The 55,003-nt window shown below is 63.4% G+C and carries 54 protein-coding genes, 1 tRNA gene and 1 pseudogene; 27 read left to right on the top strand and 29 right to left on the bottom strand.

Going from position 1 to position 55,003, the window contains the following annotated elements; all coding sequences use genetic code 11:
• Positions 1–28 precede the first annotated feature (28 nt).
• From cydC to AOT83_RS01480, 7 genes are all read right to left on the bottom strand, one after another.
• The gene (gene cydC, locus AOT83_RS01510) at positions 29–1,681 is read right to left on the bottom strand and encodes a thiol reductant ABC exporter subunit CydC (protein WP_057965789.1); all 1,653 of its coding nucleotides are present in this window, start codon (positions 1,679–1,681) and stop codon (positions 29–31) included.
• Positions 1,665–3,329 carry a thiol reductant ABC exporter subunit CydD gene (cydD, locus tag AOT83_RS01505; RefSeq protein ID WP_057965790.1) on the bottom strand — a complete coding sequence of 555 codons (1,665 nt, stop codon included), beginning with the start codon at positions 3,327–3,329 and terminating at the stop codon, positions 1,665–1,667. The genes cydC and cydD overlap by 17 nt, the downstream gene beginning before the upstream one ends.
• Complete coding sequence (gene cydB, locus AOT83_RS01500) at positions 3,326–4,354, bottom strand: cytochrome d ubiquinol oxidase subunit II (RefSeq protein ID WP_057965791.1); 1,029 nt, start codon at positions 4,352–4,354, stop codon at positions 3,326–3,328. Before cydB ends, cydD begins: the two co-directional genes overlap by 4 nt.
• A gap of 30 nt (positions 4,355–4,384) precedes the next feature.
• On the bottom strand, positions 4,385–5,839 hold the full coding sequence (locus AOT83_RS01495; RefSeq protein ID WP_030097736.1) for a cytochrome ubiquinol oxidase subunit I: 1,455 nt from the start codon (positions 5,837–5,839) through the stop codon (positions 4,385–4,387).
• A gap of 129 nt (positions 5,840–5,968) precedes the next feature.
• Positions 5,969–7,306, bottom strand: coding sequence for a glutamate-1-semialdehyde 2,1-aminomutase (locus AOT83_RS01490; protein WP_057965792.1), 1,338 nt, complete (start codon positions 7,304–7,306; stop codon positions 5,969–5,971).
• On the bottom strand, positions 7,303–8,646 hold the full coding sequence (locus tag AOT83_RS01485) for an O-antigen ligase family protein (RefSeq protein ID WP_131726947.1): 1,344 nt from the start codon (positions 8,644–8,646) through the stop codon (positions 7,303–7,305). The genes AOT83_RS01490 and AOT83_RS01485 overlap by 4 nt, the downstream gene beginning before the upstream one ends.
• Positions 8,618–9,544, bottom strand: coding sequence for a hypothetical protein (locus tag AOT83_RS01480; protein ID WP_057965794.1), 927 nt, complete (start codon positions 9,542–9,544; stop codon positions 8,618–8,620). Before AOT83_RS01480 ends, AOT83_RS01485 begins: the two co-directional genes overlap by 29 nt.
• Before the next feature lie 130 nt (positions 9,545–9,674).
• Between AOT83_RS01480 and AOT83_RS01475 the strand changes: the two genes are divergently transcribed.
• On the top strand, positions 9,675–10,481 hold the full coding sequence (locus AOT83_RS01475) for a WecB/TagA/CpsF family glycosyltransferase (protein WP_157858382.1): 807 nt from the start codon (positions 9,675–9,677) through the stop codon (positions 10,479–10,481).
• 3 nt (positions 10,482–10,484) lie between these two features.
• On the opposite strand, the gene AOT83_RS01470 is transcribed toward AOT83_RS01475, so the two are convergent.
• Positions 10,485–11,561 carry a glycosyltransferase family 4 protein gene (locus tag AOT83_RS01470; protein WP_057965796.1) on the bottom strand — a complete coding sequence of 359 codons (1,077 nt, stop codon included), beginning with the start codon at positions 11,559–11,561 and terminating at the stop codon, positions 10,485–10,487.
• A gap of 32 nt (positions 11,562–11,593) precedes the next feature.
• Between AOT83_RS01470 and AOT83_RS01465 the strand changes: the two genes are divergently transcribed.
• From AOT83_RS01465 to AOT83_RS01455, 3 genes are read left to right on the top strand one after another with little or no spacing between them, the layout of a single operon-like run.
• Positions 11,594–13,069, top strand: a complete 1,476-nt coding sequence (locus AOT83_RS01465; RefSeq protein WP_057965797.1) for a flippase — start codon at positions 11,594–11,596, stop codon at positions 13,067–13,069.
• Between the two features lie 5 nt (positions 13,070–13,074).
• Positions 13,075–15,057, top strand: coding sequence for a glycosyltransferase (locus AOT83_RS01460; protein ID WP_057965824.1), 1,983 nt, complete (start codon positions 13,075–13,077; stop codon positions 15,055–15,057).
• 6 nt (positions 15,058–15,063) lie between these two features.
• On the top strand, positions 15,064–16,098 hold the full coding sequence (locus AOT83_RS01455; protein ID WP_109394641.1) for a glycosyltransferase family 4 protein: 1,035 nt from the start codon (positions 15,064–15,066) through the stop codon (positions 16,096–16,098).
• On the opposite strand, the gene AOT83_RS01450 is transcribed toward AOT83_RS01455, so the two are convergent.
• On the bottom strand, positions 16,063–17,157 hold the full coding sequence (locus tag AOT83_RS01450; RefSeq protein WP_057965798.1) for a glycosyltransferase family 4 protein: 1,095 nt from the start codon (positions 17,155–17,157) through the stop codon (positions 16,063–16,065). The genes AOT83_RS01455 and AOT83_RS01450 overlap by 36 nt on opposite strands.
• Positions 17,158–17,199: 42 nt before the next feature.
• Here AOT83_RS01450 and AOT83_RS01445 point away from each other — a divergent pair, with 42 nt between their 5' ends.
• The gene (locus AOT83_RS01445) at positions 17,200–18,234 is read left to right on the top strand and encodes a glycoside hydrolase family 6 protein (RefSeq protein WP_157858384.1); all 1,035 of its coding nucleotides are present in this window, start codon (positions 17,200–17,202) and stop codon (positions 18,232–18,234) included.
• Here the strand turns inward: AOT83_RS01445 and AOT83_RS01440 are convergent.
• Positions 18,231–19,316, bottom strand: coding sequence for a class I SAM-dependent methyltransferase (locus tag AOT83_RS01440; protein WP_324610506.1), 1,086 nt, complete (start codon positions 19,314–19,316; stop codon positions 18,231–18,233). The genes AOT83_RS01445 and AOT83_RS01440 overlap by 4 nt on opposite strands.
• A 33-nt stretch (positions 19,317–19,349) precedes the next feature.
• Here AOT83_RS01440 and AOT83_RS01435 point away from each other — a divergent pair, with 33 nt between their 5' ends.
• Positions 19,350–19,907: a dTDP-4-dehydrorhamnose 3,5-epimerase family protein gene (locus tag AOT83_RS01435; RefSeq protein ID WP_057965801.1), complete on the top strand. Its 558-nt coding sequence runs from the start codon at positions 19,350–19,352 to the stop codon at positions 19,905–19,907.
• Between the two features lie 5 nt (positions 19,908–19,912).
• Here the strand turns inward: AOT83_RS01435 and AOT83_RS01430 are convergent, their stop codons facing one another.
• From AOT83_RS01430 to AOT83_RS01410, 5 genes are all read right to left on the bottom strand, one after another.
• Positions 19,913–20,938, bottom strand: coding sequence for an SDR family oxidoreductase (locus AOT83_RS01430; protein ID WP_057965802.1), 1,026 nt, complete (start codon positions 20,936–20,938; stop codon positions 19,913–19,915).
• Positions 20,935–21,588: a PIG-L family deacetylase gene (locus AOT83_RS01425; protein WP_057965803.1), complete on the bottom strand. Its 654-nt coding sequence runs from the start codon at positions 21,586–21,588 to the stop codon at positions 20,935–20,937. Before AOT83_RS01425 ends, AOT83_RS01430 begins: the two co-directional genes overlap by 4 nt.
• Positions 21,585–22,373 carry a glucose-1-phosphate cytidylyltransferase gene (locus AOT83_RS01420; RefSeq protein WP_030097751.1) on the bottom strand — a complete coding sequence of 263 codons (789 nt, stop codon included), beginning with the start codon at positions 22,371–22,373 and terminating at the stop codon, positions 21,585–21,587. Before AOT83_RS01420 ends, AOT83_RS01425 begins: the two co-directional genes overlap by 4 nt.
• Positions 22,370–23,632: a class I SAM-dependent methyltransferase gene (locus tag AOT83_RS01415; RefSeq protein WP_046253742.1), complete on the bottom strand. Its 1,263-nt coding sequence runs from the start codon at positions 23,630–23,632 to the stop codon at positions 22,370–22,372. Before AOT83_RS01415 ends, AOT83_RS01420 begins: the two co-directional genes overlap by 4 nt.
• Before the next feature lie 73 nt (positions 23,633–23,705).
• On the bottom strand, positions 23,706–24,182 hold the full coding sequence (locus AOT83_RS01410; protein ID WP_057965804.1) for a nuclear transport factor 2 family protein: 477 nt from the start codon (positions 24,180–24,182) through the stop codon (positions 23,706–23,708).
• 147 nt (positions 24,183–24,329) lie between these two features.
• On the opposite strand from AOT83_RS01410, the gene AOT83_RS01405 reads away from it, so the two are divergent.
• Complete coding sequence (locus AOT83_RS01405) at positions 24,330–24,698, top strand: hypothetical protein (RefSeq protein WP_030097754.1); 369 nt, start codon at positions 24,330–24,332, stop codon at positions 24,696–24,698.
• A gap of 6 nt (positions 24,699–24,704) precedes the next feature.
• Here the strand turns inward: AOT83_RS01405 and AOT83_RS01400 are convergent, their stop codons facing one another.
• The gene (locus AOT83_RS01400; RefSeq protein WP_131726948.1) at positions 24,705–25,244 is read right to left on the bottom strand and encodes a hypothetical protein; all 540 of its coding nucleotides are present in this window, start codon (positions 25,242–25,244) and stop codon (positions 24,705–24,707) included.
• Between the two features lie 434 nt (positions 25,245–25,678).
• On the opposite strand from AOT83_RS01400, the gene AOT83_RS01395 reads away from it, so the two are divergent.
• Positions 25,679–26,152 carry an SRPBCC family protein gene (locus tag AOT83_RS01395; protein ID WP_057979780.1) on the top strand — a complete coding sequence of 158 codons (474 nt, stop codon included), beginning with the start codon at positions 25,679–25,681 and terminating at the stop codon, positions 26,150–26,152.
• 380 nt (positions 26,153–26,532) lie between these two features.
• On the opposite strand, the gene AOT83_RS01390 is transcribed toward AOT83_RS01395, so the two are convergent.
• A tRNA-Leu gene (locus tag AOT83_RS01390) sits at positions 26,533–26,609 on the bottom strand.
• 124 nt (positions 26,610–26,733) lie between these two features.
• On the opposite strand from AOT83_RS01390, the gene AOT83_RS01385 reads away from it, so the two are divergent.
• The 6 genes from AOT83_RS01385 to AOT83_RS01360 all read left to right on the top strand — a co-directional run bounded on the left by AOT83_RS01385 (position 26,734) and on the right by AOT83_RS01360 (position 32,579).
• The gene (locus AOT83_RS01385; protein WP_046255793.1) at positions 26,734–27,351 is read left to right on the top strand and encodes an ANTAR domain-containing response regulator; all 618 of its coding nucleotides are present in this window, start codon (positions 26,734–26,736) and stop codon (positions 27,349–27,351) included.
• 97 nt (positions 27,352–27,448) lie between these two features.
• Entirely contained in the window at positions 27,449–28,633 is a 1,185-nt protein-coding gene (locus tag AOT83_RS01380; protein WP_109394645.1) for a branched-chain amino acid ABC transporter substrate-binding protein, read from the top strand.
• A 30-nt stretch (positions 28,634–28,663) separates the two neighbouring features.
• Entirely contained in the window at positions 28,664–29,734 is a 1,071-nt protein-coding gene (locus AOT83_RS01375) for a branched-chain amino acid ABC transporter permease (protein ID WP_030097758.1), read from the top strand.
• The gene (locus tag AOT83_RS01370) at positions 29,731–30,903 is read left to right on the top strand and encodes a branched-chain amino acid ABC transporter permease (protein ID WP_057965808.1); all 1,173 of its coding nucleotides are present in this window, start codon (positions 29,731–29,733) and stop codon (positions 30,901–30,903) included. The genes AOT83_RS01375 and AOT83_RS01370 overlap by 4 nt, the downstream gene beginning before the upstream one ends.
• Positions 30,900–31,853, top strand: coding sequence for an ABC transporter ATP-binding protein (locus AOT83_RS01365; protein ID WP_057965809.1), 954 nt, complete (start codon positions 30,900–30,902; stop codon positions 31,851–31,853). Before AOT83_RS01370 ends, AOT83_RS01365 begins: the two co-directional genes overlap by 4 nt.
• Complete coding sequence (locus tag AOT83_RS01360; RefSeq protein WP_030097761.1) at positions 31,854–32,579, top strand: ABC transporter ATP-binding protein; 726 nt, start codon at positions 31,854–31,856, stop codon at positions 32,577–32,579.
• Here the strand turns inward: AOT83_RS01360 and AOT83_RS01355 are convergent.
• The 4 genes from AOT83_RS01355 to AOT83_RS01340 form a co-directional block, all read right to left on the bottom strand.
• Complete coding sequence (locus AOT83_RS01355; RefSeq protein WP_057965810.1) at positions 32,561–33,268, bottom strand: TIGR02206 family membrane protein; 708 nt, start codon at positions 33,266–33,268, stop codon at positions 32,561–32,563. The two genes, AOT83_RS01360 and AOT83_RS01355, sit on opposite strands and share 19 nt — an antisense overlap.
• Positions 33,269–33,307: 39 nt before the next feature.
• A complete protein-coding gene (locus AOT83_RS01350; RefSeq protein WP_030097763.1) occupies positions 33,308–34,513 on the bottom strand; it encodes a lipid-transfer protein in 1,206 nt (401 codons plus the stop codon).
• Positions 34,510–34,950: an OB-fold domain-containing protein gene (locus AOT83_RS01345; RefSeq protein WP_030097764.1), complete on the bottom strand. Its 441-nt coding sequence runs from the start codon at positions 34,948–34,950 to the stop codon at positions 34,510–34,512. Before AOT83_RS01345 ends, AOT83_RS01350 begins: the two co-directional genes overlap by 4 nt.
• A 68-nt stretch (positions 34,951–35,018) precedes the next feature.
• Positions 35,019–35,729, bottom strand: coding sequence for an SDR family NAD(P)-dependent oxidoreductase (locus AOT83_RS01340; RefSeq protein WP_070943099.1), 711 nt, complete (start codon positions 35,727–35,729; stop codon positions 35,019–35,021).
• A 131-nt stretch (positions 35,730–35,860) separates the two neighbouring features.
• Here AOT83_RS01340 and AOT83_RS01335 point away from each other — a divergent pair, with 131 nt between their 5' ends.
• A complete protein-coding gene (locus AOT83_RS01335) occupies positions 35,861–36,268 on the top strand; it encodes a helix-turn-helix domain-containing protein (RefSeq protein ID WP_198530402.1) in 408 nt (135 codons plus the stop codon).
• 32 nt (positions 36,269–36,300) lie between these two features.
• The gene (gene polA / locus AOT83_RS01330) at positions 36,301–39,009 is read left to right on the top strand and encodes a DNA polymerase I (protein ID WP_057965812.1); all 2,709 of its coding nucleotides are present in this window, start codon (positions 36,301–36,303) and stop codon (positions 39,007–39,009) included.
• Here the strand turns inward: polA and AOT83_RS01325 are convergent.
• From AOT83_RS01325 to AOT83_RS01305, 5 genes are all read right to left on the bottom strand, one after another.
• Positions 39,006–39,545: a hypothetical protein gene (locus AOT83_RS01325; protein ID WP_109394647.1), complete on the bottom strand. Its 540-nt coding sequence runs from the start codon at positions 39,543–39,545 to the stop codon at positions 39,006–39,008. The genes polA and AOT83_RS01325 overlap by 4 nt on opposite strands.
• Before the next feature lie 72 nt (positions 39,546–39,617).
• Positions 39,618–40,577, bottom strand: a complete 960-nt coding sequence (locus tag AOT83_RS01320; protein WP_057965813.1) for a cytochrome c oxidase assembly protein — start codon at positions 40,575–40,577, stop codon at positions 39,618–39,620.
• A 1-nt stretch (position 40,578) separates the two neighbouring features.
• Positions 40,579–41,208, bottom strand: coding sequence for a phosphatase PAP2 family protein (locus AOT83_RS01315; RefSeq protein WP_057979781.1), 630 nt, complete (start codon positions 41,206–41,208; stop codon positions 40,579–40,581).
• Positions 41,209–41,334: 126 nt separating this feature from the next.
• Positions 41,335–42,303 carry an NAD-dependent epimerase/dehydratase family protein gene (locus tag AOT83_RS01310; protein WP_057965815.1) on the bottom strand — a complete coding sequence of 323 codons (969 nt, stop codon included), beginning with the start codon at positions 42,301–42,303 and terminating at the stop codon, positions 41,335–41,337.
• The gene (locus tag AOT83_RS01305; RefSeq protein WP_057965816.1) at positions 42,300–42,866 is read right to left on the bottom strand and encodes a TetR/AcrR family transcriptional regulator; all 567 of its coding nucleotides are present in this window, start codon (positions 42,864–42,866) and stop codon (positions 42,300–42,302) included. The genes AOT83_RS01310 and AOT83_RS01305 overlap by 4 nt, the downstream gene beginning before the upstream one ends.
• 250 nt (positions 42,867–43,116) lie before the next feature.
• Here AOT83_RS01305 and AOT83_RS01300 point away from each other — a divergent pair, with 250 nt between their 5' ends.
• The 4 genes from AOT83_RS01300 (at position 43,117) to AOT83_RS01285 (ending at position 47,167) form a co-directional block, all read left to right on the top strand.
• Positions 43,117–44,661 (top strand): SulP family inorganic anion transporter, encoded by a 1,545-nt coding sequence (locus AOT83_RS01300; protein WP_057965827.1) that lies wholly within the window; start codon positions 43,117–43,119, stop codon positions 44,659–44,661.
• A 105-nt stretch (positions 44,662–44,766) separates the two neighbouring features.
• The gene (locus AOT83_RS01295; protein ID WP_196325720.1) at positions 44,767–45,141 is read left to right on the top strand and encodes a MerR family transcriptional regulator; all 375 of its coding nucleotides are present in this window, start codon (positions 44,767–44,769) and stop codon (positions 45,139–45,141) included.
• Positions 45,142–45,233: 92 nt separating this feature from the next.
• Positions 45,234–45,695, top strand: a complete 462-nt coding sequence (locus tag AOT83_RS01290) for a hypothetical protein (protein WP_057965818.1) — start codon at positions 45,234–45,236, stop codon at positions 45,693–45,695.
• A gap of 101 nt (positions 45,696–45,796) precedes the next feature.
• Positions 45,797–47,167 (top strand): HAMP domain-containing sensor histidine kinase, encoded by a 1,371-nt coding sequence (locus AOT83_RS01285; protein WP_081343750.1) that lies wholly within the window; start codon positions 45,797–45,799, stop codon positions 47,165–47,167.
• Here AOT83_RS01285 and AOT83_RS01280 read toward each other — a convergent pair.
• Positions 47,128–47,805 carry a response regulator transcription factor gene (locus AOT83_RS01280; RefSeq protein WP_057965819.1) on the bottom strand — a complete coding sequence of 226 codons (678 nt, stop codon included), beginning with the start codon at positions 47,803–47,805 and terminating at the stop codon, positions 47,128–47,130. The two genes, AOT83_RS01285 and AOT83_RS01280, sit on opposite strands and share 40 nt — an antisense overlap.
• Before the next feature lie 373 nt (positions 47,806–48,178).
• On the bottom strand, positions 48,179–49,162 hold the full coding sequence (locus tag AOT83_RS01275; RefSeq protein ID WP_232785246.1) for an alpha/beta hydrolase: 984 nt from the start codon (positions 49,160–49,162) through the stop codon (positions 48,179–48,181).
• A 200-nt stretch (positions 49,163–49,362) separates the two neighbouring features.
• On the opposite strand from AOT83_RS01275, the gene AOT83_RS01270 reads away from it, so the two are divergent.
• The 6 genes and pseudogenes from AOT83_RS01270 (at position 49,363) to AOT83_RS01250 (ending at position 53,397) form a co-directional block, all read left to right on the top strand.
• Entirely contained in the window at positions 49,363–50,001 is a 639-nt protein-coding gene (locus AOT83_RS01270; protein WP_057965820.1) for a TetR/AcrR family transcriptional regulator, read from the top strand.
• A gap of 23 nt (positions 50,002–50,024) precedes the next feature.
• Positions 50,025–50,186: pseudogene (locus tag AOT83_RS26590) on the top strand (helix-turn-helix domain-containing protein); the annotation flags it as partial.
• A gap of 377 nt (positions 50,187–50,563) precedes the next feature.
• Positions 50,564–51,238 (top strand): helix-turn-helix domain-containing protein, encoded by a 675-nt coding sequence (locus tag AOT83_RS01265; protein ID WP_030097791.1) that lies wholly within the window; start codon positions 50,564–50,566, stop codon positions 51,236–51,238.
• A 93-nt stretch (positions 51,239–51,331) separates the two neighbouring features.
• The gene (locus AOT83_RS01260) at positions 51,332–51,874 is read left to right on the top strand and encodes a VOC family protein (RefSeq protein WP_057965821.1); all 543 of its coding nucleotides are present in this window, start codon (positions 51,332–51,334) and stop codon (positions 51,872–51,874) included.
• 23 nt (positions 51,875–51,897) lie between these two features.
• On the top strand, positions 51,898–52,380 hold the full coding sequence (locus AOT83_RS01255) for a nitroreductase/quinone reductase family protein (RefSeq protein WP_057965822.1): 483 nt from the start codon (positions 51,898–51,900) through the stop codon (positions 52,378–52,380).
• A 294-nt stretch (positions 52,381–52,674) separates the two neighbouring features.
• A complete protein-coding gene (locus AOT83_RS01250) occupies positions 52,675–53,397 on the top strand; it encodes a hypothetical protein (protein ID WP_057965823.1) in 723 nt (240 codons plus the stop codon).
• 64 nt (positions 53,398–53,461) lie between these two features.
• Here AOT83_RS01250 and AOT83_RS01245 read toward each other — a convergent pair whose 3' ends face one another.
• A complete protein-coding gene (locus AOT83_RS01245) occupies positions 53,462–53,710 on the bottom strand; it encodes a DUF3297 family protein (RefSeq protein WP_005058085.1) in 249 nt (82 codons plus the stop codon).
• Positions 53,711–53,926: 216 nt separating this feature from the next.
• Between AOT83_RS01245 and AOT83_RS01240 the strand changes: the two genes are divergently transcribed.
• Positions 53,927–54,478, top strand: a complete 552-nt coding sequence (locus tag AOT83_RS01240) for a YaeQ family protein (RefSeq protein WP_030097795.1) — start codon at positions 53,927–53,929, stop codon at positions 54,476–54,478.
• Positions 54,479–55,003: the final 525 nt, after the last annotated feature.

Below are 55,003 nucleotides of genomic sequence, written 5' to 3'. Positions count from 1 at the left end.
GGCGGGGGTGGTGGCGGCGGCGTTTCCGTCATACCTGCACTGTATCGCCGAGCCGGATACGTGGGCAGGACACCGAATCGGGCAGATGGTGGGTTGCGACTATGACGGTTCGGCCAGCCAGCAGTGGACCCGCGGGGTCCAGTAGCTCTCGTAGGAACGTCTCGGCGGCCTGCCCGTCGAGATGTTCGGTGGGTTCGTCCAGCAGCACCACCGGCACTTCGGAGAGCAGTGCCCGGGCGAGAAGCAGCCTGCGGCGTTGCCCGCCCGATACCGAGGCCGCACCTGCTGTCAGCACCGTGTCCAGCGCGTGTGGCAATGCCTCGATCCAGGAGTCCAGGCCGACGTCGGACAGCACGTCGAACAGCTCTCCATCGGTCGCGTCGCCGCGCGCGACGAGCAGGTTGTCGCGCACCGTGGTGGCGAAGATGTGCGCGTCCTCGCCGAAAAACCTGATGAGCGAGGGCAGTTCGGTGGCGGGTAGGTCCGTGATATCGGTGCCGCCGATCCGGATGGCACCGGACGCCGGCGGCGTGAGGCCGGCAAGCGTTGTGAACAGGGATGTCTTGCCGATGCCGCTGGACCCGGTGATCGCCATCCGCGCGCCTGCAGCCAGCCGAAACGACAACGGACCCGATGCGGAAGGGCCGGTCCGCCACGTTAGGTCAACGCATTCAAGCGGGACGCCTGCCCTGCCGTTGGCAGGCATCACATCGACCGGTGCGGACGTGTCGTCCCCTGCCATCACGAGTTCTTGCAGGTTCCGCGCCGATGCGCGGGAGCGGGCTATGCCGATGGCTGCGGCGGGTAACGCGGCGGAGGCCTCGAATGCGGCCAGCGGCAGCAGCACCAGGACGGCAAGCGTCGTGGGTTCGACGTGTCCGGCCAGCTGGACCGCTGCGGCGAACGCCCCGACGACTGCGGCGCCCACGGCGAGAGTCGGAACCGCCGCTGACCATGCGGCGGGAACGGCGGCGGCGTCTTGAGCTGCGGCCCAGTCTCTGCGGCGTTGGCGCGCCAGTTCAAGCTGACGGGGGAGAAGTCCTCGAACTCGCAGTTCCGGGGCATGATCCAGGATCTCGACCGTCGTCTCGGTCTGCAGGGCGCGGGCCCGGGCGCCGCGTGTCTCTCGTGTACTGGCGGCCCGCGACGCCAACGCGGGTGCCAGCACGTCGGCGACCAACAAGGCACACGCCAAAATGGCGGCGGCAGGTATCGATATGAACGCAACTGTCGCGGTCGCGGCCACTCCGAGCACCCCGGCTACCGCGACGGGTATGACGCTGCGGACCACCGTCTCGGCGAGTTCGTCGATATCGGTGCCGATCCGGTCGAGCACCACGCCCTTGCGGACCTCGCCGGCCGCGCCGCCGACTAGTCGCGCGTACACGTGTGCCCGGACGGTGGCGGCGCCGCGCAGCGCGATATCGTGACCGGCCAGCCGTTCGCAGTATCGCCAGATGCCTCGCGAAATGCCCAGTGCGCGTACCGCAACCACGGCCACGGACAGATCGAGTACCGGAGGCATCTGCCATGCCCTGGTGATCAACCATGCCGACAGACCCGCCAGCGCCAGTGCGCTGCCCAGCGCCAAGACACCGCATGTAACGGCCACGGCCAGTCGCACCGGCCGCACCCGCAAAGCGATCAGCCAGTGCCGCAGCGGATCAGAGGTATGCGACATGTCTTGCCTGCACGGTGAACACAGCGTCGGCGGCAGCCAGAACAGGCGCCCGATGGCCGACCAGCACCACCGTCGCACCCCTGCGGGCACGAGAAACCAATGCGGCAAGTACACCGGCCTCGGTATCGGCGTCGAGGTGCGCTGTGGGCTCATCGAGCAGCAGGATCGACCGATTGGTGCCGAGCACACGGGCCAGGCACAGCCGTTGGCGTTCTCCCAGTGAAAGCCCGCTGCCGCCCGCACCGAGGCGGGTATCCAATCCGTCACGCAGCGTCTCCAGTGTGCTGTCGAACCTGCTGTCGATCAGTGCGGATTCGAGATCGTCCAGCGGCCCGAACATCTCGAGGTTCTCGCGCACGGTGCCGGGTACCAGCACCGGGCGCTGTGGCAGCCATCCGAGCATTGACCACCAGTTGTCGCGCTGGATCCGCTCCAGTGGCACCCCGTCCACAAGAACCCGGCCCTGAGCGGGCGTGGTCAGCCCAGTAATGGTGTGCAACACCGTCGACTTTCCGGCGCCATTGTGCCCGGTAAGAACCGTCACGGCGTGGGGGCGGATTGTTGCGGTCAATTCCCATGGTGCGTAACCACTTCGGTCCGTCACGCTGATGGCGTCGAGTTCGATGACCGGATTCCTGCGTGGAGTCTGCGTTCCGCCGGCTGCCGCCGGGGGCCCGAGGGCATCGAGGAGTTCGAAGGCCTTGTCCGCGGCAGCTGTGCCATCGGCAGCGCTGTGGAACTGGATTCCGACGCGTCGTAACGGCCAGTACACCTCAGGTGCCAGGATCAGGACCGTCAGCGCGGTGGTCAGGTCGAGGTGCCCGAAAACCAAACGCATGCCGATCCCCACCGCGATGAGCGCGACGCTGAGGGTCGCGATCATTTCGAGCACCATCGCGGACAGAAACGCCACCCGCAACGTAGCCATTACCGAACGGCGCTGAGAAGTACCGAGTTCGGTGATTCGGCGTAGTGGAGTCGCGGTGCGCCCGAGCGCACGCAGCGTCGGGATACCCGCTATCAGATCGAGAATCTGACCGGTGGCCGCGGTCGATGCCTGCAGTGCGGCCTCCGCTCGATCGCGGGTGAGCAGGCCGATGAGAACCATGAATATGGGAATCAGCGGCAGAGTGATCGCGACGATGATGGCGGATCGGATATCGGACAGTGCGATCACCAATGCGGCGGCAGGTGTCACGATTGCCGCGCTGAGGACCGCGGGGAGATATCCGGCGAAGTAGGGGCGCAGGTCTTCCAGTCCCCGGGTCAATACCGTCGTGGCCGAATCTCGGAACTGCTCGAGGTCACGTGGCTGCGCCTCGGCGATGGCCGACAGCAGCTGGTCATCGAGGTCGGCGATCACCCCGGTTGCGCCGCGTTCGCTGAACCGGGTCTGTACACCCTGAGCCGCCGCCCGAAGCGTCCAGAGCACCACGAGGATGGTCATCGGCTGCCCCATATGGGCCATATCGCGGCTCGCCGGATCGGTGATCAGTAGCGCGAGGGCACGTGCCAGGACCACCGCGATCGTCAGGGTGCAGGCCGTCATCACCAGCTCGCAGAGCACCGTCAGGATCAGGTAGCGGCGGGCAGGAGCGCTGCGGCGCCACAGTCGGGGATCGATCGGGGCACTGCGCGAGCTCGTCATCGCACGGGTAGCCCGACCGGGTCGGGAATCTGGTCGGCCGAGATGCGCTGCCGGAACACCCAATATGTCCAGCCTTGGTAGATAAGCACCACGGGAGCGGTGACCGCGGCGGCCCAGCTCATCACCCTGAGCGTATAGGGGCTTGACGATGCGTTTGTCACGGTCAGGTTGTAGGCCGGATCAAGGCTGGAGACAATCAGATTCGGATAAAGAGAGCCGAAAAGCAACGCGACGACCGCGACCACTGTCAGGCAGGTGCAGGCAAAAGCCCATCCGTCACGGGAGACTCGCGAAAAGGTTGCCGCGCCGACCAGCGATAACGCGGCAATCACGAGTGCGATCCACGTCCAGCTCTTGCCGTAGGCAAGCTGAGTCCACAGTCCGTATCCACCCGCGGCGACGATCACGGGAACCGCCAGCTTGCGTGCCGTGGAGACGGCGTCCTCTCGCACCGCGCCGGCGGTCTTGAGCGATATGAACAGCGCACCGTGAAAGGCGAAGAGCCCCACGAAAACTACGCCGCCTAGCAGCACATATGGTCTGAGCACATCGCCGATGGTGAGGGTGAGCTGCTTAGCACTGTCGACCGGAAGCCCGGCGAGCATCGCCGAGAATGCCACGCCCCACAGCAGTGCCGGAATCCAGGATCCGATCGCTATCCCGAGATCGCAGCGGGCACGCCAACGGGGGTCATCGATCTTTCCCCGCCATTCGATGGCGACGATCCGGACGATCATGGCCACCAAGATGAGCAGCAGCGGAAGGTACAGCCCGGAGAACACCGTTGCATACCAGTGCGGAAAGGCTGCGAACATCGCGCCCCCCGCGGTGATGAGCCAGACCTCGTTGCCGTCCCATACCGGCCCGATGGTGTTCAACACGGCCCGTCGCCGGCGGTCATCACCACGGCCGAGGGGATGCATGAGCATCCCGACGCCGAAGTCGAACCCTTCGAGCACGAGGAAGCCGAGGAACAACACCGCCACGACGATGAACCAGAACTGTTGCAATGCTGTGGGATTCATGTCCGGAACCTCCTTACGCGGCTGGTTGGGCTAGTAGGCGAAGGACAGCGGTTTGACACTGTCGTCATCGGTCACGGGCGAAGCTGGTTCGGTGTCGTGCTCGAGGGGCCCCTCGATGGTGTATCGGCGGATCAGCCAGAACCACACCACACCCAGTGCGCCGTACAGGAGGGTGAACGTAATGAGCGATAGCCATACCGTGGCCGCGGAATGGTGGGAGACCGCCAGATCTACGGTGAGCCGGATCTGCTCCACCCCAGTCGGATTGGGTGCCACCACCCACGGTTGCCGGCCCATCTCGGTGAACACCCACCCGGCGCTGTTGGCAAGGAACGGGGTAGGGATGGCCAGGATCGAGAGCCAGGCGAACCAACGCTGACTGGGGATGCGCCCACCACGGGTGACCCATAACCCTGCCAGCGCCAGCAAGGCCGATCCGGCAGCCAGCCCGATCATCGCACGGAAGGACCAGTAGGTGACAAAGAGATTGGGCCGGTAGTTGCGCGGTCCGAACTTCTGCTCGTATTCCTTCTGAAGGTCTTCCACACCCTTGAGAGTGACGTCGGTGAACTTGCCCTCGGCCAGGAACGGCAGCACATACGGCACCGAGATGGCGTGTGCCACGCTGGCGCAGTTGTTGTGCGTACCGACCGTCAACACCGAGAACTTCGGGTCCTTCTCGGTGTAACAGAGGGATTCTGCCGACGCCATTTTCATGGGCTGCTGCTGGAACATCAGCTTGCCCTGGACGTCCCCGGTAGCCGCCAGCGCACCACCGGACAGGATCATCACGGCGCACGCACCGATGGCGGCGGGCCGGTACATCGTGCGTGCATCGTCGAGCGTGCCGACCTTGTGGGAGCGGACCATCCACCAACCACAGATTCCCGCGACGAAGGTGCTTGCGGTGAGCAGGGATCCGGCGACGGTGTGGGGGAACGCGGCCAGCGCGGTGTTGTTGGTCAGGAGCTCGGTAATGCTGATCAGTTCGGCACGGCCGGTCTCCGGGTTGTAGACGGCACCGACCGGATGCTGCATGAACGAGTTGGCGGCAATGATGAAAAACGCCGAGGCGTTGACGCCGATCGCCACCATCCAGATACACGCCAGGTGCACCAGCTTGGGCAGCCGCGTCCATCCAAATATCCATAAACCCAGGAAGGTTGACTCCAAGAAGAAGGCCACCAGCCCTTCGAGGGCAAGAGGAGCGCCGAATACGTCTCCGACGAAGCGGGAGTATTCGCTCCAGTTCATTCCGAACTGGAATTCCTGCACGATGCCGGTGGCCACACCCAGGGCGAAGTTGATGAGAAACAGCTTGCCGAAGAACCGGGTCAGCCGGTACCAGGAGTTGTTGCCGGTGACCACCCATGCGGTTTGCATGATGGCCAGAAGCGGAGCGAGCCCAATGGTCAACGGCACCAGAACGAAGTGGTACACGGTGGTGATGCCGAACTGCCATCGGGATACGTCCAGGGCGTTCATCGCCACCTCCTACGACGCAGCGTAGTAGTAGTTGCTATCCAAGATCAACGCGATACGGGCCACATTTACTAATACGCCAACGAGGCGAACGCGGGGCGATAAACGCATGAACCCACAAGATGGGTGCGGCTACGGGATCCGTCGGGGTTCGGCGAGTGAGCGTAATGCCGGCGCCACAGCCGGACCCGCCAGGAATCCATCGGTACCGCCCGCATCGAGAGCGCGCCGATAGATCTCGGCGGCACCGCGCACCGCCTCGAGCGTCAATTCGATGTCGACAGACGTGTGTGCGGCGGAGATCACAAAGGATTGCCCCAGCACGCCGCGAAGCAGAAGTTCTTGCAACAGCAGCGCCCGATACGCCTGTGAGGGCTGCCGGTCCGGGTCGAGGCTCGTGAAGGTGAGGCATGACGACCGTCCCGCGGTCTGAATATGTTCGTCCACACCAAGTTCTGTGGTGATCTCGGCCACGCCTGACGCAAGGCTGCGGCCCGCGGCCTCCATCGCGTGAACGGGGGCGTCATCACGGTAGGACTGCACCACCGCACGAAACGCGGCCAGCCCCACAGCTTCTGGCCCATTGGTGGTGGACAGGAGAAACGTCCGGGGGTCATCGGTCCGCAGGCCGCCGCGTTCCATGTAGTCCCGCTTTCCGGCGAGTGCGGCAATCGCAAATCCATTGCCCATGGCCTTGCCCCAACATGACAGGTCGGGGGTTACCCCGTAGACCGCCTGGGCGCCCTGGCGCGACCACCGGAATCCGGTGATGATCTCGTCGAAGACCAGCAGTGCACCGTGGTCGGTGCACAGTGACCGCACCGATTCGAGGAATCCGGGTGCGGGCTCGGCTGCCGCGCTGGCCGCTTCCATGATGACGCAAGCGATTTCCCCCGGGAAACGGTTGAAAAGCGTGACCAAAGAATCGACATCGTTGTAGCTGAATCTGGCGATGTCGTCGGTCGCCGACTTGGGGATGCCCGCGTTCATCTCGGTGGTGCCAATGAACCAATCGTCGGTTGAGAAGAACGGCTGCCGGCATGCCGCCACCTTGGTGCGCCCGGTGACGGCGCGGGCCAGGCGGATGGCGGCGGTGGTCACATCCGACCCGTTCTTGGCGAACTTGACCATCTCGGCGGTCGGCACGGTACGCAGAAAGTCTTCGGCGGCTTCGGCTTCCAGCACCGTGGGCCGGCTGAAACTCACACCCCGCGCCAGGGTTTCGCGAACCGCCTCGACCACGGGACCGTACGCATGACCGAGCGTTATCGCGCGCAGTCCCATGCCGTATTCGACATAGGAGTTTCCATCTATATCCCATACCCGTGCAGCCGCCCCATGGGTGAGCACCGGTGCCATGCCCAGCGGGTACTGATCGGCTCCGCGTGCATAGGTATGTGCGCCTCCCGGCACCGCGTCGTGGAGCCGGGCCTGCCATGCGTTCGACTGATCGAATCCCCGGTGTGTCATGTCTGGACTTTCTGATTGCGTTTTACCAGCGCCCATGCCGCACCCGCGAGCACGATCAGCAGCCATCGGACCATCGAAATTTGTTGGAAAGCAGATACATCCAACACCGAGGCGACGACGGTGAGCGCGACGAGCGCGCCGAGCACACCGTTGATCAACTCCGTGGTGGGCACATCCTCGCAGCGGTTGCGTGCCCTGGCCGCGTACATGATGGCCGTGATCATCAGGACGATCAGGGTCAGCAAGCCCAAGATCCCGCCTTCGATGAGGCGGCTGAGGTATTCGTTGTCGAGGACCGGCTGCTCGGGCCCGAGGGGATAGGTGAACGCTCCCTGGCCCAACCAGAAATGCTCTGTCCAATGGGCCATCACGTAATCGATTCCGCGGGCGCGTGATTGCAGCGACGGATCGTCGGCGCTACCCATGAAGGTACTGATGATCGCGTCGAAGACACCCAGGCCGCTCACCGCGGCAACTGCCGCCGCACCGAGGGCAGCCGCGACCAATCCCGCGAGCCGCCGCACCGGCCAGCGCCACGACATCACCAGAATGGCTGCCGCCAATCCGATGAAGGCAGATCGCGAAACCGTCACCACCGAGCCTGCGATCACCACGATGGTCAGCAGTGCCCAGGGCCAGGCTTTACGGCCGGCGGCCTGGGCGCTGTAGACCAGTGCAACCCCGATGGGGGCGATGGTGGTCAGCACCGCACTCAGCTCGAGGGCATGGGCGGCGGCACCCTGTGCACGGACGACGCCTTCACGGACAATTCCGTGTGCGACACCGGTATCCCCGAACTTCATAATGCCGGGGATGCGGATCATGGCCGCGATATCGACACCGGTGCCGAACTGCACCAGGGCGAAGGCCGCGGTGATGGCAGCGCCGATGACGAGCGCCTTCAACAACATTTCGATAGTGCGCGCGGAATTGTCGGGGTAGGCGGCGAAAAGAAAGACGAAACCGATGAGCGCGGTCACCGTTACCGCGAACGCCGCAATGCCCTGCCCAGCCTGAATCAACGCCACGTGCGGAAGAACGTGTGTGGTGACGACGTTGAAGGACACCACCGTTGCCAGTAGTGAGGCCAGAATCGCGATCGCGAGCCCGCGAGCACCAAGGGCAAGTCGGTGCCCTGATAACACCCAATAGACACCCAGGGCGCCAACGAGAATCAACGCGACCTGGGCGGGGCTCAGTCCCTTGAGCGCGTAGACCGCGTACACCTGTCGGGTGCTCAGGAGCACGATCAATGCCAGCGCCACGAACGTGACGGTGGCCGGCCCGCGGCCGGACACCACTGTGGCCGGGCTATCGGTCTGAGGAAGGCTTGTCGTCACGCCAGCTACGGAAATCGGTGAGTCGGGGTGGAGTCCAGTTCAAGACCGCTTGGGCAAGTGCCTCGTCGTCAATCTCGACGTTGTCCAGATCATCATCGATGATCGTTGCCTTCGAAGGGTTTGCCACACTCTGGCCGCTACCGTTCGTTTCAGCCCGGGCCGGTTCCGCGACGGGTTCGGCAGCGGCGGGACGCGTGTGCGCGTTCTCGCCGCCCTTCGTCTTCGCCCGGGCCTTGATCTTGGTTCTGCCATCAGTGGACTTTTCTTTGCGACGACGGGCGGCAAGTGCGTCATACACCAGCAGCCCGATGATGCCTGCCAGCAGCGCCGCGACCGCCATGGAGCCCGCCGATTTCATGGCGCTGGAGGATGTCACGACCGGTGCGGTGGGTTCCTGCAGCACGGTGAGGCTGGCCCAGTTCTCGGGGGAGACGGAGGCACCCACCTGGAGTTTCACCAGGTTGTCGCGGGCAACGTCCAGCAACGCCGAAGCGCCTGCCTGACAGTCGGAAGTAGCGCTGCACAGCACCAGAATCGACACTTGCGGTGAGGGCTGTTGATTGCTCGGGCCCAGGTCGATGGTGTTCGAGACCTTGTAGTCCACACCCGGTGCCGCGGCAGCGATCACGGCCTGCGCGGGCTGGCTGGACATCGACGTGGCAAGGATGCCGGCGAGCTGGGCCTTCTCCGGCGAGAGGTTCAACATGGGGTTGGCACCGAGAGTGTCACCGGTCGACGAATACGTGGGCGGCGGTATCACCACGGCCGACGCGGTAGATGCCCGGACGGTGACGCCAGTGGTGTATCCGTAGGCGCCCGCACCGCACATCAGCAGGATCACCAGAAGTAGCGCAATTCGCCGGTTCAAGATCCGCTTGACCAGGTCGTTGACGTTCACGGGCGCTCCGACTCTCGCTATCGTCCGGACTATCCGCAGCAGGCGCGCCGTCCCATAACCAGCGTTATTGGTCACGAGCATAACCCACACTTGCCCGCTGTCCGGAATGGACGGCGCTAGGCTGTCCGCCGTGTCGACAGATCAGCTGGGCTCGCCGATAAGGGTGACGATCTCCGAGGTCACGGTGGATCTTTGCTCGGTGCGCGCCGTGCTCGACGCGGTGACACAACGTGCCTCAGCGTGTGGCGCGCGGCCGCTTGTTGTCGGCTCGGTGAACCTGGACCATTTCCATCATTTCGGTTCTGGTCGCGCGAACCCCGATTGCGCAGCATTGGGTCCCGCGCTGGATTGGTTGATGCTTGCCGACGGGGCGCCGATCGTGGCGCGCGCCCGCCTCAAGACTCGGCAGAATTGGCCACGGATTACCGGAGCAGACCTATTGCCGATGGTTCTGGCACAGGCGGCAGGCACAGGTCACCGCGTCGGATTCCTCGGCGGGCTACCGCAGGTGCACGACAGGTTGCGCGCTGTACTGCACGAGCGTTATCCGGGTCTTGCCGTATCCGGTCTCTGGGCACCCGATCGCGCAGATCTCATCGATCCGGATCGCAGCGATGCGCTGGCGGGGGACATCGCTGCCGCAGACACCGATGTGCTGGTCGTGGGGCTTGGAAAGCCCTTACAGGAATTGTGGATTGCACGCCACGGTCTGACTGCGGGTGCGCGCGTCCTGCTGGCCTTCGGGGCATCGGCGGACTTCCTTGCCGGCGCCGCGACGCGCGCCCCGGAATGGATGCAGCGCTGCGGACTCGAATGGTCCTACCGGTTGGGTCGGGAACCCCGCCGCATGGCCCGCCGGTACCTGATACAGGGACCGGCCGCGGTGGTGCGGTTACGAAAGGCCGCCGTCGGGCCCGCACTGCCTTGGCACGCGTAGTAGCTAAACCCCATGGATAATGCTCGCGAAATGCTCAGCCATCCGTTCGGAGCTGAACTCCGCCCGTGCACGCCGCGCCCCAGCCTCTCCCAGGGCGCGGGCGCGGTCAGGATCGCGCGTCAAATCTGCGATCGCACGGGCGAAGGCATCGGGGTCCCCGGGTGGCACCAATACACCGTCGACGTCGTCGCGGACGTAATGCGCTATGCCCGGGTTGTCTGTCATCACCACCGGGCGCCCACTGGCCATGGCCTCGAGGGCGACGGTCAGACCAGAACCGGTGATCACGTTGGGCCGCACCGCGATCGCCACGAGTGTGGATCGCCGGTACAGATCGCGCATCCGTCCGTACAGCCGCTCGGTGTGCAGCGTGACAACCTCGGATGGTGCGGTGATCGGCAGGGCCGTGGCCAGCTCGAGCCCAAGGCCGGGACACTGTTCGCGGGCGATCAAAACCGCCTCGACAAGAAGTGCGTGATCGCGGTGGACATCTTCACCCGCGCTGACCACCAGGGGAGCGCCCGCGCTCTCCCACGGTTGCACTCGATAGAAATCGGTATCGATGCCCACCGGCGCGAAATGCAGCCGGGCATCATCGACACCCCAGGCCCGCGACAGCAGTTCGACCTGCGGGGGAGACTGCGAGAACACCGCAGCACTGCGGGCCAGCGCATGGCGCGCGAGTCCCCGATGAATCGGCGAAGAGTCCGCGGGCTCGGTGAGCCATCCGACTCCGGTCACCACCGGTGGGCTCATCCGCATCGCGGCGGCACAGGCCGCGGGCACTCCGGTGCGTTCGTCGTAGCAGAAGACGACGTCGCTTTCGCGACGCGCAGCCCGGTCTGCGACGACTTCCAGGATCTCAAGATCTCCTGTTCGATAACGGATCTGACCGGCCACACGCTCGAAGCGGCGCCCGAAAGAGAACTCACTGAAGGTCGGCGTCACACCATAGTTGGACAGCCGGTGCAGTCCATAGGGTGCCTGATCCGGCACCTCATCGGCGCGGTTCCGGGCCTCCCATCGCGAAGCCGAAACGCCGTGTGGCAAAGCCACATACGCGTGCAGTCGTCGTTGCATTGTTCCCATCCCGTATCGCCGCAAGGTAGCACATGACATCCGAACATGCCGATGGATCCCCGGTCGTCGAGCCGGCCTCGGGGCGCCGGATTGCCAGTGCCGTCGCATGGCAACTCGGTGGCCGGGTGCTGGGGACCATCGCTTCCATCGCCGGGATCGCACTCACAACCCGCGCTCTGGGGCCAGAGTCCTACGGGCATCTCAATGCCGCGATCTTCTTCATCGGTTTATGGACCAGCCTGACAGAGCTGGGTATCGGCGTCGTGATCGTCCGACGGGTCTCGGCTGGCGCCGGCAGTCTGCAACGCTTGGTCGGTATCAATCTTGCTTTCTCGCTCAGCTATTGCCTTCCACTTGCCGCAGTGGCGGCGCTCTCGGGCTGGCTTATCTACGCGGATCACCCCGAGGTGCAGTCGATGCTGCTCATCATCAGTGCGAGTCTGACCCTGACGACACTGTCGAGCTGCCTGAACCCGATCTTCATGTCTTCGGTCCGGTTTTCGGCGGTGGCGCTGGCGGACACACTGTCCCGGGTAGCGATGCTGGCGGTCACGATTTTCCTGGTCACCGTTGACGCAGAACATGTTTGGTATGCGCTGCCGCAGGTGGTCGCCCCGGCCACACTATTGCTGATTCAAGGCATCGCGGCTCATCGGATCACGCCGTTGCGAATCATTCTGTCGGCGAGTGAGACGTGGGGCCTGGTGCGCGAAAGCCTGCCGCAGACGATGGTGCTCATCATCGGGGTGCTCTATTGGCGAATCGACGGTGTGATCCTGAGTCTGTTGAGCACGCCTGCGGAGGTCGGCAGGTATGGGCTGGCGTACCAGACAGCGTTCACCTTGTCATTGGTAGGGAACTTCTTTCTGGGCGCGACCCTGTCCACGATGACGGGGCTGTTCGCCGCCTCGCGCGAGCGTTTCGCCGCCTTCATCGAGCGATCCATGGGACTGATGTTCGCCATCGCGGTTCCGGTGGCAGTGGTCGGGTTTTTCGTGGGACGAGATCTGGTCGCACTTCTGGGGTCCGAGCAGTTCGTGGACAAATCAAACCTGGTGATGCCGTTGCTTCTGGTCGCGGTGGGACTGACCTTTCTCACCGGCACCGTCAGCCAGGCGCTCTTCGCGGCACATCATCAGACATTTCTGCTGCGCCTCAATGTGTTCAATCTTGCCGCCAACATCGTTCTCAATGTCGCGCTGATTCCGCACCTGGGTTCATTGGGCGCGGCGATCGCGCTGGTAACCAGCGAGGTGGTGGGCTTGGTTGCCGCCAGCGTCAGGTTGACGACCTGCACGGGCTATCACACACCGTGGATGTTTCTGTTGCGGTTGGGACTACCGACCGTGGCCGCGGTGGGTGCGCTACTCACTGCCGCACAGTGGATCCCCGAGTTGGTCGCCGCCGTCATCGCCGCCGGTGTCTATGTCGGCGTGAACCTGTGGGCGGGGCCCGTGCACCTGCGTGATGTTCGGGAAATCCTCCGTAAGGAGGCCACTGATGGGTGATCCACATGACTAGGACGAGGCACCGCGAACTCGATCGGGCCTACCTGCCGCCGCCTCGGGTGAGCGAAGTGCATGGGGGTACCGCAGTGTGCATCGTGGCGTATGGCAGGCCAGATCTTCTCGCGGCCTGTCTGACGTCATGCCGCGAACATCTTGGCGATCTGCCGGTGTACGTATGGGACAACTCGGCGCCGGGCTACCCGGGCATGCAGGCCGTGCGAGCGAGCCATCCCGCCGTGCAGTGGCACGGTACGGGTGAAAATCTTGGATTCGCGGCGGCCGTCAATCGATTGGCAGATCTCGCGCCGGGAGCGCATCTGCTGTTGTTGAATCCCGATGCCACTGTGCGGGGGGCGCTCACGCTGACCCGCGCCCAGATCGCGAACGAAACCAGGGTGGCGGCGGCAGCGCCGCCGATAGAGGCTGCCACCCCGCACCCCGGTGAGCTCTCGTGGGATAACGCGCATCGCACTCCCAATCTGCTACGTGCGTTGGTGTCACGCGTGGGCTACGCACCGGCCTTGCGCGGCCGGGTTGTCTCCGAGCTCTACCGGAAACGCCCCACCGATGTGGACGGATATCTCACCGGGGCTTGCCTGTTGGTCAACCGGCAGGCCTGGAATGAGGTCGGCGGCTTCGACGAGGAGTTCTTCCTGTACGGCGAGGAGGCGGATTGGCAGCTGCGCGCCCGGTCCGCGGGCTGGCGCCTGGTTCTCGTCGATGAACCCGGTGTCATGCACAGCGCCAAGGGGACCGTCGCAGGAGATGAGCAGCGCAGCATCCGCTCCGATGATCTGCTGCGTGCGAACATCGCTTTGACTCTGGAGCATTCGAGGGGAGTGCGCACCGCCGACCTTTACCTGGCAGGTACTTCCGTGTTGGACCGAGTACAGCCGGGGGCCCGCCGGGCACGCGCGGCGCGGATCGGGGCTGGCTCGGGACGCCCACAGATAATCCTCACCACGAATCGGTTGGTGTACGGGGGAGCGGAACGACAGCATGTATTGCTGGCCACCGAACTGGACAGACGTGGATACTCCGTCACCATCGCATGCATGCAGCGATTCGGCCCGTTGGTGGCCGAGGTCCCGCCAACGGTGCGCGTGGTACGCCAACCCTGGTGGTGCCCCGCCTTTGAAACCGCCGATGGTCCCACGATCCTGGTGTCGGGGGATACCAACACCGAGACCGGGTGTGCAACGCTGTGGCGCGCATCCGGACGGCACCGCAGATGGCTGGTGGCGGCGCATATCCCGCCCGAACTGAATACGGGCACCTATTCGGCCCCGCTCGCGAGGGCGATGAGCCGGGCAGACGGGTTCATCGCGCTGTCGCAGAGGCACTGGGACGAGGTGTCGGCACACCAGCGGGTGGGTACCCGTTTCTTCACCGCTCCCAACGGGGTCGTCAGCCGTCGCGAACTTCCCGAGCAAGCACCCGGGCGCAGGGAACCGGACGGCCCGTTACGTTTTGTGATGCTGTCTCGCATAGTCGAACACAAGAACCCGCATCTGCTGGTGAAGGCGCTGAGCGGTTTGACCGAATACGACTGGCAACTCTCCATATTCGGAGACGGACCCGATCGTCAACGACTACAGGCTCTCACTCCTGAGGCGGTGCGCGATCGTGTGCACTGGCGGGGTTGGTCGCCGGGACCCGAGCATGCGCTGGCCGATTGCGACGTGCTCTGCGTGCCCAGCCGAAGCGAGGCCTTTCCCCTAGTCATTCTCGAAGCAATGGCGCGGGCCGTGCCGGTCATCGGTTCTGCGGTGTGCTCGGTCCCCGACATGCTCGACCACGGTAGCGGTGTGGTGGTCGACCCTATCGATGTGACGGCGTGGCGGGCAGCCCTCGAGGATGCCCTTACCGCGCCCGGCCACCTGACAGCTTTGGGGCGTAAGGGATTTGACCGTATGCGTGATCTGTACACCATTGAGACAATGGCGGACTCGTACGAGGAGGCCTTCACCGCGGTGTTCAAGGGTTGATGCCGGATGAGAATCCTGTGGCTGTCTCCGTGGATGCGTCCCTTGGCGCGTGTGCATGCCGAGGCGCTGCGAGCCCGGGGCGCCGCGGTGCTGTTGGTGACCTCCGATCAGCATCCGGAATCCGGTCCGGCACGGGACTACGAGCTGGTCCTGGAGCCGTCACTCAAGGAACCGGCCGGCTGGGTGTCATGGGCACGCACGGTGCCGCAAGTCCGGGCCTTTCAGCCAGACGTGGTGATCGATGAACTGGTCCGCGACCCGCGTTGGCAGGTGTTCGGCGCCGGCCTGCCGCGCGTGCGACTTATCCACGATGATCGGCCGCACGACGCCTCCGAAGAGGTGCCGCGGTGGAGAAGCGCCGCGTTCCGCCGGTGGGACAAGAACGCGGTTCACCGGGTGGCGTTCAGTGATTACGTCGCACGGCAGATAACCGGGCGTGAGCCATCGCCTGTCGGAGTGGTTCCGCTCACGAGTGATCTTGACCCGCAACGTGTTCCGCCCTTCGTTCCGGCGAGCGGGCGCCGGGATTTCGTACTGGTCGGGCGACTCAACGGCTACAAGAACGTCGGCCTCATCCTGGATGCGTGGCAGGCGCATGTCGATGGTCCGGCATGGCAAGGCGATAACCTGGTACTGATCGGTGACGGCGATATCCGCAGGGCGTTACCCGACTCGGTGCGGTGGATTCGCGGACCGTACAGCTACGAATCTGTGCTGCAACCTCTTTCAGAGGCCAAGGCATCAGTCGTGCACTACCGTCAAGCATCGCAGAGCGGTGTGCAGACATTGTCGATGCAACTCGGGGTGAACGTCATCGTCTCCACCGAGGGCGCATTGCCGGAATTCCAGCCGCCCGGGGAGGTGGCACTGCACCGCGACGACACATCCGGACTCACCGCCGCGTTCGACCGTCATGCCGAACCTGCCGTCGCCGCTCGACTCGGCTGGGAGGCTCAAGCGCACTACACGCAAAACTTCACCGCGGATCACGCCGCCGCCAAGTTGTTAGCGATCTGCGAGCGACTTCCACGTCCGCACTAGCTGCGCCTCCCAGCCCGCGATATCGAGACCGCGTACGGTCTCGCGTGCGGCGGCCGCCAGCCGGCGTCGCTCCGTCTGGTCGGTGCTCAGCCGGGTCAGGGCCGCCGCCAACGCGTCGACATCGCCGGGCGCCACCAGTACGCCGTTCTCTCCGTTGTGTACCACCTCGGCGATCGATCCGACCGGTGAGGTGATCACCGCGACGGCCGCGGCCATGGCCTCCAGAAGCGCCATGGGCAGCCCCTCGGCATAGCTGGGCAGCACGAAGATATCTGCACCACTGAGCAATTCGGCACCGGCGGCCGCGTCCAGCCAGCCGTGCACGACGATCACGTCCGCGACATCGGCTGCCGTGACCGCGGCACGCGCCTGCTCCACCTCGCCATCGCCGGCAAGGTGAATACGCAGTGAGGCGCGAACCTCGGGCGCCAGTTCGGATGCGGCCCGGATGATGTCGTAGGTGCCCTTGCGCTGTCCGAGCCTGCCCAGACTCACTGCCGTCACCGTGCTGCCGCGCGAGGACGCAGGCTCGTCGGGGATGCGCACCGGATTCTGCAGCACGGACACTCGTGTGGGATCGAGCTGCAGGCAGGACGCGTACTCGTCGGCGAGTTCGCGTCCCAGAATGATCCACCGATCCGCGGGTAGTGCCCACCGCACACCGCGTTGCACCGCGTTGTGCTGACTCCGGTACCAACCGCAGAAGTCGAAGCTATGCGCATGGATGAGTGCCGGCACTCCACGGATGCGCGCGGCCCACAGCGGCATTGCCTTGCGGGCCACGCTTCCGCCATGGCCCAGGTGGACGTGCAGGACGTCAACGCGCCCGGTGAGGACCAACCACGATGACGCCATCATGCCGCGCACACCGACCCACAACCAGCGCCACCGCGCGGCATCGACATAGGTGGGCACCACGCGCACGGTCACGGCAGGGTCAGTCAACGCCGCCATATGCGACATGACGGTTGCCATGCCTCCGCGGCTCTCAGGACTCGCGGGGGCGGGCCCGATGGCCAGGACGCGCACCGGCGCCGGCCCGGAGGCGGAGATGGACACGGGCCAAGTGTAGAGGTCAACAGCTCGGTATCGTTCCCCGCTGTGACCCGTACGCCGGCGGCCAGACACCACCGTTCATCGGTGATGTGCGCCGCCGCGCTCACGGTGCTGGCACTAGTAGCTGCGATGGTTCTGGCACGCGACTCCAGCAAGTTCCAGCACCCCCACGCCTCGGACACGACGGCTCGCCGGCTCGATACCGGCCCGTTGGTGCCGAACTCGCTCGATGTGCAGTGGTGGGTGCGCGATCACCCCGATGATCCGCGCGCCGAGGCAATCCGGGATCGGATCGCACGATACCCAATCGCGATGTGGGCCACCGGCAATGACGAGGACGACAGCCGCAACATCGGCGATATCGTCGAGCGTGCACGAGAGGCCGGCGGCACCGCGCAATTGACGCTGTACAACATTCCGGATCGCGATGACGGCTTCTCCGGGCCTCACCGCGCCGTCACGCCACAGATCTATCGAGCCTGGATCGACCGATTGTCCGCACTGGTGGGGGACACCCGGCTGGTGCTGATAGTGGAGCCGGACGCGCTGTGGTTCGCCGATCGACAGTCCCTGGAGGGCACTGATCTTGAGGATCGGATCCGTTCGTTGCGTTACGCGGTGCAGACCTTCTCGGCTCATAACGTCAATACCCGCGTCTACGTGGACGCGGGAACCTCATCCGGTTCGGTGACACCCGAGCGGATGGCGGCACTGCTGGCGAAGGTGGGCGTCTCCGACCGCGTCGGGTACGCCGTCAATGTGTCGTCCTTCGCGCCGACCGCCGAGATCACCGCCTATGCGCAACGCATCAGGGCGGCGTTGCAGCAGTGGTTCGGTGTCCGCGATCCACGCTATGTCGTCGACACATCGCAGAATGGCAACCCGGACTGGAACTTCGATTGGTGTAATCCTGCCGGCCGCATGCTCGGTGCATCGCCAGTGGTGCTGGGACAACCCGACGGTCTGGACATGAACCTCTGGATCCTCGCGCCGGGTAGCTCCAACGGCCCCTGCGGCATCGCCTCCGACGCACCCGGCGGACAGTTCAGCCCGGCGCTGGCGTCAGTATTGCTGCGCTAGCACAGTCCGGTCATCCAGCGGCCTTCCAGCTCCGGAAAGCGCAGGCGGACTTCCGCATACAAATCTGGCAGGGTGAGCAGCACCCGGTCGGGATCGGCACTCACCAGATCCTCGGGTGACACGATCGGGATATCCGTTCCGGGCATACGTCGTCCCTGCTTGGCAGGAGATGCATCGCCGACCGCCACCACCGACTTCGTGGTCAGTCCGGCACGGTGAAACAGCGCCACTGCCCGTGACGGTGCCCCGTACGCGTACACCCGCTCTCCGCATACACGTCTTTCATCAAGCCACTGCGTGAGGCGCCGCACCTGCTGGTCCACCTCATGCTGCAGCTCGACGAAGCGATGGGGATCGACAGCTCCGCGGGCTTCTTCCCGCGCAATGATCTGCTCTGCGGCAGGCGGCATGGGATGGTCGCCGTGGCGCGCCGCCACCAGCAGAGTGCCGCCGTATAAGTCGAACTCCCATACCGCCACCACGGACATGCCCGCGTCGGTAAGCATTCGGCGTAGCGCGGTGAGTGAGTAGTAGGCGAAATGTCCATGTCGTAGCGAATTCCACTGACCCAGTTCCAGGATCGTGGCTATCGAGTGGAATTGCAGAAGCAGCACACCCTCGGCAGCGGTCCGGCGGACGCGCGCATGGATAGCTTCGGCCTGGTCTCTGTCGTGCATCATCCCGAAGCTGTCCAGCACCAGGTCCGCGGGGCCGTCAGGGGCGAACTCAAAACCCCTGGAAAAGATGAGATCCAGCCAGCTGCCACCATGAGGACTGGTGAACTCGTAGACGGTGCGCCCGCTCAGGAGCCCGGCGGCGTCAACTCGGGCAACCGCGTCGGCTGCCTGATCGCGCAGGGCTTGTGGCTCCACGGCACGCGGCTCCTCGGTGTCCGTGTCGTCGACATCGAGCTGCGCGAGGCCACAGTCGGTGCACAACACCATCGCTAAGGGATGTAGGGCGTCGGACTCGGGTGCGCTGCAAGCGGCGGGGAAGTGATCAGCGGCGGGTACGGCGCCCAGGTCCAGCACCCGGCACAGTCCCCGGCCTCCGCAATACCGGCACGTGATCACCGTTGGCACCACAACGTTTCCTCAGTACGGCAGGATGGCGGAGTGCGCATCCACACCACCGAGATCGACGGCGTGCTCCTGATGGAACCCACGCCGCACCTGGACGACCGTGGGTTCTTCACCCGAACATTCGACGCCGCCACCTTCGACGAGTACCAGCTCGCAGAGGGTGCCGTGGTGCGGGCCGCCGATTTTCTGCAGGACTCCCAATCACGTTCGCGCCAAGGGGTATTGCGCGGTCTGCATGGACGCTCGGGTCGTGGCGAAAGCAAGCTGATCCGCTGTGCCCGCGGCGCCGTGTTCGATGTACTTGTCGACGCACGTCCCCAATCACCGACATTCGGACGTTGGCAGAGCTTCACTCTCGACGATTCCACGTTCGCGCACCTATTCGTCCCGGCCGGCATATTGCATGGCCATCAAGCGCTGACAGAGTGGGCCGACCTCTGCTATCGCATCGACCGGCCGCACGATCCCGCCGAGGACGTCTCGGTCGCCCATGACGATCCCCAGCTCGGCATCGACTGGCCGCTCCCGGTTACCGTCATCAGCGCCAAGGATGCCGCGGCGGGCAGTTGGGCCGCGTTGACCGGGCGCTGACCGGGTCACCGCGCGACCGGGCGCAGCGTGTCGTCTACGGCTCCGGACTCGCGCAGATTCTTCAAATGCGCCAGGCGGGTGAAGGATTGGCGAAACAGTGATTCGGTGAGATTGCCGGACACGCACTGCTCGTAGAGCTCCTTGGCGCCGGCCGCGATCGACCATTGCGCCCGGTATCCGGGCAATGCGGCACGGATCGCAGAGAAGTCGACGCGGTACGAACGAGGATCCGCACCCGTCTCTCCGGTGATGGCCAACGTGGAGTTGGGCACGGCGGCGACGGCCGCCTCCGCGATCTGTGCAACCGTCTGGTTGTTCTCCTCGGTGCCGACATTGAAGGCCGCACAGTGGATTACGTCCTGGGGGGCCGTGAGGCATTCCAGGAATGCCGAGCCGATATCGCGGGCGTGTACCAGGGGCCGCCATGGCGTTCCGTCCGAGAGCACCCGGACCTCGCCGGTGAGAACCGCGTTGCCGACGAGGTTGTTCAGCACGATATCGGCGCGGAGGCGGGGCGAGTACCCGAATGCTGTGGCGTTACGCAAGAACACCGGCGAGAAGGAGGAGTCGGCGATGGCGGCGACATCGTCCTCGACGCGGACCTTGCTCTCCGCGTACGGGGTCAAGGGTTTCAGCGGGGCGCTCTCGTTGACCAGGTCCTCACCGGCCGAGCCGTATACCGAACATGTCGATGCGTAGAGGTAGCGGCTGACCCCGGCGTCTTTGGCCAGCTGCGCCAGGCGCACGGAGGCGTGGTGGTTGATGTCATAGGTGAGGTCCGGTGCTAGCGCGCCGAGCGGATCGTTCGAGAGTGCCGCCAGGTGGATCACCGCATCAAAGCCTGCCAGCTGGTCCACCGTCACGTCGCGAAGATCCACCGCGAGCGACGGCGGTTCGATGAGTTCGGGACCCAGTACACAATCGGCGAAAAGCCCCGAATCCAAACCAACTACATCGTGACCGGCCTCGGCGACCATCTGCGACATCACGGTGCCGAGATAGCCCTGATGGCCGGTGATGAGAACCTTCACTGCGTTGCTCCTAGAGAGATCGTTGCCTTTTCCAGTACGAATGCTTCGGCGTACCGGTGGCGGCACTGCACGCCGCGCACGCGCGCCAGGGAGAGAAATGTCTCGTGGTCGAACCAGTCATGGGGGCGTTGCGACGGATAATGCACGTAGATCAGATCTGCCTTGCTGCGGGCGATCTCATCGCTGAGCGGCTGAAACACTGTGGGTGTCGGGGTATCGGTTTCCCATTTGATGATCTCGTAGCCGAGGATCAGATGGTCACGGAACTCGGTGGGCGCCAGCGTTGCCAGCAGCCGGTGGTCCTGGTGGGCGTCGCGGCGCTGCGGAGCGAAAACCAGCGAGGCGCCCGACTCACGGCGAAAGGCCGATAGCGCATCCTTGATCTGGTTCCAATGCGCGGGGGCTCGTCCGTCCGGAAAGTCGAGTACGTCGACGGTCACTTCGGCCCCAGGGCACAAGGCCGTCAGCGCCGCCCGCTCCTCGGATTCTCGTTCGGTGGCACCGCCCGTCAGCACGAGCGCCCGGACCCGCAACCCGGGGCGGCGAGTCGCCATGGTGAGCAGGGTGCCACCCATGCCGATCGCGATATCGTCGCAATGTGCTGCCAGCAAGGCGATTTCGTCGACGGTGCCGGTGTTGAGTTCGATCACGTGGTGGCGGGCTCCTGCTCCCAGACCATCCACGGGCGCACGCCCTTGCGGTAACCCTCGTCAAGCTCGGCGCGTTCCTTGAAGGTGTCGGCCGGCTTCCAGAATCCGTTGAACTTGTAGCCGAACATCCTGCCTTCTTTGGCCAGCGACCCGCAGGCATCCTCGACGAGGTCGCCGCCCGCGGGCAGATAGTCGAAGACATCCTGGGAGAGCACGAAATAGCCGCCGTTCTCCCACATGTCAAGCTTGGAGACGGCGGTGATGTCGGTGATCGATCCACCGTCATTCACGTCCACGGTGTGGAACGACGATTGCGGCGGAACCAGGAGCATGGACGCGGCGGCTCCGGAATCGTGGAACTTGGCCACCAGATCGTCCAGGGGAGCGTTGGTGAGAACGTCCGCGTAATTGGCCAGGAAGTAGCGATCGTCGCCTAGGTGATGACGTACTCGCCGCAGCCGCTCTCCGATGGGCGATTCGGCGCCGGTGTCGGCGAACGTGATGGTCCAATCGGCGATATCGGACTTCAACAGCCGCACCTGGCCCTCGGCCAAGACGAAATCGTTGGATTGCGCTTCGTTGTAGCCAAGGAAGAAGTCCTTGATGGCCTCAGCGCCGTAGCCTAGACACAGGATGAATTCCTTATGTCCATGGTACGCATAGTATTTCATCACGTGCCAGATGAGGGGGCGCGGTCCGACCATCTGGAGCGGCTTGGGGATCACATCGCCGGCGCCGTTGCGCATGCGCATGCCGAAGCCTCCGCAGAAAAGCACGACCTTCATACCGATGCTCCTTCGGGCTCAATATGGGGTTCGACGACGTGTAGCTGCGGCAGTGGGTAGACGAGCCTTCCACCCCATTCGCCGATATGCCGCAACTGCTGGGTGATCTCGGCTTCCAGGTTCCATGGGAGCACCAGCACCACGTCGGGTTTGTCTTCATCGATTCGCTCGGGGGAGTGCACAGGGATGCGGGTACCGGGACTGAACATGCCTTGCTTATAGGGGTTTCGGTCAACGGTGTAACCCAGAAGGTCGGTGCGGATGCCGCAGTAGTTCAGCAGCGTGTTGCCCTTACCGGGCGCGCCGTAGCCGACGACGGTCTTGCCCTCTGCCTTGCAGGTAAGCAGGAACTGCAAGAGCTCCAGGCGGATTCGTTCGGTTGTCGCACGGAATCGCTCATATCCGGCCAATTCGTGCAGACCTGCCCGCCGTTCCAGCTCCAAGACCTCGGCGACCGATGGCGCGATCTCGGGCCGGCATTCGCGAGGGCGCGCCCACACCCGTATCGAACCACCGTGTGTATCAAGCAGTTCGACGTCGACCACTTCCAGATCGCCTACAGCGAGCGCTCTTTGAGCTGCTAATACGGTGTAGTACTGGAAGTGTTCGTGGTAGATGGTGTCGAACTGGCCGAGCTCGATGAGGTTGAGCGCGTGATGTACCTCGATGCTCACCCAGCCATCATCGGCAACGAGCCCCCGCAGGGCTCGCGTGAATCCCCGCAAGTCAGGGATGTGCGCGTACACGTTGTTGGCCGCGACCAGGCGGGCCGGACCGTGCTCCGAACGGACGCGGGCCGCGGTGCCCTCGTCGAGGAAGGCCGTCAGGGTCGGAACGCCCTTGTCGCGCGCCGCCTGTCCGACGTTCACCGACGGCTCGATGCCCAGGCAGCGGATTCCCTGGGCAACGGCGTGCTGAAGGAGGTAGCCGTCGTTGCTGGCCACCTCGATCATGAAGTCGTCCGGGGCGTCAGGAGAAAGCCCAAGGCGCGCAATCGAGTTGGTGACGTACGCGCGGGCGTGATCGACCCAGCTGTCGGAGTACGACGAAAAGTATGCGTACTCGGTGAAGTTGTCCTCGGGGCTAATCAACGCAGGGATTTGCAGCAACATGCAGTCGCGGCAAAGCCGCAGGTGCAGAGGATAAGTGGGTTCCGGCAGATCCAGCTCATCGGCGTGCAGAAACTTCTGGCAGGGCGGGGTGGCACCCAGATCGACGACGCTGAGCAGCTCCGTCGAGTCGCAGAGGCGACAGCGCACCGGTTTCTCCTATGCCAGCTATGTGGAGTACGGATGTCTCCAAACTCGGCGATAGGTTACCCGGTTCTCGGCGCTACTGCGACCAGCGGTTCGCGATCAGGTTGAAGCCGATGTCCTTGGTGTTCTGCATGGCCTCGTAGAGGCGGTAGTACGAGATGTAGCTGATCCGCCACTTCCCATCGGCGTCGCGGCGGTAGCGGTCGGTGTAATACGAGGTCCCGGTGATGAGGACGCTGTGTGCCGGGACGATGACGACGTCGCTCATGGCCCAGCTGCCGGTAGCGGTGTCGCCGTCCACCGCGATCTCCGGATGGCTCATGGTGTGCACGCTGGTGATGTCCGCGGTCAACGATGACCGCATGTAGTCGACAACACCGGTGCGCGAGGTGAACTCGAGGGGCGCGCCATGCACCGCGGTGCCGTAGGTCGCCTCAACATCCTCGGTGAGTGTGTCGGCGAACTCGTCCCACAACTTGTTGTCGAGGGTGCGGGCGTAGCGGTACTTGAGTTCGGTGATCTCGTGGATATCGACGAGGGTCTCGGGGGTCATGCTGGCCAGTCTTAGCACGCGGCGAGATCTCGTGTGCGACATCGGCAGGGGTTAGACATGGTGTGCGGTTCCTACCAAGGTCATCTGCAAAAGCTGTGTGTGGGAGTACATTTGTCCTGTATTCGTCCACCCTTTGAAGAGGTGCCCATGAACTCATTCACCCGTTTTGTCGTGGCGCCCGCGGCCGGCGTCCTGGCAGCTGCGTTCGTCGGATTCGGAGCGGTGGCTTCCGCTGATCCGTCTCCGGCACCTCCGGTTCCGGGCGCACCCAACTCGCCGTCGCATGGATCGCTGGTCGATCAGCCGAGCAACGACGGGAACAGTGGCTGGGGCTACCTCCCCGGCGGCGCCGGCGCTCAGTGCGAGAACGCCTGGGTGGTGTGCGGTTCCGACAACAACCCGCCCGAGTCCAACATCGCCCCCGGGCATGACGACGACGGCGGCTGGGTCAGTGCACCCGGCGAGACCGGCTCCGACTGCGAGAACCCCGGAGTCACCTGTACCGACGTCGGCTAGGCGCGGTCAATACATCTGGCCGTAGGCCATCGACACCCAGCTGTGCTGACGGGCGGCTCCTTGCACCTTGATGGTGTGGGGAGCCGCCGGATTTGCCTTGACGGCAAGAAGCATCACGATGACCCCCGGCTTGCTGGGGTCATCGCCGCATATGCCGCCGCCGGGGACCGGGGTGTTGTCCAGCGCGATGTTCACGGCCGGGCCGCCGGTGCAGAGGGCAGCGATGTAGGCCGCTGGGCCCGACGCTGATGGTTGGGGCGCTACTGGGATGTCATAGCTGCCGGTGCCGTCCTTCGTGGCGGCAATGACCGGGTTTTGCAGGCTCCGGAAGGTATCGCGGATGCGCTTGGCCGGGTCATCAGCATCGGCCTTGGCAGTCGGCGAGAGGGAGGTGGACCGGGGGATGGTCGAGACGGCGAAGGTCTTCGTGGTGGCCGTCGACGACGCCGTGTCCGATATGCGGGTAATACCGGACGATGTTTGGCACGCCGCGACCGCGGAAGCGCACACCATAAGCGTCAGCACACCCACAGTTGCTCGGTTCATGCGGGGAATCAAAGCATGGCGGCCGCGATTCGCGGCGCCCTTGGTCGAGTTTGGACTCCATATGGCGGAGCTATGGCGTGGTCTTTCTGGCGCCCTCGGTGAGATTCGAACTCACACGGCACGGGGTTGAGAGTGGCTGAACTGCGCGTTTGTTGTTTCGGTCGTTATGACAGGTTATGGACATTGGCGATAGTTGGATCGCCCCCCAAGGGGTTTGGTTGTGGACACTCACCAGTGTCGGAACGTGGCAGGCCGAAGGCATACGCCGGAACGAATTAGGCCGCCTGTCGTTGCAAACCGGGATGAAGGGGCCAGCCGGAGCCGGATCTCTATTGATCCCAGCCTGAGGCAGCTCATGTGGGGCACATCCACATTCCGGTAGACTGATCGGTGTACTACCGCCGCGTGCCGCGCCACTCGAAAGGAATGCATCGATGAGCACAACCATTTCCGTCACCCGACGGGTGGAATCGTCCGCAAGCGACTTCTACGAACTATTCGCGGACACCGCAAAATTTCAGCAAGTCAAAGGCCTACGGGTCGAACTGCTGGAGCCCGGTAACGCTGATGGGGTTGGTGTGCTGCGCCGGGTTCGTATGGGCGCAGGGCTTGTTCTGGTCGAGCGCATTGTTGCGCTAAACCCACGTACCCATACATTCGGCTACCTCTTGAAGACTGGGAACCCTCGTGTCACGCACGAATACGGCCAAATCTCCTTCACGCCAGAGGGCGAGGGAACCGCGGCGACCTGGACATCGAGGGTGTCGATTTCAGTTGGCCCCTTCACGGGTATCGCTGAGGTATTGACCCGCGGGTTTGTGTCGGCTGCGTTCTGGCTGGCGCTGGGAAGGCTCGACCGATATCTACAGACGAGGCGCCCGACTGTGAAGTCGGAGAATCTACGTTAGATCCGTATTTCGCAAACACATGTCCGGAGCGCCAGGGGACTGGATATAGCGGCTGCCGAGATTGGGATGGCTGGACAGGCCAATCCGACCATCCCAATCTCTGGAAATGGACCCATGCGCCGGAACGGAACAGTCCAAGGGCATTAAACGTGCTTGCCCTTTTTCTCAAAAGTTGTTTCAAGAACAAGTCTCATACTGCCAATTACTTCGCACGGTTCCGAATGCATAGCGGATGGTCTGGGGTCATGAAACGTGCAACTTTCCCGTGCCGTAATGACGCGGCGGATACGCTAGCGATCCTCCACACTGGCACGGTGTATTGCGTTTCACGGAACGGCAGCCTTCGCTTCCGCTAGAGACATACCTTCTAACTGCCACTATGGTGCCCTCGGTGAGATTCGAACTCACACTGCACGGGTTTTGAATCCGTTTCCTCTGCCAGTTGGGATACGAGGGCCTGGTGTTACTGCCGTTTTGGTGCCCGACGGTCAGTAGCGCGACTCCCAACCTTAAGGGATGGGGAACATCACTTTCACCAGGGTATCGCCGAACACACGACCACATGCGTCACAATGGTCGCCATGACCGGCCCTCAGAACACCGAACCGGCGGCGCCCGCCCGCCGTGTGCTCGTCGCCGAAGACGAAGCCCTCATCCGCCTCGACCTGGTCGAGATGCTGCACGAGGAGGGCTATGACGTGGTAGGTCAGGCCGGGGACGGACAGGAAGCTGTCGACCTCGCCCAGGAACTCAAACCCGATCTGGTGATCATGGACGTGAAGATGCCACGTCGCGATGGCATCGATGCCGCCTCGGAGATCGCCGCCAAACGCATCGCCCCGATTGTGATTCTCACCGCATTCAGCCAGCGCGACCTGGTGGAGAAGGCCCGCGATGCCGGCGCCATGGCCTACCTGGTGAAGCCGTTCTCCAAGACCGATCTGGTACCCGCCATCGAGGTCGCCGTGAGCCGTTTCGGCGAGCTGACCGCGCTGGAGAAGGAAGTTCAGACGCTCGCCGACAGGCTGGAGACCCGCAAGCTGGTCGAGCGCGCCAAGGGTGTTCTGCAGTCGACCCAGGGCCTGACCGAGCCAGAGGCGTTCAAATGGATCCAGCGCGCCGCGATGGACCGCCGCACCACCATGAAGCGCGTTGCCGAAGTGGTGCTGGAAACACTCGATACCGACGCGCCGAGCTGAAACTCGGGTAAGCACTGCGCGTTGCCCCGCGGTTGGCTATGTTTTCTGATCAGCGATTTTGTTACGACCTGTCAGCCCCAGCCATCCGGAGGTAATCGTGCGTGCACGCGCGAGTGTGATCATGCTGGGCGCGGTGTCCCTCGCCCTGGTCGGTTGTCACGCCGGCACTCAGTCGGACGAGTCCAATCAGACCAACCTGAAGATCTCGCCGTTGGTGCAGATCGCTCAGGATGGGACCGAGGTGCCCGCGTCGAACGTGAAATCAGCGGCCGATCCTGCCGGTGACGGAAAAGCGCAGTGCGCCAACGTTTCCCTGGCGATGGCCGGTGCGCTCAACGGTCCCGATGCCGCCCTCGGGATCAATATCCTCGACGGGGCGAAACTCGCCGTCGACAAGCACAACGCCGCAAATCCCGGATGCCAGATCAAACTCCGCGAGTTCGATACCGAGGGCCTGCCGCAGAACGCGAGCAACATTGCCCCGCAAATCATCGGCGACCCCACCATCGTCGGACTGATCGGGCCGGGGTTCTCGGGGGAGACGAAGTCGACGGGCCAGATCTTCAGCGAGGCCGGTCTGGTCTCCACGACCGCCTCGGCCACGAACGTGACGCTCACCCAGCAGGGCTGGAAGACGTTCTTCCGTGGGCTTGCCAATGACGGCGTGCAGGGTCCCGCTGTCGCCAACTACCTCAAGAAAACGCTCGGGTACAAGAAGATCTGCGTCGTCGACGACAGCACCGACTACGGATCCGGGCTTGCCAACGCGGTTCGCGGGACGCTCGGGACCGACTGCAACGCCTCGGTGAAGAAGGGGGACAAGGACTTCTCCGCGGCGGTCACGCAGCTCAAGAACGCCGCACCCGATGCGGTGTTCTTCGGTGGCTACTACGCCGAGGCGGCTCCCTTGGTCCAGCAGCTGCGCAATGCCGGAGTGACCGCGACATTTGTGTCCGCGGACGGGGCAAAGGATATGGAGTTCGTCAAACAGGCCGGTGATTCCGCGAAGGACGCACTGCTGTCCTGCCCGTGCGGGCCAGCTTCGGACAGCTTCTCCAAGGAGTACACCGCAAAGTTCCAGCAGGAACCGGGCACCTACAGCACCGAGGGATACGACCTGGCCACCATCCTGGTCAAGGGCATCGATGCCGGAAAGACCACCCGAGCGGGGTTGCTTGATTGGGTCAGGAATTACCAGGGGCAGGGTGTGGCGCGTGAATACAAGTGGAACGAGAACGGAGAGCTAACCTCGACACTTATCTGGGTGTATAAGGTCACGTAGGACATACGAGGGGACTAGGCTCAGCCGCAAATGATTTCGGGGTGGATGGCACAAACAGATGTGCAGGCCAGCACAATTTCATTCGATCTGCACGGACTGTGGAACAGCATCGGTCAGCTGACGATCGACGGTTTGGCGTGGGGCGCCATCTATGCGTTGGTCGCGGTGGGTTACACGCTCGTCTTCGGGGTGCTGCGTCTCATCAACTTCGCGCATTCCGAGGTGTTCATGCTGGGCATGTTCGGGGCGTACTTCGCCCTGGATGTCGTGCTCGGGTTCTCACCCGGCGGCAATGCCTATAACAAGGGCGTCTCGCTCACCGTGCTGTATCTCGGTGTCGCCATGCTCATCGCCATGGCGGTATCGGCCACCACGGCGCTGGGGTTGGAAGCGGTCGCCTACCGCCCGCTGCGTCGTCGCGGCGCACGGCCCTTGACGTTCCTCATCACCGCCATCGGGATGTCTTTCGTCATTCAGGAATTCGTGCATTTCGTGCTGCCGAAGATCCTCAAGGGTTACGGCGGCAGTAACGCGCAGCAGCCAATCCGCCTGGTGACGCCTAGGCCGGTATGGACCTTCGGCCCATTTGATGTGGGCGGCCGCCACATTCCGTTCCAAGCCACCATCACCAATGTCACCCTGGTCGTCGTGGCAGCGGCCCTGGTGCTGGCCTTCATCACCGATGTCGCGATCAACCACACCAAGTTTGGGCGCGGTATTCGGGCGGTCGCACAGGACCCCACGACGGCGACGCTGATGGGCGTCTCTCGCGAACGCATCATCATGACGACCTTCATCATCGGTGGTCTACTGGCCGGGGCCGCCGCGCTGCTGTACACGCTCAAAGTTCCGCAGGGCATCATCTACTCCGGCGGATTCCTGTTGGGCATCAAGGCATTCTCTGCTGCGGTGCTCGGCGGTATCGGCAATCTGCGCGGAGCGCTGCTGGGCGGCCTGCTGCTGGGCGTGATGGAGAACTACGGGCAAGCGGTGTTCGGCACCCAGTGGCGCGATGTGGTGGCCTTCGTCCTGCTGGTGCTCGTGCTCATGTTCCGGCCCACGGGCATTCTCGGTGAGAGCTTAGGGCGGGCGAAAGCATGACCACCGCAGCACGCGCCCTGGCGCCGGGCGACTCGATACGCCGATGGTGGTCCGAGCTGGCCCGTCCGGTCCAGTGGGTGTACGGGCTCATCGGATTCGCGCTCATGGCACTGCTTCCGGTGTGGAAGATTCCGTACCTGAACACTCCCAATACCAGCTTCGGCGGGGTAATGGCACAGTTCGCGATGGTGGCGCTCATCGCGATAGGCCTGAATGTCGTTGTGGGACAAGCCGGATTACTTGACCTGGGGTACGTCGGTTTCTACGCCATCGGTGCGTACACGGTCGCATTGCTGACCAGTCCCGACAGTCCCTGGAATCGCATGGGGACATCGGCCTTCTTCAGCTCGAGCTGGGCATGGTTGTCGTGTCTGCCCATCGCGGTGGCGATCGCCGCCTTCTTCGGTCTGGTGCTGGGCACCCCCACGCTGCGCCTTCGGGGTGATTACCTGGCCATTGTCACGTTGGGATTCGGCGAGATCATCCGCTTGCTCGCCGATAACCTGGAGGTCACCAACGGCCCCCGTGGACTGCACAAGATCGCCTATCCGCACGTGGGGGAGCAGTACGTCCGTGGTGGCGTCTTCTCCAGCGGCAATTCTGGCGGGCACCTGAACTATGGGGTGTGGTGGTACTGGCTGGGACTCTGCCTAATCGCGGTGGTGCTGATACTGATGGGCAATCTGGAGCGCAGCCGGGTCGGCCGCTCGTGGGTGGCCATCCGGGAGGACGAGGACGCCGCCGAGATGATGGGGGTCCCCACGTTCCGGTTCAAGCTGTGGGCCTTCGTGATCGGTGCCAGCATCGGCGGACTGTCCGGCGCCCTCTACGCGGGCCAGGTGCAATACGTGGCATCGCCCACCTTCAACATCATCAACTCGATGCTGTTCCTGTGCGCCGTCGTGCTGGGTGGACAAGGCAACAAGCTCGGCGTGATCTTCGGCGCATTCATCATCGTCTACCTGCCCAATCGCCTTCTCGGCGTGCAGGTGCAGGGGGTAGACCTCGGCAATCTGAAGTACCTGTTCTTCGGGCTGGCGCTGGTTGTCCTGATGATCTTCCGGCCGCAGGGCCTGTTCCCGGCCCACCAGAAACTGATGGCTTACTGGCGCAAGGCAACTGAGCGGATTGGCGCCAAGAAGCCTGAGGAAGCCGAGGCCACGGCATGACCGAGCACGACGAGACCAGGACCGAAGACGCGCAGGACGTCGACGAACTCCGCGACTCCGGGACCGCGATTGATCTCGCTGAGGAGTTCCCGGAAGAGGAAGAGTCCGCCGACGCAGAAGTGCTGCTCGAGGTCAAGGAGCTGACGCTCAAATTCGGTGGCCTGCAAGCCCTCGACGGGGTCAGCTTCGATATTCGGCGTGGGGAAATCCTGGGGCTGGTCGGCCCCAACGGTGCGGGCAAGACGACCTGCTTCAACGCCATCACTGGGGTGTACAAGCCGACATCGGGCAGCATCGTGTTCGACGGGAAGCCGCTGCGCCGGCTTCGGCGCCACCAGATCACCCGGCGCGGGATCGCCCGGACCTTCCAGAACATCCGGCTGTTCGGCGAGATGACCGCCCTGGAGAACGTCGCGGTAGGCACCGACGCCCGGCACAAGACGTCGGTGCTGGGCGCCCTGCTACGGACCCCGCGGCATCGCCGCGAGGAGCACTATGCCGTCGATGTGGGGCTGGGGCTGCTCGACTTCGTCGGCATCGCCGATGTCGCCGACGTCAAGGCCAAGGAGCTGCCGTATGGCAGCCAGCGCAGGCTCGAGATAGCGCGCGCTTTGGCGACCGAACCCAAACTGCTCTGCCTGGACGAGCCCGCCGCCGGATTCACCCCCAGCGAGAAGGAGTCGCTGATCGAGTTGATCCAGCGCATCCGTGACTACGGATACACGGTGTTGCTCATCGAACACGATATGAAGCTGGTCATGGGCGTGACCGACCGCATCGTTGTACTCGAATTCGGCAGGAAGATCGCCGACGGCCTGCCCGCCGAGGTCCGAAACGATCCGGCGGTCATCGAGGCCTACCTAGGAGTGGCCGATGAGGAATTCCACGGACCCGATCCCAGTCCCGGTTGGCTCGGTACGACAGCGCCCGATACCGAAAGCGAGAGGTAGATGCCTCCCGTACAGCTGAAACTCAACAACGTCGGGGTCCACTACGGTCCGATCCAGGCGGTGAGCACGCTGTCCTTTGATGTCCGTGAGGGCGAGCTGGTCACCCTGCTCGGTTCCAACGGCGCCGGTAAATCGACCACGATGCGCGCCATCTCGGGTCTGGTGCCGCTGAGTTCGGGGACGATCTTCTTCGAGGGCCAGGACATCTCGAAGATGAAGGCGCACAAGCGCGTCAAAGCCGGGATCGTCCAGGCCCCCGAGGGGCGGGGGATTTTCCCCGGCATGACCGTCGCCGAGAACCTCGAAATGGGTTGTTACGGGCGAAAATTCAAGTCCCGGGCGGAGCGCCGGGAGCGTCTCGACTGGATCAACGCGTTGTTCCCGCGACTGGCCGAACGTCGGCACCAAGAGGGCGGCACGCTCTCCGGCGGCGAGCAGCAGATGCTCTCCATTGGACGCGCCCTGATGGCCAGGCCGAAGATCCTTCTGCTCGACGAGCCGTCCATGGGTCTGGCGCCTCTGCTGATCACGAAGATCTTCAACATCATCGAGGAGATCAACGCCTCGGGTACGACGGTGGTTCTGGTCGAGCAGAACGCGCAGCAGGCACTGAGCCGTTCGGACCACGCCTACATTCTTGAGACCGGATCGGTCGTGCGATCCGGCGCCGGACGAGAATTACTGCAGGACGACAGTATTCGCTCCGCCTATCTCGGAGTGGTTTGAGGTTCACCGGTTTCAGCCCGCGATCGCTGCCACGGCCAGGTCATCAGCGCCCAGACCGCCAGGACCAGTACGGTCGCAGTGACGACGTACCACGGCCATGGACCCATCAGGTCGAAAAGACTTGCGGTCGAGGGTTTCTGATTGAGAAATCCATAGTTTGACCCGACGGCAGCATTGAAGGCCATGGTGAAGGCAGCCCAGGACAACGTGACCATGGCGGTCATGCGATAGCTGTGCCAGCTGGGGCGCATGCCCCGTCCCCAGGTGAGATAGATGGCCGCCCACACCACGAGCAGATGTATCGACCAGAACGCCAGGAACCCCCGCCCCGGGAAGTCGGGGCCTGTCAGCACGGGGGAGATCAACGCCTGGCTGCTGAGCACCAGGCCCCAGTAGTAGGTCAACGCATACGCCCAAGTGCGCTGGGACCACAGTGTATAGGCGGCGACCGCGGTCGCCAAGTCGGTTAGCCGCAGAGGCAACGAGACCTCGATGCGCGGGGGGATGCATCCGGCGATCAATATGGCGGCATAGATGATCGCGGTCACGGCGCCGAGTACCCGACCCAGAATGCGGGCCGGGGTGTCGGTGAGCCGGCGACCCTGCCACACCAAGAGCGCTGCGCCCAGGACAAATACGGCCAGAATCACCCAGTGCGACGGGCCGTACGCATGGAACTGTCGCACCATCGCTTGAGGTTAACGCCCCGCGATCGCCGGTGGGCGCTGCTAGCGCGCGACAATCACCGACGAGCCGTTGCCGAACAAGCCCTGGTTTGCGGTAATCCCAACCCGGGCACCCTCGACCTGCCGGTCACCGGCCTGCCCGCGCAACTGCCAGGTCAGCTCGCACACCTGCGCGATGGCCTGCGCCGGGATGGCCTCGCCAAAACAGGCCAGACCACCAGAGGCGTTCACCGGGATCCGGCCACCGACCGTGGTGGCGCCGCTGCGCAGCAGCTGCTCACCCTCGCCCTTGGCGCACAGGCCCAGGTGTTCGTACCAGTCCAGTTCCAGGGCCGTCGAGAGGTCGTACACCTCGGCCAGGCTCACGTCCTCGGGGCCGATGCCGGCCTCCGCGTACGCGGCGTCAACGATCTGGTCCTTGAAGACACGATCGGGCGCCGGCACCACTGCGGTGGAATCGGTTGCGATATCGGGGAGTTCGGGAAGATGCTGCGGATACTTGGGGGTGATGGTCGCGACGGCGCGCACCGAGGGCACGCCGTCGACCGAACCGAGATGCTTCTTCACGAAGTCGGCGCTGGCCACAATGAGGGCCGCTGCGCCGTCGCTGGTCGCGCAGATGTCCAGTAGCCGCAGCGGATCCGACACCACCGGGCTGGCGAGCACATCTTCCACCGAGGATTCTTTGCGGAACCGCGCGTTCGGGTTGTTCAGACCGTGTCGGGAGTTTTTGACCTTCACCTGGGCGAAATCCTCTGCAGTCGCGCCGTAGAGGTCCATCCGCCGCCGGGCGAGCATCGCGAAGTACACCGGGTTGGTGGCTCCGATGAGGTGGAAACGCTGCCAGTCCGGGTCGGCCTTGCGTTCGCCGCCTACCGGTGCGAAGAAGCCCTTGGGGGTGGTGTCGGCCCCGATGACCAGCGCCACGTCGCAGAATCCGGCCAAGATCTGAGCGCGCGCGCTCTGCAGCGCCTGTGAACCACTGGCGCAGGCCGCGTAGGTCGAACTGATGGGCACACCGTTCCATCCCAGCTTCTGGGCGAAGGTCGAACCGGCGATGAAGCCCGGGTAGCCGTTCCGGATGGTGTCCGCTCCGGCGACGAATTGAATTTGGCGCCAATCCAGTTCGGCGTCTTGAAGGGCGGTGCGGGCGGCCGCCACGCCGTACTCGGTGAAGTCGCGTCCCCACTTGCCCCATGGGTGCATGCCCGCGCCGAGGATGTAGACGGGATCCGGGGTGCGGCTCATGCGGAAACCTTCTTCCATGCGTAGACCAGCCGCTCGACACCCTCGTCGTCGGTGTACAGCGGCTCCAGGGCGAGTTCCATTGGCTGGCCCACCTTCAGATCGGCAGCGCCGGTACCGGCGACGACCTTGCCCAGCACGATGATGCCCTCGGCCGCCAGCTCGACCGCGGCGATCGCGTACGGCTCGTACGGATCAGAGGGCGGATACGGGGGAGGCGGTGCGTACTGGTTCTCGGTGTAGCTCCAGACCGTGCCGCGCGATGACAGCGGCACCTGATCCAGCACGTCACTGTCACAGGCCGGGTTGGGGCAGTTGTTGGCGCGCGGCGGAAACACAATGGTGGCGCACTGTGTGCACTTGCCGCCAATCAAATGCGGTTGGCCGGATTCGTCGGTATCGAACCAGCCGTCGACGGCGGGGGCTTGATCTGTAGGCACCCGGTCAGATTACCCATGCTCGTGAACGAATTGAAACGTGTGTCAGTTTTGTGTCCCGCACAGCGGGATCAGGGCTGGAAGGCCGAGTCCCGCGGCACGAAATTCTCGAACGTGCTGCGCACCGTTGACATACCCCACAGGTGCTCAGCCAGCGCCGCCGATTCGACCGTCGGAAACCCGTGGGCATCCCCGGGTGTTATCGCCGCCATCTCACTGCCGAGAATGAGAGCCCCGATGGTCAGCAGCCCGACGTACACGCCGTGCGGCGCCATCTCAGAATGTAAGCCCTGCAGGTAGTTTCGTGCCGCGGCGGCAGCCGGACCGGGCCCACTCATCTCCGGCATCGCCCTGGCCCCGGTACCGCCGATGGTGGCCAGGATCGTTCCGCGTTTCCGGTCAATCATCCCCGGCAGCGCGGCGCTCACCGTGCGGATCAGCGGCCGCACGAACAGCGCCCAGTAATGGTCGGCCTCGGCGGCGGTGAGATCGCGCGCCGGGGTGAATGCCACCGGCGACGAGGGGCCGTAGTAAATCGCCTCGATTGGCGGCAATGTGGTGTCGACTGCTGTGAGAAGTTCCTCGACGCGGATGTCATCGGTGAGGTCCACGGAAAACGCGGTCGCGCTCACCCCTCCTCCCGCGAGGTCTGCCACCAAAGTATCGAGTGGTTCGCGTCGGCGGCCGACCACCACAACGTGGAACCCTTCGCGCCCAAACCGCCGCGCCACCGCCGCTCCGGTGCCACTGCCGGCACCCAACACCAGCATTGTTCTGTCCATGACTAACCTCCAGGTCATATCATTTCTTCTGATATGTGCGTAGCACCATCATGGAGATGTTTTAGACCTCTTACAAAAGGCACACACGTGTGCGCCCGCGAACAAGGATGTGCGTGATGACCGAGCTCGACATGACCTCCGTCGGCCCCGCGTTGCCGAGCATCTGTGCCGGGGTAGGACTCGCCGAAGGTGAATTCATTCGGGAGGTTCTCGACCGCGTTGGCGACAAGTGGAGCGTGCTGATCATCGCGACCCTGCACGATGGCCCGCGCCGATACACCGAGCTGCACGAGGCCATTCCGGGCATCTCGCAGCGCATGCTCACCCGCACGTTGATGCTGTTACGCCGCGATGGCCTCGTCACGCGCACCGCGTTCGCCGAGGTGCCACCTCGAGTCGAATACGCGCTGACACCGCTGGGAATCGACCTGCACGGCATCTCCGCCGCGTTGGTGCTCTGGGCACGCACCCATCACGTGCAGATCCGTGGTCACCGAGCTGTGTTCGACGCCGCGCTGGATAAGGCATCGGGGTCATAGGTGCTGTCGCACCCGTTGCTTAGGGTAGGAGGGTGACTGCGCCTGCGACGAAGACCGGAACCAAACAGCCGACCCTCCTGCTGCTCGACGGTAACTCGCTGGCGTTCCGGGCGTTTTATGCACTCCCGGCCGAGAACTTCAAGACGCAGTCCGGGCTGACCACGAACGCGGTCTATGGATTCACCTCGATGTTGATCAACTTGCTGCGCGATGAGGCGCCCACACATGTGGCAGCAGCCTTCGACGTTTCCCGCAAGACGTTCCGCTCGGAGCGGTACCCCGAGTACAAAGCCACCCGCTCGGCCACGCCCGATGAGTTCCGCGGACAGATCGACATCACGAAGGAAGTCCTGCAGGCGCTCGGCATCACCGTGCTCGCCGAGGAGGGCTTCGAGGCAGACGACATCATCGCCACCCTGGCCACACAGGGACAGGCCGAGGGTTTCAAGGTCTATGTGGTCACCGGTGATCGCGACTCGCTGCAGCTGGTCAACGACGACGTGACGGTGCTGTATCCACGCAAGGGCGTCAGCGACCTCACCCGGTTCACGCCGGAGGCGGTGGTCGAGAAGTACGGCCTGACGCCCACCCAGTACCCGGATTTCGCGGCACTGCGGGGCGACCCGAGCGATAACCTGCCCGGGATTCCCGGTGTCGGCGAGAAGACCGCGTCCAAGTGGATCCTCGAGTACGGCTCGTTGCAGGAATTGATCGACAAGGCCGACACCGTGCGCGGCAAGGTCGGCGACTCACTGCGCGCAAACCTGGCCTCGGTGGTCCTGAATCGCGAGCTCACCGATCTGGTTCGGACGGTGCCGCTTCCGTATGTCCCTGCCCAGCTGGCGCTGGCCCCCTGGGATCGTGATCAGATCCACCGGCTCTTCGACGATCTCGAGTTCCGGGTACTGCGTGACAGGCTGTTTGAGACCCTGGAGGCTGTCGAGCCTGAGGTAGACGAGGGATTCCAGCTGGTGGGCCAGGCACTCGAGCCGGGAACTGTCACCGACTGGCTGGCCACCCACACCTCCGATGGTCGCCGTAGCGGACTAGCCATCGTCGGGGCGTACACGCCCTATGACGGCGATGCCACGGCGGTGGCCGTCGCGTCGGCCGACGGCGATGGTGCGTACATCGACACCACCACGGTCACGCCAGAGGACGAAGCAGCTCTCGCGGCGTGGCTGGCCGACGAAGATCGCCCCAAGGCGCTACACGAAGCAAAACAGGCCATGCACGCACTGGCCGGGCGTGGGTGGCAGCTCAACGGTGTCTCCTCCGACACCGCTCTCGCGGCCTACCTGGTGCGCCCGGGGCAGCGCAGCTTTGCCCTCGACGACCTGTCGTTGCGGTATCTGCGCCGCGAGCTGCGTGCCGAAGACGATGGAGAGCAACAGCTCTCACTACTCGATGACGACGGCGCCGGTGATGCCAAGGCTGCTCAGGCCCAGATGTTGCGTGCCCGTGCCGTCATCGACCTCGCCGATGCACTCGACATCGAACTCGAACGTATCGAGTCGTCGGGTCTGCTGGCTGACATGGAGCTGCCGGTCCAGCGGGTGCTTGCGGGATTGGAATCCGTTGGTATCGCCGTCGACATCGACCACCTGACCTCTCTGCAGAACCAGTTCGCCTCCGGTATCCGCGAGGCAGCCGACGCCGCCTACGCGGTGATCGGTAAGCAGATCAACCTGGGCTCTCCAAAACAGCTGCAGGTTGTGTTGTTCGACGAGCTCGGCATGCCCAAGACCAAGAAGACCAAGACCGGCTACACCACCGACGCAGATGCCCTGCAGACACTTTTCGACAAGACCGGACATCCATTCCTGGAGCATCTGCTCACACATCGCGACGTCACCAGGCTGAAGGTCACCGTCGATGGGCTACTGAAATCCGTTGCGGCCGATGGGCGTATCCACACCACCTTCAACCAGACGATCGCAGCGACGGGCCGGTTGTCATCAACCGAGCCGAACCTGCAGAACATCCCGGTGCGCACCGAGGCCGGTCGCGAGATCCGGGACGGATTTGTGGTCGGCGCGGGTTACTCCGAGTTGATGACGGTTGACTACAGCCAGATCGAGATGCGCATCATGGCGCATCTGTCGGCCGATGAGGGCCTGATCGAAGCGTTCAACACCGGCGAGGACCTGCACTCGTTTGTGGCCGCCCGCGCATTCGGGGTGCCGATCGACGAGGTCACCGGCGAGTTGCGCCGGCGGGTCAAGGCGATGTCCTATGGCCTGGCCTACGGATTGTCCGCCTATGGCCTTGCCACCCAGCTCAAGATCTCTAATGACGAGGCCAAAGAGCAGATGGACCAGTACTTTTCGCGATTCGGTGGCGTTCGCGAATACCTGCACGCCGTGGTGGATCAGGCGCGTAAGGACGGATACACCTCGACAGTGCTCGGCCGGCGCCGCTACCTGCCCGACTTGGACAGCGGCGATCGTCTGCGGCGCGAGGCGGCCGAACGTGCCGCTCTCAACGCACCGATCCAGGGGAGCGCCGCCGACATCATCAAGGTCGCGATGATTACCACCGACAAGGCTTTGCGCGACAAAGGCTTACAGTCGCGCATGCTGCTTCAGGTGCACGACGAGCTGCTGTTCGAGGTGGCCGATGGCGAGCGGGAGACGCTGGAAGCATTGGTCCGCGAAACCATGGGTTCGGCATATCCGCTGGATGTGCCACTGGAGGTTTCGGTGGGCTACGGCCGCAGTTGGGATGCCGCGGCCCACTAGTCCGTCAGGCCACGGCTCGCTAACCAGCCGTGCACCGTCATGGTGGTCGTTACTTCGTCGAGGTCCAGCACCACGCGGGTCTGGTCGTTGATCAGCTGCACGGCGCGTTCGCAGACGGCAATCGACTCGCTACGCACAGCGGCATGGATCGCGTCGTTGATGTCCGAAGGCAGATCCGCCGCGTCAGGCGTGAGTCGTGCGGCCGTACGCGCGGCACGGGCGCTGATCTCGCGCAATGTGCTCCCGGCGTGGCGACGGATCGTTTCCACCGTGGTGATGGCGCGGGCCAGCGCGAGGTATTTCTCGCGGGTGTCGGCCTCGGGGGCATCAGGCTGGCCGAGTCGGTTCGTGGCGTCACGAAGCCTGTCAGAGTCGTCGACGGCCTCGAAAGCGAGGTAGAAGCCGGCGACGGCACGACCGATGGGTGTCGAGGTATCGACTGCGGGGGAGGACGGTCGTGGCGGGCGCTGGCGAGGACCGGACCCTGATAACGGCGAGTCGACGGGCGACGGCAGGCCGCACCGTGGGACATCCATCTGTTCATACTGCCCGAAAACTAGACGATGTGTGCAGAAGTTGACGAGGGAAAGATCACTCAGGACGCGATATCAGCGATGCCCGAACCGCTCCCGCAGCTGTGGATCGTTCTCCCACCATAGCGTCGAGGGGCCCTGGTCCTGCGCCGCCGCGTCGCCCAGAACGGCGGTAGCCTGGTCGGCCTGGTCGAGTTCCTCGTCGATCCTGGCTGCCTGCGCTTTGTCGTCGGCCGACAGCGCACGCATGAGCAGCAGGAGAAAAGGAAGCCCAAGGACGTCGCCCAGGATCCAGAGAATCCCGGCACCATAGGTCTGATCGGTTCGCATATCCGGTCCCCAAGAGCGGTGCAACGCCAGGTAATAGGCCGACGCCACGAGTGGACCCTGCCACAGCACCAAACCCAGTATTCCGTCGCCGATCGTCTCGGCCACACTGATCAGCAGTGAGATCAGCTGCGGGTACCTGCGGGGTACCTGGTCCACCTGAAGGCGCGCGTAGAAGTACGCAAACCCTATGAACACCAACACTGTTCTTGTCGCTGCACCGAGCGCGCCTACTGTGAGGGAAGCCGTGTACCAGGGCGTGAGATAGAGCAACCATGGGGTGACCAGCATCGCCAGAGATGTGGTGAGCGGGTGAGTGACCACGCGCGCGGGCATCGACGACACTGCGCTATCGAATCTGTCCAGCATGCGCGGATGCAGCGCGCTGCGCACAACAGTGACCGGCCGACCCAGGGCCAAGAAGAACGGGACGACCATCAGCAGCAAGACAACCTGCAGTGCACGCATCCAGAACAGGGCCTGCGCATAGACACCGATGACGCTCATGCATGCCATCGCCCAGCAGCCGACTCCGACGAAAAAGCAGCTCGCCGAGGCGGCACTGATCGTCACCTGACGGCGCCGCGCACGAGCCAGCGCCCAGCTATAACTCGCGCCGAGCAAGACAGTGCACACGGCCGCGGCCGCATCGAAATGCCATGCACACCAGAGCATCGTCCAGGTGAGTGGCTCGGAGGGTGCAAACATCTCAGGCAATGCCCCGGGGAGCGTGGGCGGTCGCGCTGGCCCGGTGAAGTGCTGCGGCCGCGATGATCACGACAGCTGTCGCCAGCACGACCCCCGCCAAAACATCGACCATCCAATGATCTCCGAGATAGAGACGACTACCGGCCACCGACAGCACCGCAACGATCGTCCCCAACAGCGCCGCATGCCTTCGCCAATCGCGGTACCGGTAGGCGACCACCACGGTCAATATCCCGGCGAGAGCGGTCGTGCCCGTAACGTGCCCGGAGGGAAAGGACCAGCCGCTTTCGGCAACCAGCTGATCATCTCCGGGCGGACGATGCTCTCCAACAGTCCATTTCGCCACCGCAGCAAGGAGGAATGCGGCCCCGACCGCGACGGCGACGGTGGCAGCGGTTCTCGCCGAGCGTGTGAAACGCCAGATCACCAGTGCCGCGATGACTGTCGCGATAGACACCGCCGTCGGGCTACCGAGGTGGGTGACCACGATCGCCACCGCGGTGAGCCAACCATGCCGATGAATCTCCAACCAGCCCAACGTGTGATGATCGACAGCGGTGCCCGAGCCGTAATGGCGCGCCGTCACCGCCAGTGTTGCAAAGACCGCGAACAGCGCTGTTGCGAGAACCACTGCGATCCGTGTGCTCGTTGTTTCGGGGCCTAGATTTTTCACGCTGAAAGCCATCGCGTCCTTCTCGTCGATTCCGGGACCGACGAATGAGGCTAGATCTCACACCTGAGAATCAGCTGGCAGCACTCAGCCGAGTGCCAAAGCGTTCAGCCCCTCGGCGCGTGTTGTCTTTCCAACGTAGCCCAGTTCGCGGCGTGCGGCCGAATCGTCGGTCGTGAATTCGCGTCCAATCAATCGCACCATCGTGCGTGTCAGCGGCGGATCGCCCTTGTCTGAGCGCAACGTCGCGACGGCCTCCAGAACACGTCCGAGGGTGAAGGCCACCCGGTACGGGATGGATCGCAGGCCATCGATCGAAACACCTGACGCCGCTGCATGACCGGCCACGAACTCGTGGAAGGTGACGGATTCACGATCGTTGATGAAGTAGGGACGACCGCCGGTGCCGCGTTCGAGCGCGCACTGGACCGCCTCGACGACGTTATCGACGTGGATCGTGGACACCGGGTATTCGCCGCGCGCGATAAATGCGAATTGTCCGGACTCCACGGCCGAGGGAAGCTGCTTGCTGAACGGACCGCCAGGACCCCAAACACCGGGTGGACGAAGCGCGAGGGTGCGGAACCCGGGCCGGTTCGCAGCGAGCACCGCCGCCTCGCCCTGAGATTTGCTTGCGATATACCCGGAGAAGCTATTCGGGTAGGTGGGCGCCGTCTCATCAACGTTGCGCAGGGGTGTCCCACGATCGTCCATGACCAGCGCAGCGGCACTGATGTAGACAAATGTATTAGCGCCAGCCTTTTGAGCTGATGCCAGAAGTGCCTCGGTCCCAACGACATTCGCCTGGAAGTAGGGGACGCGCGGGCCCGCGAACCGGAAGTGCGCAGCGGCGTGGATCACCGCGTCGACGCTCGGAATCGAGAGTTTCTCGGGGCTTTCCAGATCTCCTTCAACCGGTGTGGCACCGAGTGCGCGCACCGTGTCGATGGACGACGCCGACCGCGCCAGCGCGAACACCTCGTGCCCGTCGCCGACGAGCGTGGGAATCAGGCGCGCACCGAGGAACCCGGAGCCGCCGGTAACAAATATCTTCATGTCTGCTTGTCACTTTCGTTGGGTGCGTAAATGGATTGGATTGCGCGGTCGCGCAGGGCATTGATCACGATCGGATCAGGTTGTCGTTCGGTGTCCAGCAGGTACAGGGATGACGCGGCGTGAGCCGAGGCCCAGATGAGGTCGGCGGCCGCCTGCACATCCATGGCAAGTCGGCGCTTGGCGGCGACGGCTTCAAGACGTTCGATCAGAAGGCCACGTGCCGCATCTGCGGCCGGAATGCTGGCTCCCTGCAGGACGCGGACCAGCATTGCGGCATACAGACGTGGACGTTCGGCGGCGAAGCGGACGTAGTTATCCCATCCCTGCCCAAGCGCTACCAGGGGATCGGGCGAGAAGGTCTCCGCCTTCTTACCCGCGAGGAACTGCGCAAACGCTTCAGTGATCGCGGCGCTGAGCAGGCCGTCCGCATTGCCGAAGTGGTGATAGAGAGTTGGGGCGGTGACGCCGGCCATCGCACACACTGCGCGCGTCGAGAAGCCTGCCTCTCCGCGGTGCTCCAGAACCTCCAAAGCAGAGGCCAATAGCGTTGCCCGTGCGTCCATGATTTTGACTATAGCGCTGCTATAGCTTTATCTATATCAGCGCTATAGTGATCTACGCCACGCGCCCTCGCGACCCGCCTGACAGGGTTGCAACTCTACCCTTCCGTGAGGGTAGAGTTACGGACAATCTGCCGGCTTCAAGATTCCTGAGCTGCCGGCGTTCCGATAGGGGTGCAGTGCCGCATCCGTCGCATCCCACGACTCCCGTCAAGGTGGATGCTGTTGTGCTGCAATATGAATGGAGAACGCTGTGCCGTCTAGACAACCATCTGTCATACCGGGCGTGCGTGAAGCAGATGGCCCGAGCACGTCGGTATGGGCGACGCTGCGGTCCTGGTCGCGGACGCGCACGGAGGTTCTGGCTGGGCTAGTAGTGGCCCTGGCGCTGATCCCTGAGGCGATCTCGTTCTCGGTGATCGCCGGGGTAGATCCACGAGTCGGCTTGTTCGCTTCGTTCACGATGGCGGTGACCATTGCGATAGTTGGCGGGCGCCCGGCGATGATTTCAGCGGCGACCGGGGCAGTTGCTCTCGTGATCGCGCCGGTCGTGCGCGAGTACGGCATGCACTATTTCATCGCCACAGTCATTCTGGCCGGACTGTTCCAGATCCTGCTCAGTGCACTGGGAGTGGCCCGGCTGATGCGGTTCATCCCACGCAGCGTCATGGTCGGCTTCGTCAACGCACTGGCCATCTTGATCTTCATTTCCCAATTGCCGCACTTGATCGGCGTTCCCGCGCTCGTCTATCCATTTGTCGGGGTGGGGCTGCTGATCATGGTGCTTCTACCGAAACTGACCACCGCAGTGCCCGCACCGCTGGTCGCCATTGTGGCCCTGACCGCCGCGGTGATGGTGCTTGCGCTCCACCTGCCCAGCGTCAGCGATGAGGGCACTTTACCGTCCAGTCTGCCAACGCTATTCATTCCGCGTGTGCCGTGGACGATGCACACATTGGGAATCATCGCGCCGTACGCGTTGGCGATGGCCTTGGTTGGACTGCTTGAATCGTTGATGACCGCCAAGCTGGTCGATGACATCACCGATACTCACTCCAACAAGACCCGCGAAGGCTGGGGACAAGGCGTAGCCAACGTGGTCACCGGCTTCTTTGGCGGCATGGGCGGATGCGCCATGATCGGCCAGACCATGATCAACGTAAAAGTCTCCGGTGCACGCACGCGTATCTCAACTTTCCTAGCCGGGGCCTTCCTTCTGGGATTGGTTGTCGGACTGGGGGATATCGTCGGTCGCATACCCATGGCGGCCTTGGTTGCAGTGATGATCATGGTTTCCGTGGGCACCATGGACTGGCACAGCATCAACCCGGCCACGCTGCGTCGCATGCCTCGCAGCGAAACCCTAGTCATGGCAGCCACTGTGATCGTGACAGTGATCAGCCACAACCTGGCCTATGGCGTCATCATCGGGGTGCTCACTGCCATGGTTCTGTTCGCCCGCCGCGTCGCGCATCTGGTCACTGTCCATAGAACCGAACAGCCCCAACAACACTCAGACACGGGCAGCCGCACGGCGATCTATCGGGTCACCGGAGAACTGTTCTTCGCATCCAGTAATGACCTGGTGTACCAGTTCGACTACGCCGGCGACCCCGACCGCATCACCATCGACATGACCGACTCCCACATCTGGGACGCTTCTACCGTCGCCTCACTGGACGCGATTACCACCAAGTACCAAGCAAGAGGCAAGCAGGTCGAAATCGTGGGCCTGAACCGAGACTCAGCCGTCCGCCACGACCGGCTCACCGGACGATTCGGTGCCAGTCACCAATAGGCCCGCAACGGCTCCGCGGGCCTGACTACAGTTGGCAGCACACAAACGTGCAGTTGCAGAAGGGCACAGGTGCACTGACCGGTGACGGAAATAGACAACGCGAACATGCAGATCGGGCAAGTCGCTGCCCGCACCGAACTGTCGATTCGCACAATCCGCCACTATGACGAGGTCGGCCTGGTAACCCCGTCGGCGCGCAGTACAGGAGGCTTCCGCCTCTACACCGAAGCCGACATCGAGCGCCTCCTGGTCATCCGTCGAATGAAACCCCTCGACTTCACCCTTAACGAGATGAAAGAGCTGCTCGAAGCCATCGACACCTTCAACGAGCCCGCCGCGACCATCGCTCAAAAGACTGCAGCCACCGACTACTTGCAGCGGTGTCAAGCCCGGACCCGGGACAGCATCGACAAGCTCCGCAAACACCTGGCGTACGCCGAAGAACTCGATCAGGTTCTCACCACTCGTACCAAACAGTGAGGTAATCATGGTGGGCTCAGGTGTGAATAAGGCAGTGTGGCGGGGGCCTTGTTCTCAGCGAAGTCTCAGCGCCTGACGGGCATTGTCGAGCCATGTCGAACATTGATGACACCAACAAGTCTCCCGAACCTGCAGAGGACGCCGACGTACAGACCGCTGAACCGAGCCCAGAAACCAGCCAGAGGCGGAAAAGTTCCAGCCTGTCGGTGTTCACCCGGGTAGCAGCAATTGCAGGTGCAGCGGCTGCTGTGGTCGCGGTGCTGGGGCTGACATTCGGTGCCGGGGTTTGGGCGGGTAGCCAGTTTGGTGACGAGTATGGCCGGGATGGTCGCGGGCACAGCGAGTCCCGGTCACATAACCATGAAGCCGACGAAGATGACGGCGACATCGATCAGCGCTGGGCCCGCGATGGCGCCGAGAGCCAACGTCCCGGCGATGATGAAGGTAAGTCAAGCGATGGCCAACAGGTACGTCGGGGTGGTGATCGTGTGCAGGCGCCCGCGTCCTCCTCAGCTACGCCTGTTCCTGCGCCGACGGCTTCTGGGCGGTCGTAGGCCTGAGATGATTGCGGTATGTGCTCGCCTGCCACGACAGGGCATCCACCGTTGGTGATGCGCCTGTGGGGTCGACGGTGAAGAGTCGCATACGGGTTCGTTTGCGGCGATGGTGTGGCGGGATTGCGACCCGCTCGGCGCTGGTGGCCGCCGCCGTAGTCCTGGCCAGTTTGATGATTGTGGGATCGGTATCGGTGGTGCTGCTGTATCGCTCGTTGTGCGCCGATGTCGATGATGCGGCCAATGCCCGTGCGGTGGCGGTGGCTGAGTGGCTAAGTAGGGAACCACCCGATGAACTGGAGCCGGTGTTGTTGGCCACCGATCAGCGGATCGTGGAAGTCCAGATCGTCGACGCGAGCGGTCAGACAGTGAGACGTTCAGATTCGGCGCCGAAGGTTCCGTTGATCCCTGTGCACAACAATACTTTTCAGGGAACTCAAGTGGGTGTTCCTGCCACTGCCGATGACGATATTCGCGTGGCTTCGGTCGCAGTAGATGGCAGTAAAGGCCGGTACACGGTATTGGTGGGCGGCGGTATCGAGCCGATCGAGTCGATGACCTCGACGGTGGCCACCATGCTGTCGGTCACCGCACCGGTAGTGGCGTTGGTGGCCGCGGTAGTGACGTACCTATTGGTGCGGCGCTCCTTGCGATCTGTGGATGCAATCCGTTCCCGGGTCACCCAGATCAGTACCTCTGATCTGGGTGAACGGGTGCCGGTGCCCGATCGTGCCGATGAAATTTCGGCGCTGGCAGTCACCATGAACGAGATGCTCAGCCGGATCGAGGCCGGGCACACCGCGCAGCGCCGGTTCGTCGGCGACGCCTCCCATGAGTTGAGAAGCCCGTTGGCGACGGTGATTTCGGCGTTAGAGATTGCGCAAACTCATCCCGAGGTGTTCGACAGAACGCTGGTGCAGACGGCGTTGTTGCCCGAAGCGCACAGGATGCAGTCCCTTGTGGAGGATCTCCTGCTTTTGGCGCGGGCCGATGAGCATGGTCCGCCGATGCGCCGCACCGAGATCGACTTGGACGATCTGGCCTGCGCCGAGGTGGCGCGTCTGAAACGCGAAACTCCACTGCAGATTTCGGCGAAGCTGGATGCGGTCAAGGTGACCGGCGATGCGCTCGGGTTGGCTCGGGTGCTGCGCAATCTCGCCGACAACGCGGCCCGGCATGCCGCCACGGAGGTATCCATCACGGTGTACGCCGATGTGGACAGCGCATTTCTGCAGGTGTTCGATGATGGCCCGGGCATTCCGGTCGCCGAGCGTGCCCGGGTTTTTGAACGGTTCGTCCGCTTGGATGCCGATCGTTCACGCCAGGCGGGCGGCAGCGGGCTGGGCTTGGCGATCGTTGCCGAAATCGTTGCCGCCCACGATGGCGCCGTGGCCATTGGAGACCGCGCCGGTGTGGGGACGATTGTGACGGTTCAGTTGCCGCTGGCGTACTCGCCCGAATCGAGCCGATAGCCCACGCCTCGGACAGTGATGATCACGTGTGTGCCGATCTTGCGGCGCAGATAGCCCACATACACCTCGACCACGTTGTCCGGACCGTCGTAGTGACTGTCCCAAACATTCTGCAGAATCTCGGTTTTCGTGACCGCGGTGTCCTTATTGCGCAGCAGGTACTCGAGCAAGCCGTACTCGCGCGGTGTCAACGGCACTGTCGCGCCGGCGCGTTCGACGACCTTGCGTGATGGATCGAGCGAGATCTCGCCGGCGCTGAGCACCACCGGGCGTTTTGGGGCGCCGCGCCGCACCAGTGCGCGCAGGCGCGCGGTCAGCACGATGAACGAGAAGGGTTTGGTCAGATAGTCGTCGGCCCCGAGATCGAAGGCGTCAGTCTGGTCGTAGTCGCCGTCCTTGGCGGTGAGCATCAGCACCGGCGTCCACACTTGTGCGGCACGCAGCTTGCGCAGGACCTCGTAGCCACTCAGGCCCGGCAGCATGATGTCCAGCACGATAACGTCGAACGGTTCGTTGGTGGCCTGCCACAGCCCGTCAACCCCGTCGCCAACCGTGACCACAACGAATCCTTCGGCACGTAGTCCGGCCGTAACCGTCTCCGCGAGCAGTGGTTCATCTTCTACGAGCAGAACCCGCACTGTGCATCCTTCTCCCGAGCTACGTTAAGCCGCCGTCAGTCTTACAGGCCCGGATGTGTGGCGCTCGGGACCGGCGCGGGCTCGCTCACCGACATCGTGCGTTCGTGCGCCCGCTCCTGAGCTTCGGCTATAGTCGTCAAATATACTGCGCCCGAGCGGTTTTAGATGTTGATGCAGAGCGTGCTTGATGGATAGCCGACACGGCGTCGCCGTATGTACACGCCGAGCGGCGCGGGCATATGTGGGGACGTGAAGGTTGGCAGCCGGGGTGAGATCGAGAGTCGGCGCGGGAGGCGCACGTCGCAAAAGGTGCAGGTGGCGCCGCCCTTCACATCGGCCCTGCGTATATCGAACGCCGATAAGACACATTATGTCAGATAATTGCTTCGTTTTTATCTGATGAATCAGGTGTCACGCTGCTCTGCTCTGTGAGGAAATCGTCGATGAGTGCGGTGATCTCTTCGGGGCTTTCGATCATGGGCAGGTGGCCGCGTCCGGGTAAGTAAACTTCGCGTTCTGGACGCAAGGTGCGGTTGAGTTCGCGTCCGGCCTTCGCGGACAGCACGAGGTTGGATTCTCCCCACACCACCATCCGCCGGGGAAAGTCCGGTCCGGGTTCGAGGCGATCGACTTGGCCGAGTTGCACGGGGTCGGAAAGGATCTCCAGCGTTGCGGTAGTTCGCCCTCGGGTGTTCAAAGTGGCCTCGATCGCCGCCGCGCCGGGCAGTCTGTGCACCATGCCTCGCCGCCAACCGCGTGGACCGTACTGCAAGGCGACCGCGATCCGGCCGAAAATTTTGGGCAGCCAGAACAACCGGGACGCCGCGATGATGACCCGAGAAAACTGTGTGAGCACTCGCGACGGGCCACCGAACAGCACGCTCCTGCGGAGAGTTTGAGCGCTGGCGGGGTTGATGAGGAACAGCCTGTCGAACTTCTCTGGCCTGCGGTCTGCGAGAAGCAACATCATGGCGCTGCCCATGCAGTTGCCCACCACGGAGATTTTCTCGACATCGAGGTGGTCGATGAATGCCGACAGCATCGTCGCGTACTTCTCCACCGAATAGGGCGTGGCCGGGATATCGGACTCGCCCAAGCCGATATGGTCCAGACAGATCACCTCGAATTTGTGCCGTAGCGCTTCGGCCTGCAACACCCAAGCTTCTTTCGTCGAGCCCATGTTGGAGAAAAACAGCACTGGGCTGCCTGAACCTTGCCGCGTGTAAGCCAGCCGATCGCCCTCGAACGCGAAGTACGAAGTCGAAACAGTCATCCCGGCGCCGGCAGCGGCGGGAACAGCTGACCACCCTGGTCCCCCATCGCATTCGCGATCAGTGCACGGCGAGGCATCGGTCACGGTCAACTCCTCATCATCAGCAAGTGGGATGTTCATAGTCGTTAGGGAATCATGATTCCGAAACGGGGTCAAGTATCCCTTTGACTTCCAAACGAGCGCTGAGCTGGCCGTGGCTGTCCAGTCGGCGCGACGCTCGCGGCGGCGGCATCGAACGGAAAACGGAATCGCATGTCCCAAGATGAATCACATACGATTCACACGTGAATCAGCCCTCCTACGCTGAACGCCGAAAGCAGGCCTTGCGTGAAGAGATCATCGCGGCAGCCATCGATGTTTTCACCGAGTCCGGCTACCACGACGCAGGAGTCGCAGATATTGCCGGCCGCGTCGGCATCGGGAGTTCGACGTTTTATCGGCACTTCGACAGTAAACGCGCAATTCTGGAAGAAGTGGTCAATACCATCATCAGACGCGCAGCCGACGCGTTCGACGAACTCGACTCGAAACTCGTCCTCAACACTGTCCAGGACTACACCCAATACATTTATCAACAAGGCGAATTACTGCAAGAAGCTTTCGGCAATCTGCGCCTTATGCGCTTAATTCTGATCGAGGCGCCTAATATCGATTTGGAGTTCAATAACCGTATCGCGAGCATATTCGAAATCGCAATCGCCCGATCGGTTAAATATATCGAGCAAGGACTGCGAGCTGGTTACCTGCGGGCAGACCTGGACGCCATCGGCACTTCTCGTGCAGCCGTCGGAATGATCTTCGGATTAACCCTTCTAAACGCTAACCTCAACCCTGATCACAACGAACGCATGCGTACCGTACGTGCATCCGTTCGCATGCTACTCAACGGTGTCCTTGCCGAATCGCCGCCCACCACAACCTGAAAAGGCCAGCGTGAAGATCGAGGGTGCTCGGCCTCAGCGAATCGACCGTAAGCCACCATATGAATCAACTGCGCAAATCAGGGCTCGTCGAGTCAGATCGCCGTGGCATGAACGTCTTTCACCGACCACGCCCTAATGCCCTCACCGCGCTCTCCGCAGCCCTAGATCCCGCGTGCTGCCGGTAACTCGCTGCTGGAAGTCCCAGAATCGGACGCAGGTTGCCCACTTCACGGCCTAGCCGGCGCTGCGGTGCTTATCCAGATCAGCGCGGGCCTGTTCGGCAGTGATAATTCCCCGCATGAGGACAGCCGCTCCGGGTTGAGGCGCCCATACCATAGACGCAAAGCCAACTCCTGCGGAGTAAAACCCGCTGCAGCCAACGAAACGACTTCTCTGGGAAGCAGGTTGCGGCGAGAAAACGCGAATCCACTCTGCGATCGCGTCGTCATCCAACAGGCAAACAGGCCGCCGTCACCGGCGAGAAGAGCGGCGAGGTGCTCACCTGACGGCTCGGTGGGCGGGGCCTACGCGGAGGGGGAAGCCGACCAGTATGTTTCCTCGGATGTGGGAGGAACGGGCGGGCCGGTCACCGCGGGTACGCACAGTCTGGCGCGCGACTGTGGAGAGTCCCGAACGCTATTCGGTGATCGGATCCGAGTACTGGGGTTTGTCGTTCATCCGTCGCCGAGACGGAGAGTTGGCCGCCGAGCTGGATGGTCCGAGCCTGCGTAATCGGATCGTCGACGGGCATGTGGGCGAGCGGTACTGGGGCGTCGAACTCGCCGCCTACGTCGCAATCCCAGGCGTGCCTAAGCAGGCGATCCTCGGCGAGACGGTGACCTTGCCGGTATCGGGCGGCCACGTCCTCCTTGGGGACCACCGATGGCCGGTGCCAGCGTGGCCCGATCTGGAAGACTGGGTCGATCACCTGGCTGAGAACCGCGGGCTACTGGTCGACGAGGAGGTCCGCAAGGCGTTGAGCGGGCATCGGATCGGCGCCTCGGAACGAACTTGGCAACGCCGCTACCGTCGCACGGTCGGGCTGACCGCTCAGCAGATCGATCAACTTCACCGCGCACAGCACGGCTACTTCCTGTTGCAGACCGGGCACTCGCCTGCGGAAGCGGCGGCCGGGGCCGGATTCGCCGATCAGCCGCATCTGACGCGCTCACTGCGGTTGATTCGCGGTCAGACCCCGGCCGCCATCATTGCCGCCCAAAGGCGTCGGCAGCACTGACGCGACTGCCGACGACACCGCGACGGTGTCGGCACCGGAGAGTTGTCGTTTTGGTTCAAGAATTCGCCTTCGGTCTCGCGATCGAATAGTCCCATGACTGCTTTCCCCGCCGCACCGGCCGGCTTCTCAACGATCAACCCGTTCATCGTCACGCGTGACGCCGAGGGCCTGATCCGTTTCCTGAACGATGTCTTCGACGGCGTCGAGCATCCCGATGCCCGCACCGTCGACGATGACGGTCTCCTCCTGCATGCCGAGCTCCAGATCGGTGGCAGCACTGTGATGTTCGCCGAACGGAAGTCCGGCTGGCCATTCACCCCGGCACTGCTGCAAGTCTATGTCGACAATGTCGAGGTCGTGCTGGAGCGGGCGGCCGCTGGCGGTGCCGAGATCGTCACCCGTCCAACCGAGTTCTTCGGTGATGTCTTCTCCCGTTTCCTCGACCCCTGGCACAACCTGTGGTGGGTCTACAAAAGCGGGACCGCCCTGGACAACGACTGGGACGAGAGCTCGACCGGCACTGACTGGTCCGACACCACTGACGATTCGACGGCGTGGGAGCCGACTCCCGAACTCACCTACATCCACGACACACTGCTTGAGGCACTCGGCAAAGTCCGCGACCCCCAGCAGTGATCGACGTGCGGAGGTTTCGAAGCATGGCGAACCAAGACATCAGCTACGGCGACGCCGATGCCCCGTGGAATCAGGAAACCGGTCAAGATCCATCGAACTGGAACGACGACGTGGTTGCCGAGTTCCGGGCGAACGCGGGCCGGGTCGGCGGTGACTACGCCGGATACCCGCTGATCCTGTTGACTACGACTGGTGCCCGCAGCGGTCAGCTCCGATTAGTGCCTCTGGCGCCCAACTATCGCGGCGATACGCTCTACCTCAGCTCGTTCCGGGAAGATCGGGATCCGGACTGGTTCCACAACATCCGGGCGAACCCGGCCGTCACTGTCGAGATCGGGAACGAGACGTGTCAAGGAACGGCGACGACGCTGGCCGGTGCCGAGTACGACGAGTTCGCCGATTGGGTGCGGCGAAACAACCAACTGCTGACCGAGTTCCAGGCGACCATCGGCAGGCCGGTGCCACTGGTGACGGTCCGCTTCGCGCAACGCCGATCTACGGTATGAGAAGCAGCCATCGCAAAGCCGTCCGGCGCCTCTCCCCCCGCCCCATCTGGCGCAAGCGCTGCTGCGCGGCGGGAGGAATACGACGCAACCGAATATGGCGGGTTACCAGTAATGTCCTGGTTATTGCAGCGCGTGCACGATCTGCACTGCCCTTTGCTGGTGGCGGACGGGACCTGTAACGCAATGCTTTTCGCCGTAGCGCCGGATCGGTAAGCATCGTGTCGACACAGGTTGCCCCTTCAACTGGATCCCGGTGTCCGCAAAGACGGTCAAGGAGTGATTAGGGTGGCGAGCATGACTGTGCACGACCGGCTCGACGAGCTTTCTCAGCGGATCACCGCGCTGACAGGGCAAACCATCAGCCGCGACCAGGTGATGGCATTGACCGACCAGGCCTTCAAACAGCAGATCGATCTCGATGATGATAGCCAGCTGCGCACGCTGGCAGCAGAACTCGCTGTACCGCTGGCTGCCGGTGGACCCGCAGAATCGGAGAACGCTGCCTCGACCTTGCCGGCACCCACGCCTCCAGCTGCGGCGTCCGGGAACCGCCGGATGCGATGGGCGGTAGTCACAGCTGTCGCAGTATTAGTGATCGCGGTGGGCACCACCGCCTACTTCGTGATCCGACGCGCCTCGAACCACTGCGCCACTACGGTCGCCGCCGCCACGGAGGTTGCCCACCTGAGCTTCGAGTTCACCGGTCTCGCAGACCAGAACCTGCCCGCACTCAAGGAGCGCCTATCCCCTGAGGTTTACACACAGTCCGAACAGGCATTCCGCTCCGTCAACACGATTCCGGGCGCAGATCGATACGTCTCGCATATCGCCGAGCTGACCAGCAAGCAGGTCGAGTGTTCCGGTACCAACGCCCGCGTTGAGTCACAGATCGCCTGGTCGGTAACGACACCGAGAAACCCTGCACCGAAGACCGCGCACGGGACCTGGGCCACCACTCTCGAGTACCAGAAGAACCGGTGGATCGTCACCAAGGTTGAGTACGCGTCTAAGCACTGATGTGGGTCGGTCCTAAGCGATTTCGCCGCCGGTAGGCCATTCTGCCCGTGTCCAGGATTTTTGCTCAGCGGAAGAAAGGTTCAACCGTGCCACTGAGCTTGACAACCATCGGATTTCCGCGGCGATCCTTCGCGGTGGGGACTTCAACACGCACCCAACCCTCGGCCACGTTGTATTCGTGAACATTGGTTTTCTCGACGCCATTAAAGCGAATACCCACGTCGCGGCGAAGCACCTCTTCGCTATAAAAGGCGCTACGCGGATCGATGGAAAGGTGATTCGGCGGAACGTCTGTGTTCTGATCCTCGGACATGATGGCCTTCGTTGAATGCTGCGTTAGGTGCTCGGATTGTTCTCAAAGAATCTACGTGACCCTGCAGTAGTGGGTTGCGCGCAGGTCTAGGAGGGCCGCTCTCCCCTGCCGCTTCTGATGATCCGCACATTCGCGAACGGACGTCTGGCTCGGCGGGTCTGACCACTGAATGCGGCCCGACTGCTCGGTGGGCACCACTTGGGTGGACACTATGACGTGGCCCTTTCTGCAACAGTCTTCAAAGTCGAACTTGGCGTCTCCGATATCGATCACGGTTACTACGCCGATCACGCGCTGACGGTGGCCCGTCATCCCAGTGAGACCGATGAGCGGATGGTGGTGCGGTTGTTGGCTTTTGGGCTTCGTGCACACAGACTCAGCGACGTCGACGGGGAGTTAGCGTTCGGGCCAGGCCTGTCCACTCCTGGTGTGCCGGACTTGCGGCTCGTCGACTACACCGGCCGGATCCTGGAATGGATCAACGTCGGCCAGCCCGATGAACGCGCATTGGGCAAAGCGGCCAGCCAGGCCGATCGGGTGCTGCTCTTCCCATTCGCCGCCGGCGTGACCACCTGGTGGCGCACCGTCGGTCCCAAAGTGGCGGGGCTGTCGAACCTGTCGGTAGTGCAGATACCGCATGCAGCCGTGCAGCAACTGGCCCAGACTGTCGATCGACGGGTTTCGGCGCAGGTGATGGTGATCGAAGGTCAGGTGACGATGACCGTAAGCGGGGTCGACGTCACCTTCACGCCCGAGCCATTGGAGTGAACGTCTCAGCCCGAGGTGCTAGTCGATGGCGTCCGTATCACGGATGCTGATGTCATCATCGCCACCGCGGCGCTCGTGGCCGCCGCTTCCGGCAATGCCGGTGACCATGGCCCGGTAGGCGCGGGCACCAACACATAGATGGCCCCGAAAGATTGGTATCTGAGGCAGCGAACAAGACGCGCATGGCGAAATGGACTGCCAGGTTGACGATTACCCCGCCCCCCCGCAGCAGCGCTCCCGGTCATGCCGCCGAAGACTGCTAGTTGTTGCACAGCCTTTCTACTTCCATCCAGAAGGCGTGCCTAACTGTCGTTCGCCTCGATACGTAGTCGTAGTGCATGGTTGGCGTCTTGGAGATCCAGGATACGGCCAATGCCGGCGATGTTAACCCCGGCAGCGACCAGGATGACGATGCGTTCGATACGCGCTAGGGCGTGTCTGACAAATGTTTCGGGTGTTTCGGCTGAGACTTAGGCCATGTCACGGTTCCAGCTGCTCACCGATGCTCAATGGTCGTTGATTGAA

The sequence above is a fragment of the Mycobacteroides sp. H001 genome (assembly GCF_001440005.1).
Classification (GTDB): Bacteria; Actinomycetota; Actinomycetes; order Mycobacteriales; family Mycobacteriaceae; genus Mycobacterium; species Mycobacterium gwanakae.
This window is presented reverse-complemented; position numbering and strand designations above follow the sequence as displayed.

Coding starts and splice junctions, on each gene's coding strand:
- cydC (WP_057965789.1), bottom strand. CDS start 1,681: ATGTCGCATACCTCTGATCCGCTGCGGCACTGGCTGATCGCTTTGCGG.
- cydD (WP_057965790.1), bottom strand. CDS start 3,329: ATGACGAGCTCGCGCAGTGCCCCGATCGATCCCCGACTGTGGCGCCGC.
- cydB (WP_057965791.1), bottom strand. CDS start 4,354: ATGAATCCCACAGCATTGCAACAGTTCTGGTTCATCGTCGTGGCGGTG.
- AOT83_RS01495 (WP_030097736.1), bottom strand. CDS start 5,839: ATGAACGCCCTGGACGTATCCCGATGGCAGTTCGGCATCACCACCGTG.
- AOT83_RS01490 (WP_057965792.1), bottom strand. CDS start 7,306: ATGACACACCGGGGATTCGATCAGTCGAACGCATGGCAGGCCCGGCTC.
- AOT83_RS01470 (WP_057965796.1), bottom strand. CDS start 11,561: ATGCAACGACGACTGCACGCGTATGTGGCTTTGCCACACGGCGTTTCG.
- AOT83_RS01465 (WP_057965797.1), top strand. CDS start 11,594: ATGACATCCGAACATGCCGATGGATCCCCGGTCGTCGAGCCGGCCTCG.
- AOT83_RS01460 (WP_057965824.1), top strand. CDS start 13,075: ATGACTAGGACGAGGCACCGCGAACTCGATCGGGCCTACCTGCCGCCG.
- AOT83_RS01455 (WP_109394641.1), top strand. CDS start 15,064: ATGAGAATCCTGTGGCTGTCTCCGTGGATGCGTCCCTTGGCGCGTGTG.
- AOT83_RS01420 (WP_030097751.1), bottom strand. CDS start 22,373: ATGAAGGTCGTGCTTTTCTGCGGAGGCTTCGGCATGCGCATGCGCAAC.
- AOT83_RS01410 (WP_057965804.1), bottom strand. CDS start 24,182: ATGACCCCCGAGACCCTCGTCGATATCCACGAGATCACCGAACTCAAG.
- AOT83_RS01405 (WP_030097754.1), top strand. CDS start 24,330: ATGAACTCATTCACCCGTTTTGTCGTGGCGCCCGCGGCCGGCGTCCTG.
- AOT83_RS01400 (WP_131726948.1), bottom strand. CDS start 25,244: ATGAACCGAGCAACTGTGGGTGTGCTGACGCTTATGGTGTGCGCTTCC.
- AOT83_RS01395 (WP_057979780.1), top strand. CDS start 25,679: ATGAGCACAACCATTTCCGTCACCCGACGGGTGGAATCGTCCGCAAGC.
- AOT83_RS01385 (WP_046255793.1), top strand. CDS start 26,734: ATGACCGGCCCTCAGAACACCGAACCGGCGGCGCCCGCCCGCCGTGTG.
- AOT83_RS01375 (WP_030097758.1), top strand. CDS start 28,664: ATGATTTCGGGGTGGATGGCACAAACAGATGTGCAGGCCAGCACAATT.
- AOT83_RS01370 (WP_057965808.1), top strand. CDS start 29,731: ATGACCACCGCAGCACGCGCCCTGGCGCCGGGCGACTCGATACGCCGA.
- AOT83_RS01365 (WP_057965809.1), top strand. CDS start 30,900: ATGACCGAGCACGACGAGACCAGGACCGAAGACGCGCAGGACGTCGAC.
- AOT83_RS01360 (WP_030097761.1), top strand. CDS start 31,854: ATGCCTCCCGTACAGCTGAAACTCAACAACGTCGGGGTCCACTACGGT.
- AOT83_RS01355 (WP_057965810.1), bottom strand. CDS start 33,268: ATGGTGCGACAGTTCCATGCGTACGGCCCGTCGCACTGGGTGATTCTG.
- AOT83_RS01350 (WP_030097763.1), bottom strand. CDS start 34,513: ATGAGCCGCACCCCGGATCCCGTCTACATCCTCGGCGCGGGCATGCAC.
- AOT83_RS01340 (WP_070943099.1), bottom strand. CDS start 35,729: ATGGACAGAACAATGCTGGTGTTGGGTGCCGGCAGTGGCACCGGAGCG.
- AOT83_RS01335 (WP_198530402.1), top strand. CDS start 35,861: ATGACCTCCGTCGGCCCCGCGTTGCCGAGCATCTGTGCCGGGGTAGGA.
- AOT83_RS01325 (WP_109394647.1), bottom strand. CDS start 39,545: ATGGATGTCCCACGGTGCGGCCTGCCGTCGCCCGTCGACTCGCCGTTA.
- AOT83_RS01320 (WP_057965813.1), bottom strand. CDS start 40,577: ATGTTTGCACCCTCCGAGCCACTCACCTGGACGATGCTCTGGTGTGCA.
- AOT83_RS01310 (WP_057965815.1), bottom strand. CDS start 42,303: ATGAAGATATTTGTTACCGGCGGCTCCGGGTTCCTCGGTGCGCGCCTG.
- AOT83_RS01305 (WP_057965816.1), bottom strand. CDS start 42,866: ATGGACGCACGGGCAACGCTATTGGCCTCTGCTTTGGAGGTTCTGGAG.
- AOT83_RS01295 (WP_196325720.1), top strand. CDS start 44,767: ATGCAGATCGGGCAAGTCGCTGCCCGCACCGAACTGTCGATTCGCACA.
- AOT83_RS01290 (WP_057965818.1), top strand. CDS start 45,234: ATGTCGAACATTGATGACACCAACAAGTCTCCCGAACCTGCAGAGGAC.
- AOT83_RS01265 (WP_030097791.1), top strand. CDS start 50,564: ATGTGGGAGGAACGGGCGGGCCGGTCACCGCGGGTACGCACAGTCTGG.
- AOT83_RS01260 (WP_057965821.1), top strand. CDS start 51,332: ATGACTGCTTTCCCCGCCGCACCGGCCGGCTTCTCAACGATCAACCCG.
- AOT83_RS01255 (WP_057965822.1), top strand. CDS start 51,898: ATGGCGAACCAAGACATCAGCTACGGCGACGCCGATGCCCCGTGGAAT.
- AOT83_RS01250 (WP_057965823.1), top strand. CDS start 52,675: ATGACTGTGCACGACCGGCTCGACGAGCTTTCTCAGCGGATCACCGCG.
- AOT83_RS01245 (WP_005058085.1), bottom strand. CDS start 53,710: ATGTCCGAGGATCAGAACACAGACGTTCCGCCGAATCACCTTTCCATC.